Genomic DNA, 57671 nt, shown 5'->3' on the forward strand with positions numbered 1-57671 from the left:
TGGATCATAAGTCATGTACTATGATAATTTACTCTAAAAATTTGATATGTTCGAAATCCTAAATAGGACCCCTAAAGAAAATCTTTAGGGGTCCTATTTAGGATTTTTTAGATAGCAGCGACCATCTATTATAGTACCTTTTTTTATGATAATATTTAATTGATTCAATAATGTAAAAAAATATATTAAAGTAAATGGAGTATCATTCAAATGAAAAGAACCATCCCCTTAGCTAAAATAGCTAATCATGGTTTAATGCTTTCGGTTAGTACCATGGTAACACTTGGTGTAACTAATTTTGCCAATCATGATGAGACCACCCATAAAGCGACAGTTCAAGCTGCTACGGTGAATATGCATCAAACGTTACAAAATGCTATTAATACAGGTAAACAATATACACGCAAGTATTATACTGCAGCCTCATTTAATCGCCTACAAAATGCTTTGATGCAAGCACAGCAAATAAATAGTAATTCCAGGAGTACAACAACGCAATTAAATACAGCATTAGCTACTTTAAATGCAGCTATGAATCAAATTCAACGGCTACCAGTAGCACCAATTGCACCAGCAGTTAAAGCTAACTTACAAAATACTTTAGGTCGAGCACGAACGTATACAGCAAAATATTATACTGCAACCTCATATGCTCGTTTGCAAAAAGCAATCAATGATGCACAGGCAATTCTATATTTTTGGCCGGCGACTACAAGTCAATACCAAAAGACGATTGCTGATCTTAATAATGCGATGCAAGCAATTGTATGGCTACCAGCGAATAAAACAGATTTACAAGCAACTATTAATGCTGCAAAAGAATTCACTCTGGCATTTTATACTAGTGACTCAGTCGCCAAATTAGTGCCAGCCCTGAATGAAGCAATCCGTATTAATGCAGATAATGATGTACAAATGTGGCCAGTTATTCAAGCAACAAGAAATTTACAACAAGCCATTCAACAAATGACGCGGCAACCTCGAACACGAGCTGAACTAACAAGTTTATTACAACAAGCTGAGCAAGTTGTTAAATTTCCAGGAACTTGGAAAGCTAAAGCAAGTGATAAATTTGGAACGTGGTATACACAAGCAAGTGTTAATGCCCTTGCTAGTCAATTACCAATGGTAATACAAGCGTATACTAACCGCCAAGCACCTGTGGCTGATGTAACGAACGCTTATATTTGGTTAACTAAGACAATAAATAATTTAGTACCAAGTATGGGTCCGTATATGATACAACAACCAGCACCAGTAACAATGTCTGTCTTGACGTTTAAAAATAATCCTACTATATTTACATTACCAAACCTATATGGTCGCAATGGTCAAGTTCAAGTGGGAAATATAAATTGGCATATTAATGTAACGACTAAGATTAAAGGACAAGAATATAATTTAATTACGAATTTAACGAATGCGTTAAAGGTAATGACACCAGGTCAGTATACTTTGACGTATACTATTAATGGTGGTTCAGGAAACAATGCAATAACGACAACAATGACTCGTGTTATCAACTTAACTGCCGATGGCCAAAATAATTTTAATAATCCAATGTATCATTTTGGACTAATTCCAACAATAGCAATTAACCGCGATCCTCATATGTATTCGACGTTACCATATGCACAATTAGCTACTAATCCCGTGTTGTATGATAATAATAATGCAATTGTTGATCCACAAGCTTATCGAGTTAATTATCAAATTATGCTAGGCCAACAAGCATATGGGTTATTTGATAAAGCCGTAGATTATGCATTGCCTGGTTCTTATCGGGTTAAATTTGCAGCCACTGGAATGTATACTGGCCGAGCACTAACCACTTTTACACAAACAATGAAGTTGAATGCACCTGATAATCGGAATGTACTTAATCCACAAGGCAATTATCAATTTGTTGGTTTAACGCCAACTACAATTTCGGGTAGTGATTATCAAGCAATTTTGAAAAGTGGAGATAATGGTGATGCATCTTTTGATCCGTTTTATGGTGTTGGTTTAGTTGATAATCATCATCAAGCAATAACTGATTATGGGACGGTAAATGTTTATTCTGATTGGGCTAATATTGATTTTGGACAAGGAAATTATGCTGCACCAGGACAATACCAAGTTAAGTACTATGCAATTGCAGCAGATGGTCACATGGTTGCAACTGGAACTCGAAGTGTAACAATAATTAAATAGAAATAAAAGACACTTGGATAATGAATAAAATGACAAAAAAGCCTGAAGTTTTATAAATTCAGGCTTTTTTGTCATTTATAAAGTTATGTACCTTTTTGGTACTTGTGTTAGTGGAAATTTACAAAGCTTATTTATCAGTTACTTGCTTAAAAATTTTGGCCATTGGTGCTAATTGGCCAAATTTAGCCGCATCATCAGTTGGAGCAACAACCAAGTTGGCATTAGAATTGGCCAATTCTTGGAATGCTTGAATGGATTGGTTTTGGAAGAAATTAGCATCAACTTTTTCTAAAGCTGCTGCGACGGTGGCAATACGATTTGCTTCAGCTTGAGCTTTAATCCGAATTGATTCTGCTTCAGCCTTGGCCGTATTAACCATAGCTTCATTTTGAGCTTTCGTTGATAGTTCGATTGATTTAGCATTTCCTTGTGCTTGAGAAATTGTTGCTACTCGTTTACGATCAGCCTCAAGTTGGGTATCCATAGCAGCTTGGATTGATGGCGAAGGTTTTAGTTCGTCAATATTTAAGCGATCAACATTAATTCCGTAAATGCTGGTTAAATCACCAATTGCTTGACTTAATTCACGGTTAATTTGGGCAGTTGAACCTAATGCGTCATTTAAATCCATACGACCAATAATATCTCGCAAATGACCACGAACAAGTTGTGCCATTGATTCAACAGAATCAGTATTTTCATATTGGAATTTAACTGCATCCGTTACGTGATAATTAAGGGTTACACTAGCTGAAATTTCAGCATTATCTTTAGTAATTACAGAATAATCAGGTAATCGTACCGGGCGCATTGCTAAGCTAACTTGTCGAATTTTTTGAATGAAAGGAATATAAAAGTGTAATCCAGGGTTAACGCTAGTACGATATTTTCCTAATGTTTCGACTAGTCCTTGACTGTTTTGTGAAATAATCTTGATTCCAAAAGGCATAATACTTTCTCCTATTCTATAGTGCGTTACTAAGTGATAAATCAGTGAGAATTAAAACGTTGTCTTGAACATTACTAATCAGGTATTGATGATTTAAATCAGGAATAGAATTATTAATAATCACAAAGCGATAATAAATTCCTTTGACCTCAATTAGGTTATGTTCCGGTGTAATTTGACTACCATCAACAGTTAAACCGACAAAGCGTCGTTGTTCAAGTGAGCCTTCGCGTTCAATTGATTGCGAGAGTAAAGTAGTGATACTACTGTTGACACTTAAATGTTGTCGCTTAGCGTAGGCTTCAATTTGTGTATATAAATCGTAGTCAATACGCAAAAGAAATTGTTTTTTCGCCATGGCGTAGTCCTTTCGGTAACGTATGATATCAAAGTGATATCATATGTTTAAGATTATCTTAGTATTTCTTTAAAGTAAAGTAAAAAGTTGGTTTAATATAAAATCTAATGGTTGATTAATTTTTAAAAGGATATGTGGCAGGCTGCTCGTTTACTTTAACGCTATGAAAGTGTGTTTTTTAATTAATTATTAGCAAGATACGCTTTGAAATAAGTGGCTAATTGTTTAATGCCTGGCTCAATTTTTTCAAGGGGAACGTTTGAATAATTTAAGCGTGCACAATTACGAATATCTGAGCTAGCATATTGTGGTTGGCTAGGTACAAAAACAATGTGGGCTTTTGGTAGTAAGATATCATGCATAAATTTATTTAAATCAAGTTTTTTTGGACCAGTTAGCCAAAGAAAGAAGCCACCTTCAGGCTCGGTAAAGGTGATTTCAGCGGGCATATATTTACGTAGTGCATTGACCATAACATGACATTTTTCAGCATAAATCGGCTTCATTTTAGCAATATGCTGGTCAAGGTTATTGGTAGTTAAATATTCTGCTAAAGCTAACATTGTCATGTTTGGTGATTGGACGTCATTGGCTGATTTTAGGCCAGCTAGTTCAACTAACATATCATGCTCGGCAACTAAATACCCAACACGTAAACCTGGTGATAAAATTTTAGAAAAACTAGAAACATACAATACCCGATGATGATGATCGAAGCTTTGAATGGTTGGTAATTCGGTACCACGATACCTTAAATCACGGTAAGGTGAATCTTCTAAAATATAGAAATCATATTCGGCTGCTAAATGTGCTAGTCGTTGACGCTTGGCAGTACTTAAAGTAATTCCAGTTGGATTTTGAAAATCAGGAATTGTATAGAGGAGTTTAATTCGATTAGCTCCTCGGTGAGCTTTTAAATCGGCTTCTAATTGGTCAACATTAAGGCCATCAGCTTCCATAGGAATTTCATAATACGTTGGGGCATAACTTTCAAAAGCCGAAATAGCTCCCACATATGTCGGACCTTCAATGGCTAAACCATCGCCAGGATTGATGAATAGTCGTGTGATTAAGTCAATTGCCTGTTGGCCACCTTGAGTAATTAGTAAATCATCTGCAGTAACAGCGACACCAGTTCGTTGTAAATGACGTTGTGCTAAAATAGTTCGTAGGGCAACAGGCCCTTTGGCATCAGTATATTGGAAAATTCCGGGTGTATTAGTTGTAAGGGCCTGCTGAAAAGCTGTAGTAATCTCGGCACTGGGGAATAATTGTTGATCAGGATAACCACCAGCAAATGATGTGTTGATAGGATTTGAACTTTCAATAAATAATTCTGCCAAGACAGAACTGTCGTAGTTAATGACACGCTTAGCGAAATTTTGATTTTTCATAAAAGACCTCGTTAACATTGATATTTTAAAACTTAAATAACAAGTATAGTTTTTAAAATTAAAAAACGATTAGAAATATTATATTATAATTGTAGCTTATCATCTAAAAAAATTACAACTAATTTTTATTGAATCAACAATTTGGAGGGATTATGTTAAAAGAATTAAAGTTATTTTTACAATATTTAGCGATTGAACGCCAATTTTCACCAGAAACACTTAAAGCTTATCAACAAGATTTAAAATTATTTGCGCAATTTTGTCAAAGTGAGCTTGGCGATTTTAACTGGACTGATGTTGATGCAAATCTTATTCGAGCATGGCTTAGTCAGTTGTATGATCAAAAATTAGCTGCAACAACTATTAATCGTAAATTAAGTTCGCTACGTTCTTTTTACCAATTTCTAATCAATAATCACTTTGCAAATCAAAATCCATTTGCAGATGTTCAAGTTAAACAACATCCGCAGCATTTACCACATTATTTTCGAGAACCAGAATTAGCAACATTATTTGCAACTGTTAATGCGCAAAAAACACCCTTAAAAGAACGGAATGTGGCATTATTAGAATTATTGTATGGAACTGGTATGCGGGTATCTGAAGTGGCTAATTTAACATTAAACCAAATTGACTTTGATCGTGAGACAATTCATGTATTTGGTAAAGGAGGTAAAGAACGTTTCGTACCACTAGGGTCATATGCCAAAAAAGCCTTACTAAATTATATCAATGGTTTACGACAAAAATTAATACAGCAATATCATACCGACCATAATGTTGTATTTATTAACCGTTTAGGGGGCCCCATCTCAAGTGGAGGGATTGAATATATTCTTAAGCAAGTGATGAAAGCAACCGGATTGGGGAATGAAATGCATCCGCATATGTTTCGTCATACTTATGCGACAGATTTATTAAATAATGGTGCTGATTTGCGAAGTGTTCAAGAATTGTTAGGACACGCTAATTTAAGTACGACGCAAATCTATACGCATATTAGCCGAGAACAATTGCAAGCTGATTATCGTAAGTACTTTCCACGTGCAAGTCATGAATGAAAGCGCTAAATATTTCGAAATCAAACGGCTATTAATTTGAATTTGTGATAAACTAAATACTATTAATTAAACTAATGAGAGTAGGGATGAATGATGACAGTACGTATTGAAAATGACAATCTGATTGTTGAAATTCACGAACACGGTGCTGAATTGCAAAGTGTTCGCCGAAAGGATAGTGATTTAGAGTATATATGGCAAGCTGATCCAAAATATTGGAATCGGCATGCGCCAGTACTTTTCCCAATTGTTGGGCGGCTAAAAAATAATCAATATGAATTTGCTGGCAATACTTACTATTTGAGTCAACATGGATTTGCGCGTGATTTAAACTTTATTGTCATTGAACAAAGTACAACTCATGCAGTTTTTGAACTTCGCGATTCACCATTGACTAAAAATCTTTATCCGTTTAGTTTTCATTTTCAGATTAAGTATACTTTAACAACTAAAGATACTGTAAAAATTGAGTATTTTGTACATAATCCTGGTGAAACTCCAATTTACTTCCAAGTTGGTGGTCATCCTGCCTTTAATGTGCCAATGGAACAGGGCCATAAGTTCACCGATTATTATGTTAACGTTGATCCAGTTAAAGAGTACGATCGTATTAAATTAGTGGGACCATATTCGGATCCTGATCATATGGGGACCTTTAATCCACGTATTCCTTTACGTTTACGCTATGACGACTATAAAGAAGATGCGATTATCTTGTCATTAGAACAACAGCCAACGTCATTGATTCTTGCACGCTTAGATGCATCTCATGGGGTAACAATGCATTTAGCAGATGCCAAATATGTTGGTATTTGGTCACCTTATGGGAAGGATGCACCTTTTGTTTGTCTTGAACCATGGTGGGGCTTGGCAGATACTTTGGATGCAGATGGTGATATTAAGCATAAATTTGCAATTAACAAATTAGATGGCCAACAAGATTACTCAGCTAATTGGAGTTTGACATTCTTTTAAAAAATTTAAAAAATAACCACCTTAAAAGATGTTAATGTGCTATACTAATGCAGTTAATTTTTTGAAAGTTGGTATGTTACTTTGGAATTAGTAATTTTATGTATTATAAGTTACTTTATTGGCTCATTGCCATTTGGTTATTGGATTGGCAAAGTCTTTTATGGCCGTGATATTCGGACTGAAGGATCGGGGAATATTGGAACAACAAATACATTACGTGTACTTGGACCGGTTGCCGGAGTAGCCGTTTTATTACTTGATTTATTTAAAGGAACCTTGGCCGGTGCATTACCTACATTATTAGGCATGCATCATATAAATCCTTTTATCACAGGTTTTTTTGCGATTATTGGCCACACTTTTAGTATCTGGCTAAAATTTAAAGGTGGCAAGGCAGTTGCAACATCAGCTGGTGTCTTGATTGCTTATAACCCATTTTTCTTCGCCGTGGCAGTAATTACACTAGTTGTGATGTTATTTTTGTTTAGCATGATGAGTGTAGGCTCAATTATGGGCTTTATTATGGTAACGGCTACGGCAGCCATGTTTCATGATTGGGTTTTGACAATTATTGCCGGTGTCTTAACTATTTTTGTTACTTATCGTCATCGAGCGAATCTTAAGCGGGTTTTACAGGGTAATGAAAGCTTAATGCATTTTGGTTTATATTATTGGCTAACTAAACGTAAATAAGCTAGTTTACAATAGTAGTTGTAGCCTAATAAAAAATATCGCAAAAGTTCGATTCATTTAAAATATACACAAAAATCCCAGGAAAAGTTATTTTTCCTGGGATTTTTGCAACACTTCCATTTCAAGTGTTCGATAAATTTATCTGCTTTTTGAAGCTATTACGGCATAGCTTTATTTGATGTACTTAGTATCTGGGTTTTCACTCCAAGGACTAGTTGCATTAATGTGATCATAGTATAAAATACCATGTAAGTGATCAATTTCATGTTGGAATACGATTGCTGGATAATCTTTAAGTCGGATTTTAACGGTTTCACCATCAAGGTTTTGGTAACGAACAGTAATACGGTCATGACGAGGAACAAAACCAGGGACATCTTCATCAACTGAAAGACAACCTTCCCCCACATCAAGAGCGCCATCTTGGACGGAATGTGAGATAATAACCGGATTTGAAATAACACCCTTAAAGATAGGCTCATCATCTTCATATTCACCAGGAACTAAAATTGCAGCCATTCGCTTTGAAACGCCAACTTGTGGAGCAGCAAGACCAACACCAGGACGAAGCTTGTATTTTTCATTTTCTTTTTCATCTTGGCTGATAACCAAGTATTCCATCATATCAGCAGCAAGCTTTTGATCTTCAGCAGACAATGGAAATTCAACATCGGCAGCCTCTTGACGTAATACAGGATTACCATCGCGAGTGATATCATTCATTAAATACATATGAAGCCTCCAAAAAATTATAAATAATAATTAATTTTACCCTTAAAAATCAACTGATGCAAGGTGTGAAAAAGTTATACATAGATTACTATTACCACTTGCTTTTTGATGGACATTATTCTATTATGGTGGTGTAGATGAAACCGCTTACATTAATTTGGCATATTTACCAAAGTTATGTATTAGTTTTACAAAAGAAAGGACTTTTACTATGAGTGAAGTGAAGTTTGTGGATTTTGTTGCAAAAAAGAATGAATTACAAGAAAAAGTTGAGCCACTACAAGTTGTTAATGGCAAGGGGGAAATTGTTAATCAAGCAGTTTTTGATAAATACAGTGATGAAGACTTAGTGAAATTCATGAAATTAATGGTATGGGAACGGACACTACACCAACGTTCAAATGCTTTGACGCGTCAAGGACGCCTTGGATTTTATGCACCAACTGAAGGTCAAGAAGCTAGTGGGATGGGATCACAACTAGCCTTTAAATCAACTGATTTTATGTTACCTGCTTATCGTGATATTCCACAATTAATTCAACATGGATTACCAATTTGGAAGGCCTTTTTATGGTCACGTGGACACGTGTTGGGGAATGATTATACTGATGAAAATGTGCAAGCATTAGCACCACAAATCATTATTGGGGCTCAATACATTGAAACTGCGGGGGTTGCTTTAGGACTCAAGAAAAATAAAACTAAAGATACGGTAGCCTTTACGTATACAGGTGATGGTGGTACTTCACAGGGGGATTTTTATGAAGGTATTAACTTTGCAGGTGCCTTCCAAGTACCAGCAGTTTTCTTTATTCAAAACAATGGTTATGCTATCTCGGTACCACGTCACGTTCAAACAGCCGCTGTTACATTAGCACAAAAGGGTATGGCCGCGGGGATTCCGTATGTTCAAGTTGATGGGATGGATTTTCTAGCAGTATATGAAACTGCTAAAGCAGCCCGTGAATATGCAGCTGCTGGAAATGGCCCGGTATTGATTGAAACTTTAACATTCCGGTTTGGACCTCATACTAATGCTGGTGATGATCCTAAGCGTTATCGGTCACCAGAAGAAGAGCAACCATGGTTTGACAATGATCCATTGATTCGTTACCGAAAGATTTTAACTGATAAAGGACTTTGGTCTGAAGAAATTGAAGCATCGTATGTTGATGAAGTTAAAGATGAGATTAAAGCTGCAATTAAAAAAGCGGATGAAGCTCCTAAACAAAAGATTTCAGAATTTTTGGAAAATGTTTTTGAAGTACCAACACCAGAAGTTGCGGAACAAATCAAGGCGTTTAAGGCAAAGGAGGCTAAGTAATTATGGCTACAATGAGTTATATTCAAGCAATTACAGATGCATTACGTACTCAATTGAAAAGTGATGATAAAACATTGATTTTTGGTGAAGATGTAGGTAAAAATGGTGGGGTTTTCCGAGCTACTGATGGTTTACAAGCTGAATTTGGTGAAGATCGTGTTTTTGATACTCCGCTTGCCGAATCAGGCATTATTGGCTTATCAACAGGTTTAGCATTACAAGGATTTCGGCCAATTCCTGAAATTCAATTTTTCGGTTTCGTTTTTGAAGCGATGGACCAAATTGCCGGCCAATTGTCACGGACACGTTATCGTACTAATGGTACAGTAAATGTGCCGGTTACAATTCGTTCACCTTTTGGTGGGGGGACACATACACCGGAAATGCACGCTGATTCATTAGAAGCAATGGTAGCCTCGGTACCTGGTTTACGAGTGGTAACTCCATCAAATCCTTATGATGCAAAAGGACTTTTAATTTCATCAATTAAAAATAATGATCCGGTTATTTTCTTAGAGAATTTGAAATTGTATCGTTCAATGAAAGCTGACGTGCCAGAGGGAGAATATGAAGTACCTTTGGACAAAGCAAATGTGGTTCGGGAAGGCTCCGATTTAACAATCATTGCCTACTCCGCTGAAGTTAATGAAAGTTTGAAAGTAGCTGAAAAACTTGAAAAAGAAGGCAAATCAGTTGAAGTAGTTGATTTACGATCATTAGCGCCAATTGATTTTGAAACAATTGTGAAGTCAGCTGAAAAGACACACCGAGTACTTGTTGTTCAAGAAGCACAACGGCTTGCTGGGGTGGCTTCAAAAGTTGTATCTGAAATTTCAGAACGTGCTATTTTGGCTTTAGATGCACCAATTGGCCGAATTTCAGCCCCAGATACAATTTATCCATTTGGTTTAGCTGAAGATGATTGGCTACCAAATGCTGATGATATCGAAGCAAAAGCACGCGAAATTTTAGAATTTAATTAGGAGGCTATCGTAATGGCGTTTGAATTTAAATTGCCAGAACTTGGTGAAGGTTTACATGAAGGTGAAATCGCATCTTGGCTTGTGCAAGTTGGCGATCATATTGAAGAAGACGATGGTTTAGTTGAGATTCAAAATGATAAATCAGTCGAGGAGTTACCTTCACCAGTTAGTGGCACGATTAAAGAAATTAAGATCAAAGAAGGTGAAACTGCTACCGTGGGGGATGTTATTGTTGTAATTGACGATGGCTCAGCTACTGAGTCTACTCCTGTTACAACCCCAGTTTCAAATTCTAAAACAGTGACAGCAACACAATCTGTTCCAGATACACCTGCGGCTTCAACAAGCAATACGCGAGTTGCTAAGCCAGGTGAAATTATTTTGGCGATGCCTTCAGTACGCCAATTTGCACGCCAACAAGGCGTTGATATTTCATTAGTATCAGCAACTGGTAAACATGGTCAAATTTTAAAGAGTGATGTTGAGACCTTTGTACAAGGGGGAGCACAAGCTACGACCGTGACACAAACTACTCCTACTTCAATTGAACAAGCACCTAAAGCAGTCGCTAAGTCAACTACTGTAACTAGCGAAAGTGTTCTTGAAACACGCGAAAAAATGTCAATGACCCGTAAGGCAATTGCCAAGGCCATGGTTACTTCTAAACATACAGCACCACATGTAACCTTATTTGATGAAGTTGAAGTAAGTGCTTTAATGGCTAATCGTAAAAAGTATAAGGTGTTGGCCGCAGAAAAAGATATTAAGTTGACATTCTTGCCATATATTGTCAAGGCGTTAACGGCAGTATTAAAGGTATACCCAGTGTTTAATTCCTCAATTGATGATGCAACTGAAGAAATTGTTACAAAACACTACTATAATATAGGAATTGCTACTGATACTGATCACGGCTTATACGTCCCAAATATTAAAGATGCAGACCGAAAGAATCTCTTTGAAATTGCTAGTGAAATATCAGAAAATACCGTTAAAGCACAAACTGGTAAGTTAGGTGCAGCTGATATGCGTGATGGCTCAGTTACAATTAGTAATATTGGTTCGATTGGTGGGGGCTGGTTTACCCCAGTTATTAACTATCCTGAAGTTGCAATTATTGGGGTAGGTAAGATTGTTAAAGCACCTATTGTTGATGAAAATGGTGAACTTGCGGTTGGACAAATGTTAAAACTTTCAATTAGTTTTGATCATCGATTAATCGATGGTGGGACAGCACAACGGGCAATGAATTTATTTAAACGTTTATTGCATGATCCAGAATTGTTATTGATGGAGGGTTAGTAGGATGGTCGTAGGAGATTTTGCAGAAGAACGGCAAACGATTATTGTCGGTGCAGGCCCTGGAGGGTATGTTGCTGCGATTCGGGCCGCTGAACTTGGTCAAAAAGTTATGATTGTAGAACGTGAAAACATTGGGGGCGTTTGCTTGAATGTGGGATGCATTCCTTCAAAAGCCTTAATTAGTGCAGGTCATCGTTACCAGCTTGCGCAAAGTGAAATGTTTGGGGTGGCCTTGGGGGAGGCAACGTTAGATTTTGCTAAAACACAAGCTTGGAAACAAAATGAGGTTATTAATCGTTTAACTGGTGGCGTTGAAATGCTCTTAAAGAAACACAAGGTTGAAATCGTTCGTGGTGAGGTGTACCTACACGATGATCATACCCTTCGAGTCCTAAGTGAAACTAGTGAAACAGCTGCTCAAACCTATAAATTTGAGAATTTGATTTTAGCAACTGGATCACGGCCAATTGAAATTCCAAACTTTAAGTTTACCGGTCGTGTCCTTGATTCAACCGGAGCACTAGCTTTAACTGAAGTACCTAAGGAATTGGTTGTTATCGGGGGTGGCTATATTGGAGCTGAATTGGCCGGTGCTTATGCTAATCTCGGTGCGCATGTAACTATTCTAGAAGGATCACCGGCAATTTTGCCTAATTTTGAAAAAGATATGGTTGATGTTGTCAAGAAGGAATTAGTAGCTAAGGGAATTGATATTCATACTAAAGCCCTTGCTAAAAATGCCGTTCAAACTGATGATCATGTTGCTGTGACTTATGAAGTTGATGGGAAAGAAGTTACAATCAATGCTGATTATTGCTTAGTTACAGTTGGTCGACGGCCAAATACTGATGATATGGGCTTAGAATATACGGGCGTTAAAGTTGGTGATAAAGGCTTAATTGAAGTCGATAATCAAGGCCGGACAGCCGTTGCAAATATCTATGCAATTGGTGATATTGTTCCAGGACCTGCATTGGCTCACAAAGCATTCTTTGAAGCAAAGGTTGCAGCAGCAGCGATTAGTGGCGATACAGCGGCAGCCGTTGACTATCTTGGTATTCCAGCTGTATGTTTTACTGATCCAGAATTGGCCACAGTGGGTTTAACGGTCGCTGAGGCTAAGGTCAAAGGGTTAAAGGCTAAAGGTTATAAGTTCCCATTTGCTGGTAATGGTCGGGCAATGACTTTAGGGCAACCGGAAGGATTTGTACGCGTTGTAACTGATGATCAAGGGACTGTTCTAGGTGGCCAAATTGTTGGCCCAGGGGCATCGGATTTAATCGCTGAATTAACATTAGCTGTCAATAGTGCAATGAATATTGAAGATGTTGCTTTGACGATTCATGCTCATCCAACTTTAGCAGAAGTTATTGGTGAAGTTGCTGATACTGCAATTGGCTTCCCAACGCATATGTAATTATTAATAATAGTTAATAAAAAACTCGTAAAATTATTTTTTATGAGCTTTTTTATTTGTTTATCTATTAAAAAGCGAACTATTTTTTTAATTTGTTAATTAAAGTTCATATTAATTTAATTAACAGTTGACAATTCAAAATCAAGGTTCTAATATAATAAACATCTAGTTACTTATCGATGAAGAAAGAGCAATAATAATTAAGATTAATCACAGTGAGCTTACGATAGTGAAAAGTAAGTATTAATGGATTTTTATTGGGAGCTTTTGGAGAGAATGACTTAACACGTAATTAAGTTGCTCAGCATGCTGAGAATTAGGGTGGAACCGCGTTAATTTAACGTCCCTATGTCAAATTTAATTTGGCATGGGGACTTTTTTTGTCCTCATGCAAGTGAGGTATAATTATGCAACAAGAAAAAAATGAACTTGCACGTGCACTAACTCCTCGGCATATTCAAATGATTGCCATTGGGGGAGCGATTGGAACTGGACTTTTCCTAGGTTCCGGGACGGCTATTAAAGAAGCTGGCCCAGCAATTATTTTAGCGTATATTATTACAGGCTTTTTTTGCTACCTAATGATGCGAGCCATTGGAGAGTTACTTTTATCAAATGTTAAAATTCGCTCATTTATTGACTTTGTACGTATTTATTTAGGTCCACGATGGGAATTTGTAACTGGCTGGGCGTATTGGTTATGTTGGACTAGTCTGGCAATGGCTGATTTAACAGCTAGCGGTATCTATTTACGATATTGGTTTCCAAGTTTGCCACAATGGGTTACACCATTGATTGTTATTATTGCCTTATTAGCAATTAATTTAATGAATGTTGGTTGGTTTGGTGAGATAGAATCGGTATTTGCAGGGATTAAAGTGATTGCGATTTTAGCTTTAATAATTGTTGGGGCAATTATGATTTTTACAGGTTTTCAAGCAGGTGATAATGTTGCATCATTTGCTAATTTATATCAACACGGCGGTTTTTTTGCCACCGGTTTAAGTGGTTTTTTACTAGCTTTTCCACTAGTAATCTTTGCCTTTACCGGAATTGAAATGGTTGGTTTGACAGCAGGGGAGACCGAACATCCAGAAGTTGATTTACCAAAAGCAATTAATGCGGTGCCTGTCCGAATTGGTTTGTTTTACGTTGGGGCTGTGTTAGTTATTATGTCTATTTATCCTTGGAATTCATTAAGTGGGGCACAAAGCCCATTTGTAGAAGTCTTTGCTGGCATTGGGATTAAAGCAGCCGCGGGAATTGTGAACTTTGTAGTCTTAACATCAGCAATGTCAGCCGCTAATAGTGCTATCTTTAGTACTAGTCGGACAATTTATGTCATGGCCCAAAATGGACATGCTCCTAAATGGTTTGCTAAATTAAGTAAACGGCATGTTCCTGTTAATGCCCTAATTACATCTGCGTTGTTCTTATTAACAATTGTCTTGATGAATTACTTTGTACCAAGTCAGATTTTTGTGATTATTTCAGGAGTGGCGACAATCAGCTTTATTTTCGTTTGGTTGATTTTATTAGTAACACATTTAAAATATCGGCATGTTACTAAACAATTAGCAACATATCAGATGCCAGGATATCCAATATTAAATTATTTGACAATTATCTTTTTCATTAGTGTGTTAATAGTATTACTATTCCAACCTGATACACGAATTTCTGTTATTGGAACGGGAATTTTCGTTGTGTGCTTATTAATAATCTATGCATTGACTAATAAAGCACCTTTACAAAAAAGTAAACACAACTGACAAGCGAAATAAGTACTTAGTTGATTATTCTTGTAATTTAGCAAAATTGATGCTAATATAAAGGTTGTTCAAATATAACTCTTAATTGAGTGGGCAAATTAAATTTTGCCCGCTCATTTTTTTAAATAAATTTGATAGTAATCCAAAGCATTGAAGGAGGGATAGTTCGTGGCTAATGACGTTGTCGAAAAAATCACCGAATTGGTAACCCCAATTATTACTGCAAAGGGTTTTTCTTTGTGGGATGTTGAGTTTGTAAAGGAAGGCCGTGATATGTTTTTACGGATTTTCATTGACAAGCCTGGCGGAATTACGATGGATGACATTGTACTAGCAACTAATGAGATTAGCGAAATGTTGGATGTGGTTGATCCTGATCCAATTCCACAAGCATACATGCTTGAAATCTCATCACCCGGAGCTGAACGGCCATTAAAGACCCCTGAAGATCTCGAATGGGCCCAAGGTCAATATGTGCACGTTTCACTCTATCAAAAATTAGATGGCGTTAAAGATTATGAAGGTGATTTAGTATCGGTTACTGAAGAGACTTTAACTTTGAACTATCTTGATAAAACGCGTCAAAAGAGTGTCGAGATTCCACGTGACATGATTGCAAAAGCGCGTTTAGCAATTAAATTTTAATGTAGAAAAACGGAAGGTAAAAAATCATGAGTAAAGAATTACTTGCAGCTCTTGATGCCCTTGAAGAAGAAAAAGGCGTAAAAAAAGCAATCGTAATCGAATCATTGGAAGCAGCTCTTGAAGCAGCTTACAAGCGTAACTATGACCAAGCACAAAACGTTGAAGTGAGTTTCGACCAAAAGAAGGGTGATATTAGTGTTATTGCCGTTAAGGAAGTCGTTGAAGATGAAGAAATTTGGGATGAAAACACACAAGTTTCTTTAAAGGAAGCTTTGGAAATGAATCGTGCCTACGAAGTCGGGGATGAAATCCGCTTTAAGGTTACTCCAAAAGACTTTGGTCGTATTGCAGCTCAAACTGCTAAACAAGTAATTATCCAACGCGTTCGTGAAGCTGAACGGGCCATTGTATATGATAAATTTGCTCAATATGAAAATGAAATCATCAGTGGTGAAGTTGAACGACAAGATGCACGCTATTTATTTGTTACCCTTCCAGGAAATCAAGAAGCTGTAATGACTAAGCAAGACCAAATGCCAAATGAAAGTTACCAAATGCATGATCGTATTAAGGTCTTGGTTTCAAAAGTTGAAAATAATGCTAAGGGTCCACAAGTGTTTGTTTCACGGACTCATGCTGACTTAGTTAAGCGTTTATTTGAACAAGAAGTACCGGAAGTATATGATGGTACTGTTGAGATTAAGAGTATTGCGCGTGAAGCCGGTGACCGTAGTAAAATTGCGGTAAAATCTAACAATCCTGATTTGGATCCAGTTGGAACAATGGTTGGTCAACGTGGGGTTCGTGTGCAAGCCGTTGTTACTGAATTATCTGGTGAAAACATGGATATTGTTGAATGGTCTGAAGATTCAGCAACATTTATTATTAATGCTTTGAATCCAGCAGAAGTGCTAAACGTAATTGTTGATCCATTAAATGATCGTGCGGTAACAGTTATTGTTCCTGATAACCAATTATCATTAGCGATTGGTAAACGTGGTCAAAATGCTCGTTTAGCAGCTCGTTTAACTAACTTCAAAATCGATATTAAGCCTGAATCAGAAGCTGAAAACTTTTACGCTGAACATGAAGCAAAGGTAGCTCAGGCTGCAGCTGCACCGCAAGCACCTGTAGAAGAATCAGTTGAAGCTGAAAGTGTTGATGCTGATTTTGCAAGTGATTTATTTGATGCCGAATAAGCAATAAGCTAAAGTGAAAGAGGAGGAAAAGAACAGTGAAACCTCGGAAAATTCCCATGCGTAAAGATGTTGTTACCGGTGAAATGTTCCCTAAAAAGGACTTAGTACGGGTAGTTAAAGATAATGAAAATAATGTAAGTATTGATGCGACTGGCAAGGCTAATGGTCGTGGTGCTTACATTGGTTTAGACGTAACAATTGCACAACAAGCTTTCAAAAAGCGTATTCTTGATAAGACTCTTGGTATTAAAATTACTGATGAGTTTTATGAAGAACTAATTGCATATGTTGATCATCAACAAGCACGAAAGGAATTGTTTGGCGATGCCAAGTAATGCAATAAAGGTTCTACAACTATTAGGTCTTGCACGCCGCGCTGGTGCATTGATTACAGGTGAAGAAATGGTGTTAAAAGCTATTCGTAACCAAAAAGCTCGATTAGTATTAATTGCAAGCGATACTGGAAAGAGTACGTTTAAAAAAATTACTGATAAAGCAAGCTATTACAATGTTGCAGTCATTGCCGATTATGATCGTGCAACGTTAAGTGATGCAACTGGAATGGCACGATCAATCTATGCCATCGATAATGCAGGATTCGCAAAGAAGATAAAGGAAGTTAACAATACAGAAAAAGGAGAGTGAGCAATATATGGCAAAACGGATCTATGAATTAGCTAAGGAATTGAATGTCTCATCTAAAGACATGGTTAATGCTGCTGAAACTAAAGGTTTTAGCGTCAAAAACCATATGTCAACGATGGGAGCTAATGAAGAACGTTATTTACGCGAATATTTTGGTAACAAAGGTAATCAAGGAGGCGCCCCTAAAAAGGCGTCAACTAAGCCTGCTAAAGTAAGTGCCACAAATACGAAACCTTCAAAACCTATGCAAAAGTCAGCTGACCGGCCTGCAAAAGCCGCCTCAAAGCGTAATGTTAATGTGGATAATATGGACACAAAATCAACAAATGAAAACCGCCCAAGTCGCGGAAATAATAATAATAGCAACAACAATCGTAGCAATAACCGTGGTGGCCGCAACGATTGGAATAACAATGGTGGGAACAACCGTAACAACCGCCATGGTAAGAAGGGTAAACGTAGCTTCAATAATAACCATGGCCCAGCTAAGGTATTGCCACAACGTAAAGACCAACCACTTCCAGAAGTATTAGTTTACTCAATTGGAATGAATGTGCAAGATATTGCGAAGTTAATTCACCGTGATACTGCTGAAATCATTAAGAAGTTATTTATGCTTGGAGTAATGGTTAACCAAAACCAAAGCTTAGATGCAGAAACTATCGAAATTTTGGCTGCTGATTATGGTATTGCGGCTGAAGAAAAAATCGAAGTTGACGTGGCTGATACTGATAAATTCTTCAAGGAAGCCCAAAACAATACTGAAAACTCTACACCACGCCCACCAGTAGTTACCATCATGGGACACGTTGACCACGGTAAAACTACATTGCTTGACTACCTTCGTAACTCACACGTTACTGAAGGTGAAGCTGGTGGAATCACACAACACATTGGGGCCTACCAAGTTAAAGCTGATGATCGCATCATTACTTTCCTTGATACTCCTGGACACGCGGCCTTTACTGCTATGCGTGCTCGTGGAGCTGATGTGACTGATATTACCATCTTAGTTGTTGCAGCTGATGATGGTGTTATGCCACAAACAATTGAAGCTATTAATCACGCCAAGGCTGCTAAGACCCCAATTATTGTCGCAGTTAACAAGATTGATAAGCCTGGTGCCAACCCTGAAAACGTAATGAATCAATTAATGCAATATGAATTGATTCCAGAAGAATTCGGTGGTGACACAATCTTTGTTAAGATCTCAGCTAAATTTGGTCAAAACGTTGACGAATTACTTGAAATGATTTTACTTCAATCTGATGTGCTTGAACTTACAGCTAACCCTAAGCAAAATGGGGCTGGTTCAGTTATTGAAGCACGACTTGATAAGGGTCGTGGACCAATTGCTACATTGCTTGTTCAACAAGGTACATTGCGTGTTGGAGACCCTATTGTTGTGGGTAACACATACGGTCGTGTTCGGACAATGACTAATGATCGTGGTCGTCGGATTAAAGAAGCTGGTCCATCAACACCAGTTGAAATTACTGGTTTGAATGATGTACCTGATTCAGGTGATTTATTCATCGTCTTTGATGATGAAAAAACTGCCCGTGCCGCTGGTGAAGAACGTGCTAAACGTGCTTTATTAGCTAACCGTCACCGTAACAACGTGGTTTCAGTGTCAGACTTGTTTAGCAAGATGGCTGATAAAGAAATCAAGTCAGTACCAGTTATTATTAAGGCTGACGTGCAAGGTTCTGTTGAAGCCTTGGCTGGATCATTCCGTAAGATTGATGTTGATGGTGTTAAGGTAGATATCGTCCACACGGCGGTTGGTGCGATTAACGAGTCAGATATCACATTGGCTGAAGCATCAGGTGCGATTATTATTGGATTTAACGTTCGCCCAACACCACAGGCACGTCAACAAGCTGATAATGAAGAAGTTGATATTCGTCTTCACAATATTATCTATAACGCTATTGATGAAATTGAAGCAGCGATGAAGGGTCAACTTGAACCTGAATTTGAAGAAAAAATCATCGGTAACGTTGAAATTCGTGAATTGTTCAAGGTTTCTAAGGTTGGAACAATTGTCGGTGGTATGGTTATGAGTGGGGTTATTAAACGTGACTCAAGTATCCGCTTAATTCGTGACAGTGTCGTAATTTACGAAGGTACATTAGGATCATTGAAACGCTTTAAGGATGATGTTAAAGAAGTTAAGAAGGGTTACGACCTTGGATTAACAATTGAAAACTATAACGATGAAAAAGTCGGCGATATTATCGAAGTCTTTGAAATGGTTGAAGTACCACGCGATTAATTTTAAGCGTAATCACTTTGGATTATTAACAGTAAAGGAGATTGCATATGCCACAAGGACATTATCGAGTAGGACGTTTATCACAAGAAGTACAACGCGAAGTAAACGATATTCTTTTAAAGCGTGTCCGTGACCCACGTGTTCAAGACGTGACCGTCACGGGAGTTGAAGTTACTGGTGACTTGCAACAAGCGACAATTTACTACAGTATCTATTCAGATTTAGCGTCTGATGGGAAGAAAGCTCAGGCTGGGCTTGAAGCTTCAAGTGGGTTAATTCGTCGTGAATTAGGTGCTCGTTTGAGTACTTACAAAATTCCAGAATTATTCTTTGAACGCGATAAGTCAGTTCAATATGGTGATCATATTGAAGCATTATTGCGAGGCTTAAACAAAGATTAGTTAAACAGAATGCCATAAGAGGTATTTGGGTAACGAATAAAATAAAAAACGTGCATGAAATTAAACATTTCGTACACGTTTTTTTGTGTTTTATACGATTATCTATCTTTTCGAGCACGTTTTGTGGCAAAATACGCTATACTTAATAGCGAATGTTTTAAAAAGTGAGGATAAATTATGGATGGAATTATTCCAGTTTACAAAGAACGTGGGATGACGAGCCACGATGTAGTATTTAAATTACGTAAAATTTTACATACTAAGAAAATAGGTCATTCAGGAACTTTAGATCCAAATGTTGATGGGGTATTACCAGTCGCAGTTGGGCATGCTACCAAAGCGGTGGAGTATTTAGTTAATTCCGGTAAAATTTACCGCGGTGCTATTACGTTGGGATTTGCGACCACGACAGAAGATCTCGATGGTGAAGTGATTGCCAGTGCACCAGTAGTAACACCATTTGATGATGCCACAATTGATGCAACTTTAGCACAATTAACTGGGGAAATTACGCAAATTCCACCAATGTTTTCAGCTGTTAAAGTCAATGGCCGGAAATTATATGAATATGCGCGGGCTGGTGAAAGCGTTGAACGTCCAGAGCGGCATGTTACAATTGGCGCGTTTACCCAAATTAAAGCAAGTGAATACGATGCCCAAAAGCAACAACAAACTATTTATTTTGAAGTTCATGCATCTAAAGGGACATATGTCCGGACATTAGCGGTTGATTTTGGTAAATTACTTGATTTACCAGCGACAATGACGGACTTAACACGAATTAAATCTGGCGGATTTGATTTAACACAAGCAGTTAAGTTAAGTGAAATTGCTGAAAAAATGGAAGCAGGCACAGTTGAATCAATCATGTTCCCAATTGACCGTGCTTTAGGTGATATTCCAGCTGTTGATATGACTGATGCCCATTGGGCCAAAATGAAAAATGGCGCATGGTTTGGGCGCGGTGAGCTCGATGTACAAGTACCAGTTGTGCGGATGCGCTATCAAGATGATACCAAAGCACTTTATCATTGGGATGATGAGAAATATTTGTATCGCCCATTGAAAATTTTCAATAATCAAGATTAAGAAAGATAATTAGGTAACAGTATGGAAACTTTTGATTTAAGATATCCATTTACACGACCAGCTGCGGCCCCAAATTCCGTTGTCTTGGCGATGGGTTTTTTTGATGGTGTTCACTTAGGGCACCAAGCGGTTTTGGCTAAAGCACGTGAATTAGCAACGGCTAAGGGAGTCCCATTAGCGGTGATGACTTATGATCATCATCCTCACATTGTCTTTCAAAAATTGCCTAATCAATATCAATATTTAAGTCCTATTAAGCGCCAAAATGAGCTGTTTGCTGCCACAGGGGTTGATGTGGTCTATCGCGTTAGTTTTACTTCAAAACTCGCTAAATTGAGCCCACAAGCGTTTGTGGATGAAGTGCTAATGACACTCCATCCATTGGCAGTAGTGGCGGGTTTTGACCATACGTACGGTGGGGACGTCAAAGTTGCAAATATGGAACATTTACCCGAATTTGTTGCGGGCCGATTTGAAGTTGTTAGCGTGCCCAAAGCAGACTTTCATCACGAGAAAATCGGTTCAAGGACCATTCATGAAGTGTTGGAAGCAGGAAATGTTGATTTAGCAAATGAAATGCTAGGGTACACGTACCAAACAACTGGGGTGATTGTTCATGGGGAAGCCCTTGGCCGGACGCTTGGCTTCCCAACGGCAAACGTCTTAACCCCCGCTGATGAAAAAATTCCTGGCGTGGGGGTTTATGGTGTACGGATTAAAATCGCCGACAAGTGGTATGATGGTGACGCTTCAGTTGGTTATAACCAAACCATAGGTGAAGGACGACCTAAGACGCTTGAAATTTTTATTTTTGATTTTCATGAAGAAATTTATGGTGAAAATGTTGAAGTTCAATGGTGTCACTATGTTCGCGGGATGGAAAAGTTTAACGGACTAGAAGCATTAGTTGATCAATTACATCAAGATGAAGTTGATGTACGAGCGTTTTTTGCTAGTAAGTGAAAAAGTTAGCCAAAAACAAAAAAAGTTACAAAAAACAATTGACGAAAGATGTAATTCTTGATATTATATTATTTGTTGATTGCTTCGGGGGAGTAGCGAAGTGGCTAAACGCGGCGGACTGTAACTCCGCTCCTTCGGGTTCGGTGGTTCGAATCCACTCTCCCCCATCCGATAAAAAACCTGCAAATTTATTTGCAGGTTTTTTGTGCTTTAAAATAAAATTAACTGTGTTCTGAAAAATAATGATGATATTTTTTCATTGTTTTATAATCTTTTTGTAATAAAAAGTTGATGTGGAATGAGTAATGAGCGCTATGATGTTAATTGAATTTGAGAGAAGGAATTTTTAAGATGCAGTTATTGTTTATATTAATAAAGGTGCGCATGCCGCAATTTGGATTACAGTTATCTCAATCTTGAATTGGGTACCGATTATCTTAGGAGCGGTAACTGGCGATATGGCGGATCGTACAAGGCATAAGATCAAAACGTTTGCGATGATTCGTTGGGTGCAAACAATTATGTATGTGATTGTGGCTTTAATTATTCAACAACCAACGATGCTAGTTATTACGGTGATTCTATTTTTGAATGTTTTGTCAGATCTTTTGGGTGGAATTCGTTCAGGGATTTATAGCCATCTATTGAAGGTTAACTTGGCGAGTGATGAGTTCCAGGAAGCGTCCGAATTTTCTCAAAGTATGAACGTTTTAATTGACCTAATTGGTGGGGCGGTTGGCTTGGCATTACTAACGTTAGTGCATAATAATTTTTCCGTTTTTGCAATTTTAAATGCCGTCACGTTTGCTTTATCTGGTTTAGTTGTATTTTTGGCCCGCAAACATATTAAAGAACCTGCAGTAAATCAGGAGAAGAAGCAACAAAACCAAAAATCATCAAGTTTTATTCGACGTGTGCGCCTAGGTATCCAAGAATTACGCAAGTTACCTGGAATCAAATCGGTTTTAACTTATTTGATTGTAATCAATGGGTTAGCAGCGTCAACGAATGTATTATTTGTGTTATCGTTGCGGCATCATGTTACATTATGGAACCTTGGTTTTAGTCAAATGTTTTTCTTGGTTACATCAGCTTTCTCAATTGCGATGTTTGTGAGTTCATTATGGACAACGGATATCTTTAAACGCTTGAATTTAACACATTTATTATTGGTGCATTTGTTAGTTCAAGGGACGATGGCGGTCACGTTTTTAATTGGTAATGGCGTACTGATTTTAGTTGCCGTTGCGGCGTTAGGATACACATTAGCTAAAATAACACCAAGATTTTATGGTAATTTAATGCGCAATTTGGGAAATGCACAAATTGGCTTAGTATTAGGATTAATCAATTCGGTTTCATTAACATTACCGGTTGTGATGATTGCTTTTTTTGGCTTCGTTGCGGCAACTGTGGGTCTGCAAATTTCGTGGGGCATATATGCGGTATTGACAGTTATGCTATTCATACCGCTAGTTATTTTGCATAAAAATATTAACTCTTTTGAAGTATAAGTGATTGGATAGAGAGAATTGTCCTGATTTAATAATTATCCTTTTGAAACAAAGTCAAAAAGAATTTTAATTTTTTTTTGCAAAAAGTGTTGACGAAAGGAGGTGATGTTGGTAATATATTATTTATCGATTGATTGTTAAATCTTTCGGGGGAATAGCGAAGTGGCTAAACGCGCCGGTCTGTAAAACCGTTCCTTCGGGTTCGTAGGTTCGAATCCTACTTCCCCCATCGAATAAAAACCTGCAAATTTATTTGCAGGTTTTTTTTGTATTATCATTGCGAAAATGTTGACAAGTTTCGGTTGGCGTACGATAATTATTCAATGAACTTAATATTTTAATAACGATGAGAAAAGAGCGAGTTTTCTTTGATCAAGCCAGCGAATTTGGGATAGTGTGAGCCAGATGTTGATTAGTTAACTCGGGCACTTTTTTAGTTATTCACAAAAAGCTGTCTAGCATTGATTGATGTTAGGAAGTAGGGTGGAACCGCGTTAATTCAACGTCCCTATGTCAATTCTGTTGGCGTAGGGATTTTTTTATTGTCAAAAACTTAGGAGGAAAGACTGATGGAACATAAATTGTCAATGCAACAAATTATTTTGAAGTTGCAACAATACTGGGCTGAACAAGGTGCAATGTTGATGCAAGCCTACGATACTGAGAAAGGGGCGGGAACAATGAGTCCTTACACTTTCTTGCGCGCCATCGGTCCTGAACCATGGAACGCCGCTTACGTGGAACCTTCACGGCGGCCAGCGGATGGTCGATACGGTGATAACCCTAATCGGTTATACCAACACCACCAATTCCAAGTGGTTATGAAGCCATCACCTGATAACATTCAAGAATTATACTTGGGTTCATTACGTGAACTTGGTATTGAACCATTAGAACACGATATTCGGTTCGTTGAAGATAACTGGGAAAACCCTTCAATGGGTGCGGCCGGTGTTGGTTGGGAAGTTTGGTTAGACGGAATGGAAGTTACCCAATTTACGTACTTCCAACAAGTGGGGGGGCTTCAAGTTGATTCGGTGACTTCAGAAGTTACTTATGGTCTTGAACGGCTTGCATCATACATTCAAGATGTACCAACTGTTTACGATCTTGAATGGGCTGATGGGGTTCTTTATGGTGACATCTTCAAAGAACCTGAATTTGAACACTCAAAATACTCATTTGAAGAATCAAACCAAGAAATGCTTTTGAGCATGTTTGATAATTTTGAAGCCGAAGCTAAGCGCTTGCTTGATTTAGGGCTTGTGCACCCAGCTTACGACTACATTTTAAAATCATCACATACTTTTAACTTATTGGATGCCCGTGGTAGTGTCTCAGTTACGGAACGCGCTGGTTACTTAAGTCGGATTCGGAACATGGCCCGCGCCGTGGCGAAGGCCTTTGTTGCTGAACGTAAAAAGCTTGGTTTCCCATTGTTAAAAGATGAAGAATTACGTGCCAAATACTTGGCCGACGATGAAGAAACAAACAAGGAGGCTAAGTAATTATGGCAAACTTTTTATTAGAAATTGGCTTAGAAGAAATTCCGGCCCACGTGGTAACACCAAGTATTGAACAATTGGTTAAGCGGGTGGGTAAATTTCTTGATGATAATCGGATTACTTATGGTGAAATTAAACCATTCTCAACTCCTCGTCGGTTAGCTGTGCAAGTGTTAGACATTGCAGCTAATCAACCAGATATTGATGAAGAAGCTAAAGGTCCCGCCAAAAAGATTGCATTGGATGCTGAAGGTAACTGGTCAAAAGCCGCTCAAGGCTTTGTTCGTGGCCAAGGGTTGACAACTGATGACATCACTTTTAAGGAATTAAAAGGGGTTGAATACGTCTATGTTACGAAGCATATTGCGGGTAAGCCGGTTGAAGAAGTTCTTCCTGGTTTAAAAGATGTGATTATGGCCATGACGTTCCCAACAACGATGAAGTGGGCCAACAACTCATTTGAATACGTCCGTCCAATCAAGTGGTTAGTAGCGTTGTTAGATAACGAATTAATTCCGTTCTCAATTCTTGAAACAAGCGTTGGCCGGACTTCACGTGGTCATCGTTTCTTAGGTCAAGAAGTTGAATTTACAGATGCATTAAGTTATGAAAAAGCATTAAAAGATCAATTTGTAATTGCTGATGCCAGTGTACGTAAAGCGCTTATTAAAGGCCAAATTGAAGCGATTGCTACTCGCAAAGCTTGGACCATTGATATCGATGCCGACTTACTTGAAGAAGTAAATAACTTGGTTGAATGGCCAACCGCGTTTGCCGGCTCATTCAAAGAAGAATACTTAGCGGTCCCAGATGAAGTTTTAATCACTTCAATGAAAGAACACCAACGGTTCTTCTACGTAACTGATGCGGCTGGTAAGTTATTGCCATTCTTTATCGGGGTGCGTAATGGTAACAGCGAACACATCGATAACGTGATTGCTGGTAACGAAAAAGTATTGACTGCCCGGCTTGAAGATGCCAAATTCTTCTACAACGAAGACCAAAAGCAAACCATTGCTGATTACATGGGTCGCGTTGAAAAACTTTCATTCCACGATAAAATTGGTTCGGTTGCCCAACACATGCAACGCGTTAAGTTAATTACGCAAATCATTGGTAAGCAATTACAAATGTCAGCGACTGAGTTGACACAATTAGCCCGCGCCAGTGAAATTTACAAGTTTGACTTAGTAACCGGCATGGTTGGTGAATTCTCAGAACTTCAAGGGGTTATGGGTGAAAAATACGCCACAATCTTTGGTGAGGATGCCGCAGTAGCCACAGCCATTCGCGAACACTACATGCCAATTTCCGCTGAAGGTGATTTACCAGTCTCAACCGTTGGGGCCGTCCTTGCCTTAGCTGATAAATACGATGCGATTCTTTCATTCTTCGCCGCCGGTATGATTCCTTCTGGAGCCAATGACCCATATGCGCTTCGTCGTCAAGCCCTTGGATTTGTGCGGATTTTACGTGATAAGCAATGGAAGCTTGATTTAGCAGCGATTAACGCCGGTTTGATTGCAAGCCTTGCTAGTGATAACACCGGCTTACCAGCTGCTGTTCAAACGGCTTTAAGCGATGTTAATACTGATGTTGCTTCATTTATGGTTGACCGGGTAAAACAATTACTTAACGGTCAAAATACGCGTCACGATATCATTGAAGCGGTGATTAACGGTGACAGCAACGATATCTTAACGATGTTTGCGCAAGCCCATGTCTTAGAAGCACATAAAGATGATGCTAACTTCCGTGACTTTGTCGAAGCCTTCACGCGGGCCGTTCGCTTGAACAAGCAAAACCCGATTGAAGCACCATACACAGTTGATGCAAGCTTGTTTGATAATGATTCAGAAGGTGTCTTGCACAATGCTGTGGCTGCCCTTGAACCAATTTTGGCAACCAGTTCATTAGCTGACAGCTTTGTTGAAGCCCAAAGTCTTGTACCAACCATTGCAACGTACTTTGAAGCAACGATGATTATGAGTGAAGATGCCGCTGTGCGTCAAAATCGCTTGAATCAAGTTGCTCAAATCGCAGCAATTGCCAACAAGTTTGGTAACTTGACTGATTTGATTGTTAAATAAAACTAAAAAGCACACGTGACAGAAGTCGGGCGATGCTAATAAATACGACAGCAGCCTCTCTGAAGAATTCTTCAGAGAGGCTGCTGTCGTATTTTGAATATATCGAGCTTTTGGAACATATTTTAGTTGCAAATTATTACTAAAAATAGTTATATCGTAGCACCTTTTATATAAATTCTATTGCATTTAATCGGCTTAACGTTGCATATTAACTTGTATTTGAACAAGCAAGCTACTTAATAATGTACATGACTCTAAGAAATTAGTGATGACAATTGGTTTAAGCGATGCCGATGTTTGTTGTGATTGAGCAATCGCCATTGCAATACTAGCATCATTGCCCATGATTTTAACAGCTGTAACGGCTAATGCATCTGGTGTTGAGCCATAGCCTGCTGCGGTAATTTCGTTAATAATCGTTCGTAAATCAGTTACCATGATATGAATAGTATTATGAACATCAGCAATGCCAAGGTGAGCGGGTTTAGTGAAAAATTTATTACCAGCATTAAAGGTGATGTTATAGGCCAAGCTAATATTTTTAGCTAAATTATCTTCGAAATTAACAGGTATATCACGTTGGATAGGAAGTGGTGCATGATTGATTGGTAATTCAAGTAATTGCGGATAAGCGGTACTAATACTTTGTAAGTCATTTTCGATTGTTTTAAGCCAAGTTGCTAACTTAAGAGCCCGATGTTTGGGCGCAATATGTTGCAATAATGGAGCTGTCATGCCGGAACTTTCAAGCTGATGAAGATCTGTTACTAATTGACGAATCTGATAGATTAAATGATTAACTGCAGCTGCTGCTACCACATTAGTAATGGTTGGGAAAGTGGCTGCTATAACTTGTGAACATTCAATATCAGTTGCTTTAACGGCAACAAATGGATTGATTTGAGTACAAGTAGCTACAATTAACTGATCAACACGCGTGTTGATTTGTGAATCGGCATCATCATGATAGATGTGTACGGGGAATAATTTGGCGATAGTAATATTATTTTGTGATAATAGCTGTTCACATGCTTGAATAATTAGTGCACCGACATTAGCATCAAGGGCACGGGCATCAATATTGCAACGTGCAGCTGCCCGTTTAGTATGGAGTAAAGCACGCACAACTTGAATGGGCATGGTTGGTCCAGTCATTGCTAATGGATTTAGCAATTGTGGTGCTTCGATAATCGGGGAGACAGGTTCTTCAGCGGTATTAGTTAATAACATTAATTGTCCTTCTTTCAAAAATACATTAGTTTTTACTTAATAATAGAACTTATTTTAGTATATGTAAAGTGATGTGCATTTGTAGTGGCGTTAAGTGCCAGTTTGAGAAGGGATAAAAGATTATTGTAAAAAATATGAAAACGCTTTCTTTTGTTAGGAAGATAAATTATAATTAAATTGTTCTTAGTAAAACTAATGTAATCTGAGGAGGCTTATTATAATGCAAAATGATTCAGGATATAAATTACCAGATGATTTCCTTTGGGGGTCAGCTGTAGCTGCTCATCAACTTGAGGGTGCTTGGAATGTTGATGGTAAAGGTGTGTCAATTGCGGATGTTATGTTAGCCGGTGAAAATCACGTTGCCCGTCAAGTAACAGACACAGTGTTGCCAGATGGTAATTATCCAAATCACCGCGGCATTGATTTTTATCATACTTATACACAAGACTTTGATTTATTCAAAGAACTTGGGATGAATGCATTTCGGACATCAATTGCTTGGACGCGAATTTTCCCAAATGGGGATGAAGATGAGCCCAATGAAGCTGGGTTGGTGTTTTACGATCAGATGATTGATTCAATGATTGAACATGGCTTAGAACCAGTGATTACATTAAGTCATTTTGAAATGCCATTGCACCTTGTTAAAGAATATGGTGGTTGGCGTAATCGCAAGGTGATTGATTTCTTCGTTAAATATGCCAAAACCGTGATGACTCGATATGGCGACCGGGTTAAGTACTGGTTGACGTTTAATGAAATTAATAACCAAACTTCTTGGATGAATCCTCATCATTTACTACAAGACTCAGGTTTGAAGGACTGTCCAGAAGAGCAAGCCCAAGAATTAATGTACTTGGCTTCCCACCACGAATTGGTGGCTTCAGCCTTAGTTACTAAAGCTGCGCATGAGATTAATTCAGCCTTAGAAGTAGGTTGCATGATTGCCATGAATCCAGTTTATCCAGCCACATCAAATCCTAAAGACATTATGATGTCACAACGAGCAATGCAAACGCGTTACTACTGGGGTGATGTCCATGCACTTGGTGAATATCCAACATGGTTATTGAAATACTTTGAACAAAAAAATATCAATATTGATATTACTGAAGCAGATAAAAAGATTCTTAAAGAAAACACCGTTGATTTTGTTTCATTCTCATACTACATGTCATGGACGGTTTCAGATCCTGAAAATCCATTATATGAATATGATGAGGAAAAGAATCACGGTGATAATCCATTCCTTGCTCAATCAGATTGGGGTTGGCAAATTGACCCTGTTGGGATTCGGTATGCGATTAACTGGATGTGGGATCGTTGGCACAAAAAAATGATTGTCGTTGAAAATGGTTTTGGGGCTTTTGATAAGCTCGAAGATGGTATGATCCATGATCCATATCGAATTGACTACTTCAAAAACCATATTAAATCCGTCGAAGAAGCAATTGTACTTGATGGGCTACCAGTCTTTGGTTACATGCCATGGTCTGGAATTGACATTATCTCTGCGTCAACAGGTGAAATGAAGAAACGCTACGGCTTTGTATATGTTGATTTAGATGATTTTGGTAAAGGTTCTGGTAAACGCTATAAGAAAGATAGCTTTGCTTGGTATCAAAATGTAATCAAAACTAACGGTACCGAATTGTAAAAATATATTAAAAAGTCCCTTGAAGAAAAATCTTCAGGGGCTTTTTTAATGTGTCCAATTTTTTAAACGAACATTGTTAATGGGTTTTAAAATATTGCTCTAAACCTAATAGGACATCATCAGCAATTGCTTGACGATAACTAGCTTGTTGAATGTATTTGAAATCATGATCACTATTAATGTAACCATTTTCAAGTAAAATTGCTGGTAAGGTATTTTGTCGAATTACTAAAAAGTTACCAAATTCAACGCCACGACTTACAACCGGCAAATTATGCATTTGGCCATTAATTGCTGATGCTAGATTGAATGACCCGTTATTGTGATGATAGTAATAAGCCGTTAGGCCATTAGCAGTATTGGCAGCTGGGGATGAATCAAAATGAAATGAGATTGAGGCATCAGCATGGTGAGCTTCAGCAATTTTGGGAATTTTATCAAGATAAACAATATGATCGCTTGTCCGTGTCATTATAACATTAACACCGTAAGGTTCGAGTGCATCACGGACTAATTTAGCTGTTTTTAGAGTGTAAGTTTTTTCAAATTGACCTGTATTAGAAAGAGCTCCAGTGTCATTGCCACCATGACCAGCATCAAGCATGATAGTTGTCTCGGCTAATGGCGTGAGAGCTTTTAATGGGGTTTTTCGATGCAATAACCAGACTGGTAACCAGGCAATTTTTTCGTTTGGTTGCCGAACAAGCGCCCAATTGTTCGTTTGCTTAACAACTTTTAATTTAGTTCCTTTAGTAACAAAGCCAATTGTTTTAGAAGTTCGTGAAGGGCCCGCATGGATGGGGATTTTATTGAGGGCAACAGTTTCTTGATTCTTATTTAATAAAATAAAAGCAATTACAAAGGTGAAAATGCTAAATACCGCCACAATCGTGAGAGGGATAAAGTTTTTTTTGATATATGTCTGCATCCGAGATTCTCCAATTATTTAACATACTTTAAAAAACAAGATTACCACAAAATAATTGTTGGTGCGATAAATAAGCTGAAATATCAAGATTTATTAATTAATTTTGAATGTAACGTTTCAGGGAGTAGCGGGATATTGTATAATTAACGAATTGATACTACTATAAATTGTTAAAAGGATTGCAGTATGCGCGATATACAGAATTATTTTGATAGACACTTATATATTGGCCGAATTGGAACGGCATTTATTTATGCCGTGATGGTTTCCGTAGCTTTAAATTATTTTTGGACGCCTGGTCATATTTATTCATCTGGGATTACTGGATTAGCACAACTATTTGATTCTTTATCACAAGGCCTATTTGGCTTTAATATTCCAGTATATATTTTCTTATTTGTCTTCAACGTTCCTTTGATTGTTGCAGCATGGCGTTCTATTGGTCGACGCTTTGCTATTTTTACCACTATCGCTGTCGTACTTGCATCGATTATGATTCGGGTAATTGATAAACCAGTAACACTTACACACGATCCGTTAATAGATGCTATATTTGGTGGCTTAGTAAATGGATTTGCTACCGGTTTAGCATTACGTAATGGTATTTCAACTGGTGGCTTGGATATTATAGGTATTTTAATTCGTAAACGGACCGGGATGCGCATGGGACTTGTGAATATGACTTTTAACGCCTTCATTATGGTGGCTGCAGGTGTCGTTTTTGGTTGGCAATTTGCTTTTTATTCAGCTATCGGAGTTTTTGTTAATGCTAGGGTAATAGATACGGTTTATACGCGTCAGCAAAAGATGCAAATTATGATTATTACTGATCGTCCTAAAACTGTAGTTGATTCAATTCAAAATCATTTGCGTCGTGGAATTACGATTATCCATGGTGCAGAGGGTGCTTATAAGCATGATAATAAAGATGTCTTGTTTACGGTTATTTCGCAATATGAGCAGTATGAAGTTACCGAAGCTTTGGCAGAATCTGATGCCCACGCCTTTATGTCAATGTGGCGGGTTGATAAGATTCAAGGAAACTTCTACGAACCAAAATTATAATAAAACGATTGTCAAGCTAGGTCGCTAAAAAGGGACCTAGCTTTTATTATTCAAACGATTTTTGGTATAATACACCGTAGACATTGTAGAAAGTATAGGTGAAAAATATGGTTGTTCGTTTAGGTTCACATGTAGGGATGAGTGGTAAAGAAATGCTACTCGGATCAGCTAAAGAGGCCGCAAGTTACGGTGCCAACACATTTATGATTTACACAGGAGCACCACAAAATACCCGTCGCAAGGATATTAGTGAGATGAATATCCCGGCTGGTCAAGCTTATATGGCGGAACATGATTTAGCAGAAATAGTTGTGCATGCACCATATATTATTAATTTGGGAAATACGATTGCACCTGAAAAATTTACTTTTGGGGTTGATTTTCTTAAAGCTGAAGTCCAACGTGCTGAAGCATTAGGTGCATTACAAATGACACTTCATCCAGGTGCCCATGTTGGAGCTGGGGCTGATGCCGCTATAGCTTCAATTGCTAAAGGCTTAAATGAGGTTATTACTTCTGAGCAAAAGATTAGTATTGCCATTGAAACTATGGCTGGTAAAGGGACTGAGGTTGGACGAACATTTGAAGAAATTGCAGCTATCTTAGATAAAGTAGCCTACAACGATAAGGTAAGTGTCACAATGGACACCTGTCATATTCATGATGCTGGATACAATGTTCGTGAAGATTTTGATGGAGTTTTGAATCAGTTTGATAAAATTGTCGGGCTTGATAAATTAGGTGTAATTCACGTTAATGACTCTAAAAATCCACAAGGGGCCCATAAAGATCGCCATGAAAATATTGGCTTTGGGTACATTGGTTATCAAGCCTTGCATGATGTTGTTTTTCATCCGCAATTGGAGAATTTAACTAAAATTATGGAAACTCCGTATGTTGGGGAGGACAAAAAAACTGCAGTAGCACCATATGGTGCTGAAATTGCTATGCTTAAATCCGGAGAATTTGACCGTCAATTCCGGGAAAAGTTAGTTCCAGGTTGGCAAGAAGGTCCGCTTGTGACAGAACTTTAAAATAATTATTTTTTGAATTGACTTGAACTTTAATATTTGCGATAATAATAATCGAGCATTTGGAACTTAGGTTATGGATGTTACATATAACTGAGAGGGGGTGTATTTCATGGCAAAGACAGTCGTTCGTAAAAACGAATCTCTTGATGATGCACTTCGTCGTTTCAAGCGTGGCGTTTCTAAGGATGGTACTTTACAAGAATACCGTAAGCGTGAATTCTACGAAAAGCCATCTGTTAAGAAGAAGCTTAAGTCTGAAGCAGCTCGTAAGCGTAAAAACAAGAAGAGCCGTTTCTAATAGAGCTATCTATTAATAGAAAGTGTACGCTGCGTCGAAAGACAAAGAACACTAATACGAAAAAGGAAGAGTCTAATTTATTAGGATCTTCCTTTTTTGTCATTGTAAAGATTCAATTGCTTGTAATATGGACATAAATAGGCTATCATGTAATGATAGATTTTTTATGAAAGTGAGTTAATAGCATGTTAAAACAAACAAAAAACTGGTTGCGGCAACATGATTTCGAATATCATCAAGACTTCATTCGTCCCTTGCTAGGCACTGAGCGGACATATGTTTTGAAGTTTGGCCGAGATAGTAAGAAAAACTCGCGGGTAATTGTAAAATACCGATACACTTTTTTTGGTAAGCTAAAAATTACTGAATTAGATTTGCACATTCACGGTCAACATAACCCGCGCGTCTTTGCTAGCGAAGCGGATTTTATCGAATATCTTGAGCAACATTTAGACAAAATTAAATTAGATGCTTACAAGCATCCCGAACGCTTGGAAGTAACTGAATAGGATGATAATTAATCATGAGTAAAAAAGATACTAGCAAAAATTGCTAGTATCTTTTTTAACAAATAGTAATTTTTTTGCTTTTTTTCTCAAAAAGATTATAGTTGAGATAGCAAAAAATTATCTTATGAAAGTAGGCTCATGTAATGATTTTGTTGTTTATGGTATTTGGGATATTAGCAGGGGTTGTATTGGCTAATCAAAATCCCGTTAACGCATATTTACGAGTTTTTGTTATTTCACCATATGTTGCATCTTTAATTTCTTTTTCAATTGGAACGTTTTATATTGGAATTGTAACTTTACTAGCTGGGCATCAACTTTTACCAACGGGAACGCAGATTGCTAGTAATCCGTGGTGGCTTTGGCTTGGTGGAGTAATTGCAGCAATTTATTTAACGTCAAATATTCTATTATTTCCCAAACTTGGAGCTGTTCAAACAGTTATTTTACCAATTTTGGGTCAGGTATTAATGGGGACAGTGATTGATTCATTTGGCTTATTTGGTGCTAAACATATTCCAATTACAGGCACCCGATTATTAGGTGTAGGAATTCTTTTAATTGGGATGTTTGTAGCAGTTGTTTTGGCTAATAAAACTAAAGCAGAGCAAATTTATAAAAATGAATTAAAAAAGCAAGATACACCAGCTAATCTAGCCTTGTGGCGTCTTTGGGGAGTTGTTGCGGGCATGCTTTCTGCTATCCAACAAGCAATTAACGGTCGATTAGGTCAGGTTGTTGACAGTCCCGTCCAAGCGACATTTATTTCTTTTTTAATATCGTGGTTAGTAATTCTAGTAGTTACACTAGTTATTGATCATAAGATACATATTCCCTTAACTGCCTTTAAGAAAATGCCAAAGTGGGGCTGGATTGGTGGTATTTTAGGAGCGACATTTGTATTAATGACAGTTATTTTAGTACCAATTATCGGGGCTGGCTTAACAGTAACAACCTCATTAATTGGGCAAATATTTGGTTCAGTATTAGTAACACAATTAGGACTATGGCGATCAATTAAGAGCCCAGTAAAACGATTACAAGTATTTGGTATTATAATTATGTTAGTTGGTGTCTTAATTATTAAGGGAATCATCTAAAAAATGTACCAGAAGCTAGTCTATAGCGACAACTATTAAAATACCCCTCTTGAAGAAAGATTCTTTAAGAGGGGTATTTTTTAATGTATCAGACTTTTGGAGTACGCTTTGACAATAAATTATTACTAAAAACTAGTTATATCACAAGCTTTTTTTAATGAAAGGTGCTAGATTAGCCAATAATTGACGTTCAGTGATGGTTGCAAAAGGTGCTGCGGGATGACTTTTTTTAAAGATTTTTACAAATGGTTTTTCAAATGCAACCCAATCATAATTAGGTAAGGTTGACTGTGAATATAGTTCATCAATTGATAAACCATGATGTAAGAGAATTAAAGCCATACGCGTCTCTAAAGTTAGGTGGCTATCTTGTACTAAATGTGATAGATCCGCTAAATCAAAATTTAACATATAACTCCTTAGCGCTTTGAATTAGGCTTAACTTTTGGTAATAGTGGTTTACGTGGTCGATTATAAGTGAACCCTTCACCTAGCGTTTCTTGAACATTAAGGATGGTTGTAAAGGCCCGTTGGTCGATGCGAGCGATTAGTTGACGTAATTGATGTAATTCACTTGGGGAAACGACGACATAAACAGTTAACCGAGGCTCGCGAGTATATGATCCTTCAGTATTAAAATAACTAGCTCCGCGATTCATCTCACTATAAACGGCACTCACAATTTCTTCGGGCTTATCAGTCATAATTAATACCCCTCGTGCAGTATAGGCACCTTCTTGGGTAATCGCTACAATACGTGAGTAAACGTAAGATGCCAGAATGGTATACATCATGTGTAGAATATCGATGTAGACCAATGATAAAATCATGACGGTGATATCAAGCAATAGCAAACTTTTTCCCATAGGAATGCCATATTTTTTTTCTAAAATTCGCGCAATAACATCAGTTCCACCAGTTGTACCACCGAATTTATATACTATTCCTAGCCCAGCTCCGGCAATTAACCCCGCGATAATTCCGGAAATGAACATATCGTGATGTAAATTCAACTGGAATGGGAAAGTTTGCCAGACGTAAATCCAAAATGATAATGCAAAAATACCATATAAAGTATAAACTAATGATTTACGCCCTAAAATCCGCCACCCAATTAAAACTAGTGGAATATTTAAGACTAACGTGGCAATCGCTGGATCAAAACCAGTCAATGCTCGTAAGATTAAAGTAATCCCAGTAACACCACCTTCAGCAAGGCGGTTAGGAATGTTAATATTAACCAATCCCCAAGCATAGATTGCCGTTCCGATGGTGAACATTAGTAAGTCGACAAGGCGAATTTTTTCGTTTTCTTGGACCATTGAACGCCTCCTAAAAAATTTATTATGTATAATTCTAATTCTAGCATTTTTAATAATTAAAGTCGTTAAATACATAAACAATATTTTACTATTATAATCAATAAATAAATCAGCACGCTTCTGCATTTATTTTTAGTGTTAGAATTGGTATGATATTAAGTAATAAATTGTACACAAAGAATGGAGAATGCAGTGAAAATTGCGAATTTACCACAAGAATTTATGGCAGCGTTACCGATTTTAGAAACGATAACTAACGCTGGCTTTGAGGCTTATTTTGTTGGTGGCAGCGTCCGCGATATGTTATTGGGCAAAGCCATTCATGATGTTGATATTGCCACAAGTGCTTATCCATCAGAAATAAAAGCTTTATTTGAAAAAACTGTTGATACGGGTATTGAACACGGAACAGTTATGATTTTAGATCACGGCAATGGCTACGAAACAACAACTTTTCGAACTGAAACCGGATATACAGATTTTCGACGGCCGGATTCTGTCAACTTTGTCCGTGATTTAGCTGAAGATTTAAAACGACGAGATTTCACAATCAATGCATTAGCGATGCGCGCAAATGGTGAAATTGTGGATTTATTTAATGGTTTAGTAGATCTTGATAACCATATTATTCGTGCGGTTGGGAATCCAATTGAACGATTCCATGAAGATGCTTTACGGATGATGCGGGCATTACGTTTTAGCGCACAATTGGGCTTTGTAATAGAAAAGACAACTAATGAGGCGATTAAAGCTGAAGCGCATTTGCTTACTAATATCGCTGTAGAACGAATTAATGTCGAGTTAAGTAAATTAATGCTTGGGAAAGCCGCGGCGGAGGGTTTAATGAATTTTGCCCAAAGTGGTTTATTTAATTACGTTCCCAATATAGATATGGGACGTGAATTAGATATCGTTGCAGCTGGACTAAAGTTACAAGGAAAAACCTTACCAGATGAAGCAACCGCTTGGACGTATTTGATTGATCAATTAGGTTTAAATGAAGCTGATGCGGGTCGCTTTTTGAAAGCTTGGAAGCATAGTAATGACTTTATTAAGCAAGTAAAAACAGCATACCATTTCATTCAATTGTATCGTCAACAAGTTGAGATAACTAATTGGGAATTATATCAAGTTGGAAGTGTATTACCAATTGCATTAGCTGTATTGAAACTCAATTTCAGTTCATTTGAAGGTGAAGAATACATGGCAGCATTGCATAACTTAGCAATTACTAATAAACGCCAATTAGCAATTGATGGACAACAATTGATTGCTACAGGGATTGTCAAGCCAGGCCCTAAAATGGGGGAAATTTTAGGCAAAATTGAACATGCGGTTGTCATTGGTCAGTTAAAAAATCATTTATCAGATTTACTCGCATACGCTGAAATGCTGCAAAGTAAGGGAGAATAACATGCAACAATTACGGGTTGAAGGCCTTACCAGTGTGTATGGTGAAAAGACTTTATTTAAAGATATCTCGTTTTTAATTAACGAAAATGATCGAATTGGGTTAATTGGAGTCAATGGATCAGGTAAAACATCATTATTGAATGTGATTGCTGATTTAAATTCAGCTGATCAAGGTCAAATTATTAAGCCTAATGATTATCGAGTTAGCTATTTAAAACAACAACCTGAGCTAGATGAAAGCTTGACAGTTATGGAAGCTGCTTTTGCTGGTAGTCAACCAGTTTTTCAAACAATTCGTAATTATGAGGCTGCCTTAAGTGCTTATAGCGCTAATCCCGATGATACGAAATTATTGGCACGCTATACTAAGGCTGAGGATGCTATGAATCAAGAAGATGCATGGTTAGCAGAAGCTGAAGTTAAAACTATCTTGACGCAACTACATGTACCAGACTTGAATCAAGTTGTTGGCAAATTATCTGGTGGTCAAAAGAAGCGGGTTGGGTTAGCACAAGTTTTAATTCAAAAACCTGATTTATTAATCCTTGATGAACCAACTAACCATTTGGATTTTGATTCAATTGCCTGGTTAGAAAAGTACTTAGCTAACTACAAGGGGGCAGTTTTAACAGTAACCCATGATCGTTATTTCCTTGACCAAGTAGCAACACGCATTTTTGAATTGTCATTTGGTGAAATTTATGAATACCAAGGAAACTATGCTGACTTTGTGGCACAAAAAGCAGAACGTGTAGCAGCGGCAGTAGTTGCTGATCACAAGCAAGAACAGCTTTATAAAAAAGAATTGGCTTGGATGAAGACCTCTGCACGGGCACGTTCAACTAAGCAAACAGCTCGCCAAAATGCTTTTGCTGAGATTGAAGCTAATCGTAATACATTACAAATTGATCAAGATGTTGAAGTTAACTTAGGACAACAACGATTGGGTAAAAAGGTTATTACGGTTGAAAATGCTAATTTAGCTTTTGGCGATAAAGTTATTTTACATGACTTTAATTACCTAATTCAGGCGCAACAAAGAATTGGAATTACAGGTGCTAATGGAGCTGGTAAATCAACTTTTTTGAATGCCTTAGCACAACGGGTACCATTAGATAGTGGAGTCATTGAGATTGGTGAAACGGTTAAATTAGCCTTTTACACGCAACAAATGGAGCCTATTCCAGATGACAAACGTATGATTGCGTATTTGAGTGAGGTTGCTGAGACAATCAAAGATAACAACGGCAATGATGTTAGTGTGACTGAGTTGTTAGAACAGTTTTTATTTCCGCGCTTTATGCATGGAACATTAATTCGTAAGTTATCAGGTGGTGAGAAGCGTCGGCTATACTTGTTGAAACTATTAATGTCGCGGCCTAATGTTTTATTCTTAGATGAACCAACTAATGATTTAGATATTGGTACTTTAACAGTGCTAGAGGACTATTTGGCTAGTTTCCAAGGGACAGTTATCACGGTTTCTCATGATCGCTATTTCTTAGATAAGGTAGCCGATAAGTTACTTATTTTTGATGGTAATGGTGAAATTGAACAATATACTGGGTTATTTAGTAGTTATTTAGAAACGCAATTAGCACAAGCTCATCCTGTTACAAAACATGTTACAAAAGCAGAAAAACACATGGCTAAAGTAGATGCAGCAGTACCAGCCAAGAAAAAAATGACCTATAAAGAAAAACAAGAATGGGCAACGATTGAAAACGATATTGAAAAATTAGAAAATCAACAAGCTGAGATTGAAACACAAATGGAAGCAAATGGTGCTGATTTTACTAAATTATCAGAACTTCAACGCCAACTTGAAACAGTTAGCACCCAACTTGAAACGATGATGGATCGTTGGGAATATTTATCAGAATTAGCAAATTAAACAAAAAACCTTAGGAGAATGGGCAATGACTAAAGCCGATGAGATTTTTAAGCAAAATATTAAAAATATTTTAGATAATGGGGTAATGTCAGAACAAGCCCGACCACATTATAAAGATGGTAAAACGGCGAACAGTAAATATATTACTGGGTCATTTGCCGAATATGATATTAGTAAAGGTGAATTTCCGATTACAACATTACGCCCAATTCCAATTAAGGCCGCGATTAAAGAAATTTTTTGGATTTATCAAGATCAAACTAATCGCATTGATGTTTTAGAAGAAAAATACGGTGTTAAATACTGGCGTGATTGGGTGATTGATGATGGGCAGACCATTGGGCAACGCTACGGAGCGACTGTCCGCAAACACGATATTATCAGTAATTTATTGACAGCATTGGCGGATAATCCATGGAATCGCCGTAATATTATTGACTTGTGGCAATATGAAGATTTGGCTGCAACGGATGGGTTAAAGCCGTGTGCTTTCCAAAGTATGTATGATGTCCGTCGTGTTGGCGATGATATTTACCTTGATGCTACTTTGATTCAACGTTCAAATGATATGCTAGTGGCCCACCACATTAACGCAATGCAATACGTGGCGTTACAAATGATGATTGCCAAGCACTTTGGCTGGAAAGTTGGTAAGTTTTTCTACTTTATCAACAATCTGCACATTTATGATAATCAATTCGCACAAGCCAATGAGCTTTTAAACCGAACACCAAGTGAGGTGGCCCCTAAATTGGTATTAAACGTCCCAGATGGTACTAATTTCTTTGATATTAAGCCAGAAGATTTTGTACTAGAGGATTATCAACCAGTTAAACCTCAATTGAAATTTGAATTAGCGATTTAATAAAAGGAGACTTCCGATGATTAATATGGTATGGGCGGAAGCTCATGATCACGTAATTGCTAAGGATGGGAATATTCCTTGGCGGTTACCGGCTGATTTAGCTTTTTTTAAGCAAGAAACGATTGGCCATCCAATTGTAATGGGTCGTAATACTTTTAAAACGTTTAATAACCGCCCGTTACCGCAACGGACAAATATTGTATTAACCCATGATGAAACGTTTGTCGCTCCAGCTGGATTTGAAGTTATGCATTCGGTTGCTGAGGTTTTAGCTGCAACTGTTGAAAAAGGCTTGGATTTATCCGTAATCGGTGGAGTGGCAATTTATGCTTCATTTATGCCTCATGCTGATGAATTAGCAGTGACAGAAGTTGATTTGGATGTTCCTGGTGGGGATGCACACGTGCCACCAGTTGACTTAACAATGTGGCAATTAGTTGAACAACGAATCGGTGTGTTGGATGAACGCAATACGATTCCGCATACGTTTAAAATTTATCGACGTTCAAAATAAAGCAAGTGTTCTCAAAGGCACTTAGATACAGAATACGACACTAAAACAGGCTGAAGATTTTTTCTTCAGCCTGTTTGTCGTTGTATGCTAGTATCTGCTTTTAGAACACGTTTGGCAGTAAATTATCACTGACAAAAATGTGCGCCTATCTAGATGTAATAAGTATTGTTAGTCAATGTAACGTAATTCTTTTGGTGAGTGAGTGAAAGCGTCAGCGCCAGTTTCAGTAACCACGACACAATCTTCAATTCGAACGCCAACTTCACCTGGAATGTAAATTCCTGGTTCAATTGAGAAAGTCATTCCCGGCTGTAATTCAAGGTTGTTACCTTCCATGATTGATGGGTATTCATGTTCACTTGTCCCCATACCATGGCCAAGACGATGGATAAAGTATTCACCGTATCCAGCTTTTGTAATGACATCACGTGCTATTTTATCAAGCTGTGCAGCTGTTATACCGGGTTTAACAGCTGCTTGCGCGGTTAATTGAGCTTCTAATACTACTTTGTGTACTTCAAGTGCCTTTTGATTTGGTTTCCCAAAGGCAAAAGTTCTTGAAGTATCTGAGATATAACCTTTATATAAAGTACCAAGGTCAAAAAGGATTAACTCATTGCGGTGCATTTGAATTTCAGAAGTAGCACCATGTGGATCAGCTGCATGTGCTCCTGCTTGAACCAACGTATCAAAACTCATACCTGTAACACCACGAAGTTTTGATTGGTATTCTAATTCTGCAGTAACTTGTAGTTCTGTCTTACCTTCTGCAATTGCCTTAAATCCAACTTCCATTGCAAAGTCAGCATCACGACCAGCTTGTTGTAATAGGGCAATCTCAGCTGGTGTTTTAATCAAACGCATTGTTTGCATATAAGGTGTCATATCCAAGTTAAATTGGGCATTTGGGAAAAATGCATGGATAGCTTCAAAGCGTTCAACTGTTAAAGTTTGCTTTTCAATTGCCCAATTAATAGGATTAGCAACACGTTCTTTAATATGTTGTGCAATCATGGCAAATGGTTGTTCATGGTCTTGATAACCATACACACCATATGGCCAGCCAGTTGCTTTAACTACTTCGACTTCAAGTGCTGGACAAAAGATAAAAGGTTCTGCTTCGGGGAATACGAAGAGGGCTAAAACCCGTTCAATAGGATCAGAACCAAAACCAGTTAAGTATTGGACTGATTCGAAGTTAGAAAAGTAAGCGACTTCTGCCTTATTTTGGCCAAGCCAATCACGAATTTGATTTAATTGCGTATATTCCATATGAGTCCTCGATTCTAAAGGTAATATTTGTTTACAATGATAACACTTATAATTAAAGATATTAACAAAAATAAAAATGTAAACGCTTGCATATTAGATTATTTGTTTGTTAAACTATATTTAACAATGAAAATGAAATGAAAACTTGCTATAATAGGCTTTTGGAATAAAAGTGATGTGAGGTTTGGTGCACGAGTATGGAAAAAGAAAATGTTACAATTTATGATGTTGCTCGCGAAGCGGGGGTTTCAATGGCGACAGTTTCACGAGTTGTTAATGGCAACAGTAATGTGAAACAAGCGACAAAAGACAAGGTTTTGGCAGTAATTGATCGGCTTGATTACCGTCCCAATGCAGTTGCTCGCGGTCTGGCATCAAAGAAAACTACAACCGTTGGCGTCATCATTCCAGATGTAACCGATATGTTTTTTTCTGAACTAGCCCGTGGAGTAGATGATGTAGCGTCAATGTATCATTACAATATCATTTTGGCCAATTCTGATGATTCAGGTACAAAAGAATTACAGGTTTTAGAAAATTTACTAGCAAAACAAGTTGATGGGATTATTTATATGGGGAATGGTTTACGGGATAAATTACGTGAACAATTTAGTCATACAAATGTACCAATTGTCTTAGCAGGTGGTGTTGATGAAAAAAATCAAACTCCGACGGTTAATATTGATTATACTGCGGCAACTAAAGATGCTGTAGCAAAGCTAATCAGTAACGGCCATAAAAAGATTGCATTTATTTCTGGTAGCTTGGAACAAGCAATTAATAAAGAATACCGATTAAAAGGTTATAAAGAAGCACTTGCAGAAGCAGATATTGCCTTTGATGAAACCTTAATTTTTGCAACTAATTATACGTATAATGCTGGTTTTGAATTAGCAAATGAACTATATGGTACTAGTGCTACTGCAGCTTTTGTTGGTGCTGATGAATTGGCAGCTGGGGTCCTTAATGGTCTAACTGATCGAGGAGTTAGTGTGCCAAATGATTTTGAAATCATTACGGCAATCAATACAAAATTGACACAGATTACTCGGCCACAGTTAACAACAATTAGTATTCCAATGTATGATATGGGAGCAGTTGCAATGCGGATGCTAACTAAATTAATGGGCAAAGAAAATATTGAAAACGGTCGGTTATCACTACCATATGGGATTATTAGCCGACAAACAACGCGATAAATATTAAAAAAATACCGCAGATATATTGATATCACTACATCAGACGAGTATACTATCTCTGTTAAGGAAGTTGATTTCTAATAAACAAATAAAAATTAAAAAGGAGTACTGAAGATGTCAGGACACTCAAAATGGCACAACATTCAAGGCCGTAAAAACGCCCAAGATGCAAAACGTGGTAAGGTCTTCCAAAAGATCTCACGTGACCTTTATACCGCAGCAAAAATCGGTGGTGCCGATCCAGATGGTAACCCAGCTCTTCGTTTAGTAATGGAAAAAGCCAAAGCAGCTAACATGCCTAAAGACAATGTGCAACGTGCATTGGATAAAGCAACTGGTGCTGGTGGTGCTAACTATGAAGAAATTACGTATGAAGGATATGGTCCTGCCGGAACTGCGGTTTTAGTACAAGCTTTGACTGATAACCGTAACCGTACCGCAGCTTCAGTTCGTTCAGCATTTACACACCATGGTGGTTCACTTGGAACTACCGGTTCAGTGGCCTTTATGTTTGACCGTAAGGGTTATATCTTTATTGCCAACGATGAAGACTTAAACTTGGATGAAGATACTGTCTTTGAAGCAGCTATTGAAGCTGGTGCTGAAGATATGAAAGCAACTGAAGATGGGTTTGAAGTAATTACAGAACCTGCAGACTTTGAAACAGTTCGTGACGCCCTTGTTGAACAAGGTTATGAAGTTTCTCAAGATGAAGTTACAATGCTTCCACAAAATACAGTTGAAGTTCCAGAAGATAAAGCAGCTACTTTTGCAGCTATGATCGAAGAACTTGAAGATAACGATGATGTTTCAGCTGTATACCACTCAGCAGAATAATAAAAAAAGACGAACTTTGGTTCGTCTTTTTTTATTTTATTTTGTGTAATTGGTATGTAGATAAAGTATACTTAAAGTTATTAGAAGTAAGGGAGTGAACGTTTGTGAGTAATGAAAATTTTAGTTTGCCATTAGATGCAGCATGGAGTACTAGTGATATTATTAAAGTGACCAAATTTTATGCATTAGTGGCAGATGCTTATGAAACTGGTGTTAACCGAGAAAGCCTATTAATGGCCTACCGTGATTTTAAAGAAGTTGTACCAATGAAATTTGAAGAAAAACAACTCGATCGTGAATTTACGGCAGCATCAGGCTATAGTATTTATCAAACGATGAAAGCAGCACGTGAAGCAACGCAAGCTAAATTAAAATTAAGTTTGTAATAGTAATCGAGGGAAAATAATGGATACGGCAACGTTAAAAAATATTGATAAAACGGTTAATCAGTGGCTTAAAGAAGCACACACATTAGTTTATCAATGCTTGCAAACTGATTTGACCGTTGAACAAAAAACTAGTCGTCTTGATCTAGTAACTAATGTCGATAAACAAGTAGAACAACTACTACGCAAAAAAATTAGTTCGCTAATGCCAGCTGCTAAAATAATTGGTGAGGAAAACGATCATGGTCAAGTAAAATCGATGGCCGGAGCGGTTTGGTTTATTGATCCAATTGATGGAACGATGAATTTTATTAAGCAACATGATGATTTTGCAATCATGTTAGCATTATATATTGATAATCAACCAATTTTAGGCTGGATTATGGATGTTGCTAAAAATAAAATTTATCATGGTGGTCCCCAGCTAGGGGTCTGGTGTGATACGAAAAAAATCCCAGTGCCAGCTGATATTACGTTAAATGAGGGCCTTATTGAGCTCAGTGCTAGCCGTTTACTAACTAATGAGATGCATTTTATGGAAATTGCTAAAATGTCCTCAGGCGTGCGTATAAACGGTTCTGCAGGGATTTCATTTATTAAAGTTTTAGAAGGAAAAATGGTTGGTTATGCCTCTAAAATGAAGCCGTGGGACTTTGCAGCAGCAAAAGTTTTATTAGAAACTAATAAAATACTGGTTACAACAATTGACGGCAAGGAAATTGATATGTTATTATCAAGTACAGTTTTATCGGCGACTGCGAGTGCGCACAAACAAATTGTGCAGCTGCAACAGCCGTAGTTGACGATCGGGCTAATAACCCGATTTTTTAATGGTTTGAATCATTGATTAAACACGTCAACAAATTAAAAGGAACATTTATCTTAAGGAGAACAGAATTTTGGCAAAACGTGAAGACATTCGTAACATTGCTATTATTGCCCACGTTGACCATGGTAAAACAACTTTGGTTAACGAATTATTGAAGCAATCAGATACACTTGATGGTCGGACTGAAATCTCAGACCGTGCCATGGATACAAACGACATTGAAAAGGAACGTGGTATCACTATCCTTTCAAAGAACACAGCCGTTAAGGTTGGGGACCGTCAAATTAACATCTTAGATACACCTGGACACGCGGACTTCGGTGGTGAAGTTGAACGTATCATGTCAATGGTTGACGGTGTGCTTTTGGTTGTTGATGCCTTTGAAGGTACAATGCCACAAACTCGTTTTGTTTTGAAGAAAGCCTTTGAACAAAACTTGACACCTATCGTGGTTGTTAACAAAATTGACCGTCCTGGTTCACGTCCTGAAGAAGTAGTTGACGAAGTGCTTGACTTGTTCATCGAATTGGGTGCCGAAGAAGATCAACTTGACTTCCCAGTTATCTTTGCTTCAGCAATGAACGGAACTTCATCATTGGATCCTGAGTTAGATACTCAAGAACACACTATGAAGCCAATCTTCGACAAAGTTTTTGAAACAATTCCAGCTCCTGAAGACAATGCTTCAGAACCTTTACAATTCCAAGTTTCAATGCTTGATTACAACGATTTCGTTGGTCGTATCGGTATCGGTCGTGTTGTTCGTGGTTCTATTAACATCGGGGACAACGTTTCTGTTATGAAACTTGATGGTTCAACACCAACTTTCCGTGTTACTAAGTTGTTTGGTTTCATTGGTTTAGACCGTGTTGAAATTGAATCAGCTAAAGCCGGTGACTTGATTGCCGTTGCTGGTATGGATGAAATCAATGTTGGTGAAACAGTTGTTGCACCTTCAAACCTTGAAGCATTACCAATCTTGCGGATTGACGAACCAACTCTTCAAATGACTTTCCGTACTAACAACTCACCATTTGCTGGTCGTGAAGGTAAGTTTGTTACTGCGCGTCAATTAGAAGATCGTTTGCGTCGCGAATTGCACACTGACGTTTCATTACGTGTTGAAGACACTAACGAAGCTGGTACATGGCTTGTTTCTGGTCGTGGTGAATTGCACTTGTCAATCTTGATTGAAACTCTTCGTCGTGAAGGTTTCGAATTACAAGCATCACGTCCACAAGTTATCTTCCGTGAAGTTGACGGTGTAATGTCAGAACCATTTGAAGCAGTTCAAATTGATACTCCTGATGAATACACTGGATCAGTTATTGATTCACTTTCACAACGTAAGGGTGAAATGCAAAACATGGAATCTGTAGGAAACGGTCAAACTCGTTTGACTTTCCTTGCACCTTCACGTGGTTTGATTGGTTACTCAACTGAATTCCTTTCATTGACTCGTGGTTACGGTATCTTTAACCACACTTACGATTCATATGGTCCAGTTATCAAGAACTGGGCACCTGGTCGTCACAACGGTGCTTTGGTTTCAATTAACCAAGGTTCAACTACTAACTATGCTATCATGGGTGTTGAAGACCGTGGTATCATGTTTACTGGTGCCGGTGTTGAAGTATATGAAGGTATGATCGTTGGTATGAACTCTCGTGATAATGACATTTCTGTTAACGTTACTAAAGCTAAGCCACAATCAAACGTTCGTTCATCAAACAAGGACCAAACTGCATCAATTAAGACTCCTCGTGTGATGACTCTTGAAGATTCACTTGAATTCTTGAATGATGATGAATATGTAGAAGTAACACCAGAAAATGTTCGTTTGCGTAAGCAAATCTTGAACACTGGTGAACGTGAAAAGGCCGCTAAGCGTAAGAAAACTCAAGGTTAATTTTAACTTTAGTTAGTTTAGCTTAAATTTTACAATTAAAAAGCCTGTCAAAAATGAAATTCATTTTTGACAGGCTTTTTTTGCAAATTTAAATACTAAAATAGTTTATAATGAAGCTGATTTTGATTGGAATGATTAACAATTTATTATAAAAAAGGAGGCTTTTTATGCAAACAACAAGTAACCATGGTTGGTGGTATAACCAATTGTTTACGAACTGGAAAAAATTTGAAGTGCTTTACATCAGTGCGCTAATTTTGCTACAAATTATTGCTTATGTAATTGTGCCAGATTCTTTAATTGGAATGATTTCAGGTGTTGCGGGGGTTATTTGTCTAGTTTATGGAATGAAGGGGCGAAAAATATCATTTATTTTTGGTTTTATCCAATGTGTTGCAATGACTTATGTGGCCTGGATTTCACATGCTTATGGTTCGTTTGCCATTGATATTTTCTACATAATTTCACAACCGATTGGTTGGTATTTATGGGGAAACGACGCAGCAACCCATTCATTTAACAAAGCAAAGCGACAATTAATTTTTGGTGGAGCCTTTGTTGCATGGGGGATTGGCTGGTTTATTTTAGCAATGCTACATGGACAATTACCATATTTGGATTCAATCAATTTTGTTGTGAGTTTCATCGCCCAAATTCTCTATATTTTAAAATTTCAAGAAAATTGGTCATTGTGGATTGTTGTTAATATTGCTAATTTTATTTACTGGCTGATTTTAACAATTCAAACGATTGTGGGGCACAATGATGTTGGATCATTAGGGGCCAATATTTCACAAGTAACGTTGCAGTTAGCCTTATTGTTTAATGCTGTCTATGCAAGCCGGGTTTGGGCAACAGGGGCGGCAGATAACGAAGGAGGTGCAGGAGAATAAAAAAGAATACCAGAACTATTTCACGGTAGTAATTTGCTATTAATGCACATTGGCACATTGCAAAAATTTAATATATTCAAATATATACAAAAAAAGCCAAGAAAAATTAATTTCCTGGCTTTTATTCTTGGTGGAGACTAACTGTTTGTTACAGTACTTTATTTTGAGAAAAACTTGAAGAAACCGTTGCGAGGAGCTGGTTTAACGACTGAATTGTGGTAAAGGAAGTTCTTTTCGGCACTAACGCGAGCAAATTGTGATGGATCGACGATTGAACCAACTGACATTTTTGGACCGTTTACTTGTAATTTGTTGTTGAACATGATTATTTTTATTCCTTTCTTAAGACCGATATCTGAATTTATTAACTATAATAAGTATACCGAGAATCGCAATGGTTTGCCTGTGAATTGGATAGGAATATAATTAGAATTACGTAAGTTTTTAGTTTGCAATTGATGTTAAAGTCAAAAAATAAATTTAAAAATTTTGCACAAAAGTCTTTACTTACTTTTTGATAGCGTGTATACTTACTTTTTGTTAAGAGATTTAAATTAAAAATTATTGGAGAAATTAAATTATGACAGAATCATTCTTAAAATTAGCAGCACAACGTCGTACTATTTACGCACTTGGAAAGAACGTTAACCTTTCAAATGATCAATTAGAAGCACTTATTAAGGAAGCTGTTAAGCAAGCGCCAACTGCATTTAACAACCAAACTCCACGTGCCGTTATTTTATTTAACGACAAGCATGATGCTTTCTGGGACATCGTATTTAACAAGTTAAGCACAATTGTTGAAGGTGAAGAAGCGCTTGCCGCTACTAAGGCTAAGATTGATAGTTTTAAAGCTGGTTATGCAACTGTCTTGTTCTTTACTGAAACTGCCGTTGTTAAGCAATTTGAAGAAATGGCACCACTTTATGCTGATAACTTCTATGACTGGTCAGAACAAGGTATGGGTATTGCCAACTACGCTACTTGGTTAGCATTGACTGAAGCTGGCCTTGGTGCTTCATTACAACACTACAACCCAATCGTTGATGCTGAAGTTGCTGCTGAATTTGACATTCCGGCTGAATGGCGTTTACGCTCACAATTGGTTCTTGGATCAATTGAAGCACCAGCTGGTGAAAAAGAATTCGTTGCTGAAGACGAACGTTTCCGTGTTCTTGGTAAGTAATTAATACATTAGTAAAAAAAGGATTTTGTTATAAATATTTTTTAGCGCTAATTTAGCGTTAAAATGTGTTTCAAAAGCCTAATATATTTGAAATACGACAGATGCCTTCTTGAAGAAAAATTTTCTTTAGGAAGGCATCTGTCGTATTTATTAATATCGTTTGAATTTTATCATACTCTCTTTTTTATTACATAAAAGCATCTTATATTTTGGTATAATTAAAGGTAATGGTTAAAAACGTTTGAAAGGGAGTAATTGGATGACAAGAGATACACGAATCGCTATCATTGGCGGTGGAATTGTTGGTCTAACAACTGCGTATTATCTCAAACAAGCTGGCTTTGAAAATATCACAATCTTTGATGAAGGTACAGGTCAAGCAACTAAAGCCGCCGCAGGTATTATTTCACCATGGCTATCAAAACGTCGTAATAAACGTTGGTATGAACTGGCTAAACTCGGTGCCAAATTGTATCCAGAAATTGTCGCCACTGCACAATTAACATCTGCAGCTTATCGCCAAAATGGTACGATTGTGACACGTCGAGAGGCTAACAAGTTAACTGAATTATATGAATTGGCAATGGAGCGTTTAAAAACAACACCGGCAATGCAACAAATTGAATTGCTAAGTGCTTCAGAGATTAATAAACGTCTACCGGGGGTAAGGATAACTGATGATGGTATCTTTGTAGCTGGTGGTGCACAAATTGATGGGACAGCTTTTTTATATGAATTAACAGCTTTCTTAGATGTTAATATCGTGCATCAACAAGTCAAGTTGACTCCAGATGGTCAAATTATTGGTGAAGCTAACTTTGATCGGTTGATTTTAGCAACTGGGGCATGGTTAGCACAGACTATTACGCCATTAGGACTTACGGCGACGGTACGCCCACAAAAGGGGCAATTAATAAATTATCAGACAAGCCCTTTGCCACATGATACACCTGTTTTAATGCCTGAAGGTGAATATGATTATCTCCCGTCTAATCAAGGTGTTATCGTTGGTGCAAGTCATGAAGATGCACAAGGATTTGATTTAACAATTGATCAGACTATAGTTAATGATTTAATGGTAAGTGCACATAAGATTAATCCTGCTTTGGGTAATGAACAACTGGCAAACGTTCGGGTTGGCACGCGTGCATATACACCTGATTTTGCACCATTTTTTGGCCAGCTACCAGGATATGCGCATATTTATGTTGCTAGCGGTTTAGGTTCATCTGGTTTAACGACAGGGCCAGCAATTGCTAAATTATTAGCTGAATTATTTATTAATCCTAATTTAAATATCAGTGAGTATACTAAGCCAGTAACTGATTATATTCATTGATTATCAGCATGCAAAGCTTGTAAGGCTAAGTTATGTGCGCCATGATTCATACGTTCTGGTAGCCATTGGCTCACCACAAGTGGAAATTGATCTTGAATTGCATTAATTTGATCAACATATGCTTGGAAATGTTTGGCATAATTTGTTGCTAAACTTTGATCGACAATTTTACTATCAGTAAAGAAAAAAATTGTTTCATTAGAGCGTGCATATTTTGGTATTTGCTGGAAAGCAAATAGTGTTGCTGCAAACTCAGCTTCATGGTTTGAAAGCGTACCTAAGAAATGTTTTAATTGGATTTGCTGGCCATCAATAACAAGCAAAACTCCGGCGGCACTTGGACCGGGGTTGCCTTTAGTAGCTGCATCAGTATATAACTTAATCATAAAAATTTTAACCTCGAGGTGATTTATTTGAAACCTGTAAAATCATTTTACCAACCTAGTGGCTTAATGTGGATAATTTCTTGGAGTTGGGTCGCAGCAATCGGCTTACTATCATTAATTATTCAACTTGAAATTACCCACTTTAATTTCTGGACTGGAGTAACATTAATTATCTTTATTGTTGCTTTAGTTCTAAGTATTCTTCGTCGTCGTGTTTACCTGATTGATGAACGCATGTATATAGGTCGAATTTTCTATCACTATGATAGCATTGATTTACGTAACCTAGAAGCGTATTCATTTGGTAAGCAACACCGCTTTACTTTTACCAAAAATGGCCACGAACATAGTTATTTGCTCCAAAATAAATTTTTAGAACAAGTCAAAACCACTATTGATGGGTTTGACCTTGAAAGGAATTAAACTACGTATGAAAAAACAATTACCGCTCGACGCAGGGATGGTTTTAAGTGTCCTTGTTGCCGATCAAGTAGTAAAAGCACTTATTCAAGGCACAAATTTAGGTATTCATGGCAATAATTTGATTGAACACACACTGATTCCAGGCATATTAAGTATTACTAAGTTATATAATGATGGTGCGGCTTGGAGCTTTTTAAAAGGTCAGCAATGGTTCTTTTGGATTGTAACAATTATCGCAGTGATAGCTATTATATATGCGTATATAAAATTTAACGGTCATAAATTATTGCAATCTTCATTGGCATTGATTTTTGCCGGAGCATTAGGGAATTTTTTTGATCGAGCTCGTCAAGGATACGTTGTCGATATGTTTGATTTAAAATTTATTAATTTCCCAATTTTTAACATTGCCGATATGGCGCTTACGTTTGGGGTAATTTTCCTCTTTGTAGCAATTTTAAGAGATAAGGATTTAAATTAATGACAGAAACATTTACAGTTACAGAAGAAACTGGCCGTTTGGATAAAGTCTTAGGTGATCATTTTAGTGAATATACACGGTCACAATTAAATGATTGGATCAAAAAGGATTTGGTTACCGTTAATGGTAAAACCGTTAAGGCTAAGTACAGTGTTAAAACAGGTGATGAAGTGGAGATTAATCCACCAGCACCAGTTGAATTGGATTTAATTCCAGAAGATATTCCATTGGATATCGTATATGAAGATGATGATGTAATTATAGTTAATAAACCGCAAGGCATGGTCGTACATCCTGCGGCTGGCCACAGTAATGGGACGTTGGTGAACGCCTTATTACATCACTCACCACTTTCAACAATCAATGGGACATTTCGTCCTGGAATTGTTCACCGTATTGATAAAGATACGTCTGGATTGTTGATGGTTGCCAAAAATGATCATGCTCATCAAGCATTACAAGCACAATTAAAAGCTAAGAAAAACTTACGTGAATATTATGCTTTAGTACATGGCACAATTAATGAGCAAAAAGGGACAATTAACGTACCTTTAGGCCGTTCAATGAGTGATCGTAAAAAGCAAGCAGCGGTTAAAGACGGTCGTGATGCGGTAACTCATTTTACGGTGCTTAAACATTTTGATGGTTTTACATTAGTAAAAGCTGTCTTAGAAACTGGGCGGACACACCAAATTCGGGTTCATATGGCTTATATTGGTCATCCAGTTGCAGGAGATCCGTTATATGGGCCTCGCAAGACACTAGCGGGCAACGGACAGTATCTACATGCTAAGACATTAGGCCTTACACAACCATCAACCGGCCAAGAATTAGTTTTTGATACCCAACTACCAGGCTATTTTAAAGATATGCTCAATAAATTAACACCACTTGAAGATGGTTTAGAATTTGACGTTAATAATTGCTAAACACTTAATTAATAAGTGTTTAAGACTAGATGATGAGGAAATTAAAATGACAAAAGAAATTATTGATGCAATGGCAATGCAACGCGCATTGACTCGGATCACATATGAAATTATTGAACGTAATCGGGGTATAAATGAATTAGTATTGGTCGGAATTAAAACGCGGGGAGTATACTTAGCCCGTCGGATTGCAGATCGTTTACAACAACTTGAAAATACCACGATTCCAGTTGGAGAATTAGATATTTCATGGTATCGCGATGATGCAGATATCAAAGACCGTGAAAAAATCAATATCGGTATTGACGTTACTAACAAGCGTGTTGTTTTAGTGGATGACGTGCTTTACACTGGCCGGACTATTCGGGCAGCGATGGATGCGATTATGGATAATGGGCGGCCTGCAAGTATCAATTTAGCTGTTTTAGTTGATCGTGGTCATCGTGAATTACCAATTCGGGCGGATTTTGTTGGTAAAAATATTCCAACGGCCCAAAATGAACGTATTCGCGTTAATGTTGAAGAAGTTGATGGAATTGATGAAGTAAGTATTGGGTAAAGAGCGTAATCGATTCTTGAAAGGAGTGTTACAAGATGAGTAAGCGCTATTTAATTTTAGCTGATGGCAGTATTTTTGAAGGTGAGGGTTTTGGCTCCAGAGCAACTACATTTGGCCATATTGTCTTTAATACGGCTATGACTGGCTACCAAGAAATTATCACGAATCAAATCTATCATAATCAAATTATCGTTTTTGGGGCACCAACGATTGGGGCTGGTGGGATTAATCACGATGCTTACGAATCAATTATGCCAACGGCTAAAGGGGTCATTGTCCGCGATGTGGCGGAAGTCTCAACAAATCGGCAAAAGCGGATGAATCTGAATGAATATTTGGACTATCATAATATTCCAGGGATTGCTGGCTTAGACACACGGGCGTTAATTCGGCATTTACGTAAGACAGGGCCACAAAAAGCTAGCATTGTTGATTTTCCAGATGAACACGCTTTTGACCAACTTAACGCGACCGTGTTAACTAATCAACAAGTAGCAGCAGTTGCGACACCCCGAGCTTATCCTAATCCGGGAACTGGAAGTACCGTCGTGGTGATTGATTTTGGCTTAAAGCACGGAATTTTACGCCAATTAAGTCAACGTGATGCTGATGTAACGGTATTGCCGTATAAAACAGATGCTGAAGCAGTACTAAGTCTGGATCCGGATGGCGTGATTTTTTCAACTGGTCCAGGGGATCCACGCGACCTACCAGCCTCGGTTTTTGAGTTAATGCGTACTTTACAAACTCGGGTGCCCTTACTTGGGATTGGATTAGGGCATGAAATTTTTGCCTTAGCAAATAATGCACAATTAATTCAATTACCATTTGAACACCACGGGACTAATCATCCAGTTAAAGAAGTAATAACCAATGCAGTTTTATATGTGCCACAAGGAGCAGGATATGCCGTTGATCCAGCAACAATTAATCATGATCAATTGATTGTTACTCATTTAGATTTAATCGATGATTCAGTACAAGGCTTACGTCATCGCGATTATCCGGCCTTTTCAGTTGCATTTTTCCCCGATTCAGCGCCTGGACCATTAGAAGGGACAACTGTGATTGACGAATTTTTTGATATGATGGAGACAAAGGATAGGTTTTAATTATGACGAAAACAGAGCTTAAAAAGGTTCTCTTAATTGGTGGTGGTGCTAATGATTTTGGTCGTGAGTCAGAACTTGATGTTGCAACACACCAAGTTATTGAAACCCTTGCTGGATTAGGGATTGTCACGATTTTAATTGATGATAATCCATACTCACTGAGTTTAGAACATCCTAAAGTCAAAGCATATCCGCAAGCAATTACGGTTGAAAATGTCCGCAATATTATTGAAGTTGAACAACCTGATGCGGTTTATCCCGCAGTGGGTGGAACGACAGCTTTTCAAGTGTTGGGGGATTTATTTGCCCAATATGATTTTCCAAACTTACAAATTTTGGGGATGAGCCTAGATACAGTTAACATGGTTAATAATCCGGCATTATTGGCTAAACGCTTACGTCAAATTGGCGAACCAGTCATTTCATCACAAGTTGTTAATAGTGTTGAAGCGGCTTTTGATATTGCTCGCGAAATTGGTTTTCCGGTTAACATCAAACCGATGGCCCCAAAATTTGAAGCTAGCCGGCATACGGCCAATGATTCTGAGACCCTTGATTTAGTCTTAAAAATTGCTTTGAAGCAAAGTCGGATTAAACAAGTGGTGATTTCACAAGGCATTAACGGCTTACGTGAAGTAGGTGTCCAAGTTATGCGGGACCACCATGATGTTAATATGCTCATCGGAGCCGTTGAAGATATTGATCCAGTCGGGATTCATGCGGCCGATTCAATTTTAGTCACACCAGTACAAACGTTAACTGACCGTGAATTTCAACGATTACGGATGGCAGCCTTTCGGATTATGCGGGGCCTTGATATTATCGGGACGGCTCATATTCAATTTGCCTTAGATCCACGCACTGATGAATACTATGTTATTAAAGTTAGTCCGTATTTTGATTCAACGAGTACGTTGGTATCTCGCTCAACTGGTTATCCACTAGCCATTGTTGCCGCGCATGTCTGTGCTAATGTTAACTTAACGCGGATTGTGTTACCAAGTAATTTTGCCAAGAAAATGGCGATGATTGAACCAGTGATGGATCGTATTGTTGTTAAGTTTCCGGTGTTTGCGTTTGGTGAAATTGAAACGGCTGGGATTAAAGTCAATCGGCGTTTGAATACCATGCAAAAATCAGTTGGCTCAACAATTGGGATTGGTCGTTCAATTGAAGAAGCCCTAGAAAAAGCCATTCGGGCGGCGCACTTTAGTAATCGGGTTTTCTCGCCAGATTTAATGAGTGCTTTACCAGAAAATGATTTAATTCAGCAACTGATTCATCCCCGTGATAATCGGATTTTATTGTTAATTGAAGCCCTCCGTCGCGGGTATACAATTGATGAATTAGCTGAATTAACCAAGATTGATGAATACTACTTCTACAAATTCCAACATATTATGCAATTAGAGCAAGCCGTTAAGCGTAATCCGGGGGATCTAGCATTACTCCAACAAGCCAAGTATTATGGCCTCTCAGATGGCTTAATTGCCAAATTATGGCATCAAGACTTTGATGATGTCCGCCAACTGGCTAAAAATAATGACTTACAACCAACGTTTAAAGCCATTGAACCATCGGCGGGGGAATTTCCTGAAGATGTAACAGTGTATTACAGTACCTTTGAACAAGAAAATGAATCGGAACGTCTGGGCGATAAATCGGTCTTAGTTGTTGGAACGGGGGCATTTCGTTTGGGGGATGGTGCTAGTGGGGCGTATGTGACGGCAACTATTTTGGCTGAAATCCGCGCTAATGGCTTTCAATCAATTATCATCAACAATAATCCCAATGATTTATCGTTGATGATTCAATTTGCCGATAAACAGTACATTGAACCATTGGAAATCTCTGATATTATGAACGTTGTTGAATTAGAACAACCGGCCTTTGTGCTCGTGCCAGGTAATCGGATTAAATTAATTGCCGCCTTACGTGAACGCAATGTTAATGTGTGTGTAATTCCCAAAGATAAGTACATGGCACATGGTCCCGCCACGGAAGAACATGAATTTGCGATCAATTATTATTTTGATGGTACGGATGTGCATCCAATAACCATCACAGAGCATGTAATTGGTAAGTTGATGCTTGATAAAAATGTCTACACGCAAATTTATCAACAAAAAATTCCTAAGTTACAATTACGGGATACTTCACCAGGCTTGTACCAGTTAATTACAAAGCAATTACCATTGAGTACTGATTTAGGGGACTATATTTTACGCCCCGTGCCATTTGGTCAAATCGCTTTTTTAAATAAAGTGACCGGTATTAATTGGGTGCGCTTAATGGTGCGTAGTATTTTAGGCTGTTCAACCGATGCTGACAAGGTTTTGTTAGCCCGATTACCGGATGTTAATTTCAAGTATCAAGTTGCGGAAATGGTCGGTAATGATACTGACTTCTTCCAACATCTCCAACCAGCCGGCGAATTAGATTCAACCCAATTTGAAATGGGTGTAGCGATGCACCTGATTAAATAAACTAATTAAAACATTACTTTTAATGTGTCTAAATTTTTGGTACAATATTCTTTATTGATGGAGATATGGCAGAGTGGTAATGCAGCGGACTCGAAATCCGCCGAACCCGTGTTGAACGGGTGCGCAGG

At 37.8% G+C, this 57671-nt stretch carries 55 protein-coding genes and 3 tRNA genes (1 of these 58 running past the window's edge); 47 read left to right on the forward strand and 11 right to left on the reverse strand.

Going from position 1 to position 57671, the window contains the following annotated elements:
• The first annotated feature begins 210 nt into the window (after positions 1-210).
• On the forward strand, positions 211-2196 hold the full coding sequence (locus tag HF964_RS00005; protein WP_168721005.1) for a hypothetical protein: 1986 nt from the start codon (positions 211-213) through the stop codon (positions 2194-2196).
• Positions 2197-2323: 127 nt separating this feature from the next.
• On the opposite strand, the gene HF964_RS00010 is transcribed toward HF964_RS00005, so the two are convergent.
• From HF964_RS00010 to HF964_RS00020, 3 genes are all read right to left on the reverse strand, one after another.
• Positions 2324-3145, reverse strand: coding sequence for an SPFH domain-containing protein (locus HF964_RS00010; protein ID WP_168721006.1), 822 nt, complete (start codon positions 3143-3145; stop codon positions 2324-2326).
• 16 nt (positions 3146-3161) lie between these two features.
• A complete protein-coding gene (locus tag HF964_RS00015) occupies positions 3162-3503 on the reverse strand; it encodes a type II toxin-antitoxin system antitoxin (protein WP_168721007.1) in 342 nt (113 codons plus the stop codon).
• A gap of 182 nt (positions 3504-3685) precedes the next feature.
• A complete protein-coding gene (locus HF964_RS00020) occupies positions 3686-4897 on the reverse strand; it encodes an aminotransferase-like domain-containing protein (protein ID WP_168721008.1) in 1212 nt (403 codons plus the stop codon).
• Positions 4898-5049: 152 nt separating this feature from the next.
• Here HF964_RS00020 and xerC point away from each other — a divergent pair, with 152 nt between their 5' ends.
• From xerC to plsY, 3 genes are all read left to right on the forward strand, one after another.
• Positions 5050-5958, forward strand: coding sequence for a tyrosine recombinase XerC (gene xerC, locus HF964_RS00025; RefSeq protein WP_168721009.1), 909 nt, complete (start codon positions 5050-5052; stop codon positions 5956-5958).
• Positions 5959-6051: 93 nt separating this feature from the next.
• A complete protein-coding gene (locus HF964_RS00030; protein ID WP_168721559.1) occupies positions 6052-6933 on the forward strand; it encodes an aldose 1-epimerase family protein in 882 nt (293 codons plus the stop codon).
• An 81-nt stretch (positions 6934-7014) separates the two neighbouring features.
• On the forward strand, positions 7015-7626 hold the full coding sequence (gene plsY, locus HF964_RS00035) for a glycerol-3-phosphate 1-O-acyltransferase PlsY (RefSeq protein WP_168721010.1): 612 nt from the start codon (positions 7015-7017) through the stop codon (positions 7624-7626).
• Between the two features lie 171 nt (positions 7627-7797).
• Here plsY and def read toward each other — a convergent pair whose 3' ends face one another.
• Positions 7798-8358 carry a peptide deformylase gene (gene def / locus HF964_RS00040; RefSeq protein WP_168721011.1) on the reverse strand — a complete coding sequence of 187 codons (561 nt, stop codon included), beginning with the start codon at positions 8356-8358 and terminating at the stop codon, positions 7798-7800.
• Positions 8359-8569: 211 nt separating this feature from the next.
• Here def and pdhA point away from each other — a divergent pair, with 211 nt between their 5' ends.
• From pdhA to glyS, 18 genes are all read left to right on the forward strand, one after another.
• Positions 8570-9682: a pyruvate dehydrogenase (acetyl-transferring) E1 component subunit alpha gene (gene pdhA, locus HF964_RS00045; RefSeq protein WP_168721012.1), complete on the forward strand. Its 1113-nt coding sequence runs from the start codon at positions 8570-8572 to the stop codon at positions 9680-9682.
• Positions 9683-9684: 2 nt separating this feature from the next.
• Positions 9685-10665, forward strand: a complete 981-nt coding sequence (locus tag HF964_RS00050) for an alpha-ketoacid dehydrogenase subunit beta (RefSeq protein WP_168721013.1) — start codon at positions 9685-9687, stop codon at positions 10663-10665.
• Between the two features lie 12 nt (positions 10666-10677).
• Positions 10678-11967: a 2-oxo acid dehydrogenase subunit E2 gene (locus HF964_RS00055; protein WP_168721014.1), complete on the forward strand. Its 1290-nt coding sequence runs from the start codon at positions 10678-10680 to the stop codon at positions 11965-11967.
• Positions 11968-11971: 4 nt separating this feature from the next.
• Positions 11972-13384 carry a dihydrolipoyl dehydrogenase gene (gene lpdA, locus HF964_RS00060; protein WP_168721015.1) on the forward strand — a complete coding sequence of 471 codons (1413 nt, stop codon included), beginning with the start codon at positions 11972-11974 and terminating at the stop codon, positions 13382-13384.
• A gap of 407 nt (positions 13385-13791) precedes the next feature.
• Positions 13792-15156 carry an amino acid permease gene (locus tag HF964_RS00065; protein WP_168721016.1) on the forward strand — a complete coding sequence of 455 codons (1365 nt, stop codon included), beginning with the start codon at positions 13792-13794 and terminating at the stop codon, positions 15154-15156.
• A gap of 168 nt (positions 15157-15324) precedes the next feature.
• Positions 15325-15801 carry a ribosome maturation factor RimP gene (gene rimP / locus HF964_RS00070; RefSeq protein WP_168721017.1) on the forward strand — a complete coding sequence of 159 codons (477 nt, stop codon included), beginning with the start codon at positions 15325-15327 and terminating at the stop codon, positions 15799-15801.
• A gap of 26 nt (positions 15802-15827) precedes the next feature.
• On the forward strand, positions 15828-17000 hold the full coding sequence (nusA, locus tag HF964_RS00075; protein ID WP_168721018.1) for a transcription termination factor NusA: 1173 nt from the start codon (positions 15828-15830) through the stop codon (positions 16998-17000).
• Positions 17001-17035: 35 nt separating this feature from the next.
• A complete protein-coding gene (rnpM, locus tag HF964_RS00080; RefSeq protein ID WP_168721019.1) occupies positions 17036-17335 on the forward strand; it encodes an RNase P modulator RnpM in 300 nt (99 codons plus the stop codon).
• Positions 17325-17645, forward strand: a complete 321-nt coding sequence (locus HF964_RS00085) for a L7Ae/L30e/S12e/Gadd45 family ribosomal protein (protein WP_246220214.1) — start codon at positions 17325-17327, stop codon at positions 17643-17645. The genes rnpM and HF964_RS00085 overlap by 11 nt, the downstream gene beginning before the upstream one ends.
• A gap of 7 nt (positions 17646-17652) precedes the next feature.
• Positions 17653-19923 carry a translation initiation factor IF-2 gene (infB, locus tag HF964_RS00090; protein WP_168721021.1) on the forward strand — a complete coding sequence of 757 codons (2271 nt, stop codon included), beginning with the start codon at positions 17653-17655 and terminating at the stop codon, positions 19921-19923.
• A 47-nt stretch (positions 19924-19970) separates the two neighbouring features.
• Complete coding sequence (gene rbfA / locus HF964_RS00095; protein ID WP_168721022.1) at positions 19971-20324, forward strand: 30S ribosome-binding factor RbfA; 354 nt, start codon at positions 19971-19973, stop codon at positions 20322-20324.
• A gap of 174 nt (positions 20325-20498) precedes the next feature.
• The gene (truB, locus tag HF964_RS00100; protein WP_250786658.1) at positions 20499-21413 is read left to right on the forward strand and encodes a tRNA pseudouridine(55) synthase TruB; all 915 of its coding nucleotides are present in this window, start codon (positions 20499-20501) and stop codon (positions 21411-21413) included.
• Positions 21414-21434: 21 nt separating this feature from the next.
• Complete coding sequence (gene ribF / locus HF964_RS00105; protein ID WP_168721024.1) at positions 21435-22376, forward strand: riboflavin biosynthesis protein RibF; 942 nt, start codon at positions 21435-21437, stop codon at positions 22374-22376.
• 86 nt (positions 22377-22462) lie between these two features.
• Positions 22463-22543, forward strand: a tRNA-Tyr gene (locus tag HF964_RS00110).
• Between the two features lie 231 nt (positions 22544-22774).
• Positions 22775-23890 (forward strand): MFS transporter, encoded by a 1116-nt coding sequence (locus HF964_RS00115; RefSeq protein ID WP_338091070.1) that lies wholly within the window; start codon positions 22775-22777, stop codon positions 23888-23890.
• A 148-nt stretch (positions 23891-24038) separates the two neighbouring features.
• Positions 24039-24119, forward strand: a tRNA-Tyr gene (locus tag HF964_RS00120).
• Positions 24120-24459: 340 nt separating this feature from the next.
• Entirely contained in the window at positions 24460-25398 is a 939-nt protein-coding gene (gene glyQ, locus HF964_RS00125; protein WP_168721026.1) for a glycine--tRNA ligase subunit alpha, read from the forward strand.
• A complete protein-coding gene (gene glyS / locus HF964_RS00130; RefSeq protein WP_250786659.1) occupies positions 25398-27485 on the forward strand; it encodes a glycine--tRNA ligase subunit beta in 2088 nt (695 codons plus the stop codon). The genes glyQ and glyS overlap by 1 nt, the downstream gene beginning before the upstream one ends.
• Positions 27486-27680: 195 nt before the next feature.
• On the opposite strand, the gene HF964_RS00135 is transcribed toward glyS, so the two are convergent.
• Positions 27681-28715 (reverse strand): lyase family protein, encoded by a 1035-nt coding sequence (locus HF964_RS00135; RefSeq protein WP_168721028.1) that lies wholly within the window; start codon positions 28713-28715, stop codon positions 27681-27683.
• 220 nt (positions 28716-28935) lie between these two features.
• Between HF964_RS00135 and HF964_RS00140 the strand changes: the two genes are divergently transcribed.
• Positions 28936-30375: a 6-phospho-beta-glucosidase gene (locus HF964_RS00140; protein ID WP_168721029.1), complete on the forward strand. Its 1440-nt coding sequence runs from the start codon at positions 28936-28938 to the stop codon at positions 30373-30375.
• A gap of 76 nt (positions 30376-30451) precedes the next feature.
• Here HF964_RS00140 and HF964_RS00145 read toward each other — a convergent pair whose 3' ends face one another.
• The gene (locus HF964_RS00145) at positions 30452-31303 is read right to left on the reverse strand and encodes an N-acetylmuramoyl-L-alanine amidase family protein (RefSeq protein WP_168721030.1); all 852 of its coding nucleotides are present in this window, start codon (positions 31301-31303) and stop codon (positions 30452-30454) included.
• 186 nt (positions 31304-31489) lie between these two features.
• Here HF964_RS00145 and HF964_RS00150 point away from each other — a divergent pair, with 186 nt between their 5' ends.
• The 5 genes from HF964_RS00150 (at position 31490) to HF964_RS00170 (ending at position 35309) form a co-directional block, all read left to right on the forward strand.
• On the forward strand, positions 31490-32368 hold the full coding sequence (locus HF964_RS00150; protein WP_168721031.1) for a YitT family protein: 879 nt from the start codon (positions 31490-31492) through the stop codon (positions 32366-32368).
• Positions 32369-32475: 107 nt separating this feature from the next.
• The gene (locus HF964_RS00155; RefSeq protein WP_168721032.1) at positions 32476-33402 is read left to right on the forward strand and encodes a deoxyribonuclease IV; all 927 of its coding nucleotides are present in this window, start codon (positions 32476-32478) and stop codon (positions 33400-33402) included.
• Between the two features lie 109 nt (positions 33403-33511).
• Positions 33512-33700, forward strand: a complete 189-nt coding sequence (gene rpsU / locus HF964_RS00160) for a 30S ribosomal protein S21 (protein ID WP_168721033.1) — start codon at positions 33512-33514, stop codon at positions 33698-33700.
• Positions 33701-33885: 185 nt separating this feature from the next.
• Entirely contained in the window at positions 33886-34209 is a 324-nt protein-coding gene (locus tag HF964_RS00165; protein ID WP_168721034.1) for a hypothetical protein, read from the forward strand.
• Between the two features lie 143 nt (positions 34210-34352).
• A complete protein-coding gene (locus HF964_RS00170) occupies positions 34353-35309 on the forward strand; it encodes a DMT family transporter (RefSeq protein ID WP_168721035.1) in 957 nt (318 codons plus the stop codon).
• A gap of 141 nt (positions 35310-35450) precedes the next feature.
• On the opposite strand, the gene HF964_RS00175 is transcribed toward HF964_RS00170, so the two are convergent.
• Both HF964_RS00175 and HF964_RS00180 read right to left on the reverse strand, forming a co-directional pair.
• Positions 35451-35720, reverse strand: coding sequence for a hypothetical protein (locus tag HF964_RS00175; protein ID WP_168721036.1), 270 nt, complete (start codon positions 35718-35720; stop codon positions 35451-35453).
• An 8-nt stretch (positions 35721-35728) separates the two neighbouring features.
• Positions 35729-36631, reverse strand: a complete 903-nt coding sequence (locus HF964_RS00180) for a YitT family protein (RefSeq protein ID WP_168721037.1) — start codon at positions 36629-36631, stop codon at positions 35729-35731.
• Positions 36632-36823: 192 nt separating this feature from the next.
• Here HF964_RS00180 and HF964_RS00185 point away from each other — a divergent pair, with 192 nt between their 5' ends.
• The 4 genes from HF964_RS00185 to HF964_RS00200 are packed head-to-tail and all read left to right on the forward strand — an operon-like array spanning position 36824 to position 41317.
• Positions 36824-38044, forward strand: coding sequence for a CCA tRNA nucleotidyltransferase (locus tag HF964_RS00185; RefSeq protein ID WP_168721038.1), 1221 nt, complete (start codon positions 36824-36826; stop codon positions 38042-38044).
• A gap of 1 nt (position 38045) precedes the next feature.
• Positions 38046-39938 (forward strand): ABC-F family ATP-binding cassette domain-containing protein, encoded by a 1893-nt coding sequence (locus HF964_RS00190; RefSeq protein WP_168721039.1) that lies wholly within the window; start codon positions 38046-38048, stop codon positions 39936-39938.
• 25 nt (positions 39939-39963) lie between these two features.
• Positions 39964-40803: a thymidylate synthase gene (locus HF964_RS00195; RefSeq protein WP_168721040.1), complete on the forward strand. Its 840-nt coding sequence runs from the start codon at positions 39964-39966 to the stop codon at positions 40801-40803.
• A 16-nt stretch (positions 40804-40819) separates the two neighbouring features.
• Positions 40820-41317 carry a dihydrofolate reductase gene (locus HF964_RS00200; protein WP_168721041.1) on the forward strand — a complete coding sequence of 166 codons (498 nt, stop codon included), beginning with the start codon at positions 40820-40822 and terminating at the stop codon, positions 41315-41317.
• A gap of 168 nt (positions 41318-41485) precedes the next feature.
• On the opposite strand, the gene HF964_RS00205 is transcribed toward HF964_RS00200, so the two are convergent.
• A complete protein-coding gene (locus HF964_RS00205; protein WP_168721042.1) occupies positions 41486-42589 on the reverse strand; it encodes a M24 family metallopeptidase in 1104 nt (367 codons plus the stop codon).
• 197 nt (positions 42590-42786) lie between these two features.
• Between HF964_RS00205 and ccpA the strand changes: the two genes are divergently transcribed.
• The 6 genes from ccpA to pnuC all read left to right on the forward strand — a co-directional run bounded on the left by ccpA (position 42787) and on the right by pnuC (position 48642).
• Positions 42787-43788 carry a catabolite control protein A gene (gene ccpA / locus HF964_RS00210; protein WP_168721043.1) on the forward strand — a complete coding sequence of 334 codons (1002 nt, stop codon included), beginning with the start codon at positions 42787-42789 and terminating at the stop codon, positions 43786-43788.
• A 114-nt stretch (positions 43789-43902) separates the two neighbouring features.
• Positions 43903-44625, forward strand: a complete 723-nt coding sequence (locus tag HF964_RS00215) for a YebC/PmpR family DNA-binding transcriptional regulator (RefSeq protein ID WP_168721044.1) — start codon at positions 43903-43905, stop codon at positions 44623-44625.
• 104 nt (positions 44626-44729) lie between these two features.
• The gene (locus HF964_RS00220; protein WP_168721045.1) at positions 44730-45011 is read left to right on the forward strand and encodes a UPF0223 family protein; all 282 of its coding nucleotides are present in this window, start codon (positions 44730-44732) and stop codon (positions 45009-45011) included.
• A gap of 19 nt (positions 45012-45030) precedes the next feature.
• A complete protein-coding gene (locus tag HF964_RS00225) occupies positions 45031-45810 on the forward strand; it encodes an inositol monophosphatase family protein (protein WP_168721046.1) in 780 nt (259 codons plus the stop codon).
• 100 nt (positions 45811-45910) lie between these two features.
• Positions 45911-47749: a translational GTPase TypA gene (gene typA, locus HF964_RS00230; RefSeq protein WP_168721047.1), complete on the forward strand. Its 1839-nt coding sequence runs from the start codon at positions 45911-45913 to the stop codon at positions 47747-47749.
• A 167-nt stretch (positions 47750-47916) separates the two neighbouring features.
• Positions 47917-48642, forward strand: coding sequence for a nicotinamide riboside transporter PnuC (gene pnuC, locus HF964_RS00235; protein WP_168721048.1), 726 nt, complete (start codon positions 47917-47919; stop codon positions 48640-48642).
• Between the two features lie 158 nt (positions 48643-48800).
• Here pnuC and HF964_RS00240 read toward each other — a convergent pair whose 3' ends face one another.
• A complete protein-coding gene (locus tag HF964_RS00240) occupies positions 48801-48965 on the reverse strand; it encodes a hypothetical protein (RefSeq protein ID WP_168721049.1) in 165 nt (54 codons plus the stop codon).
• 257 nt (positions 48966-49222) lie between these two features.
• Here HF964_RS00240 and HF964_RS00245 point away from each other — a divergent pair, with 257 nt between their 5' ends.
• On the forward strand, positions 49223-49828 hold the full coding sequence (locus tag HF964_RS00245; RefSeq protein WP_168721050.1) for a nitroreductase family protein: 606 nt from the start codon (positions 49223-49225) through the stop codon (positions 49826-49828).
• A gap of 259 nt (positions 49829-50087) precedes the next feature.
• Positions 50088-51167, forward strand: a complete 1080-nt coding sequence (locus HF964_RS00250; protein ID WP_168721051.1) for an NAD(P)/FAD-dependent oxidoreductase — start codon at positions 50088-50090, stop codon at positions 51165-51167.
• Here the strand turns inward: HF964_RS00250 and HF964_RS00255 are convergent.
• Positions 51161-51553: a ribonuclease HI family protein gene (locus HF964_RS00255; protein WP_168721052.1), complete on the reverse strand. Its 393-nt coding sequence runs from the start codon at positions 51551-51553 to the stop codon at positions 51161-51163. The genes HF964_RS00250 and HF964_RS00255 overlap by 7 nt on opposite strands.
• 27 nt (positions 51554-51580) lie before the next feature.
• On the opposite strand from HF964_RS00255, the gene HF964_RS00260 reads away from it, so the two are divergent.
• The 7 genes from HF964_RS00260 to HF964_RS00290 all read left to right on the forward strand — a co-directional run.
• Complete coding sequence (locus HF964_RS00260) at positions 51581-51976, forward strand: EbsA family protein (RefSeq protein ID WP_168721053.1); 396 nt, start codon at positions 51581-51583, stop codon at positions 51974-51976.
• A gap of 7 nt (positions 51977-51983) precedes the next feature.
• Positions 51984-52457 (forward strand): signal peptidase II, encoded by a 474-nt coding sequence (gene lspA / locus HF964_RS00265; RefSeq protein WP_168721054.1) that lies wholly within the window; start codon positions 51984-51986, stop codon positions 52455-52457.
• Positions 52457-53386, forward strand: a complete 930-nt coding sequence (locus HF964_RS00270; RefSeq protein WP_168721055.1) for an RluA family pseudouridine synthase — start codon at positions 52457-52459, stop codon at positions 53384-53386. Before lspA ends, HF964_RS00270 begins: the two co-directional genes overlap by 1 nt.
• Positions 53387-53432: 46 nt before the next feature.
• Entirely contained in the window at positions 53433-53945 is a 513-nt protein-coding gene (gene pyrR, locus HF964_RS00275; RefSeq protein ID WP_168721056.1) for a bifunctional pyr operon transcriptional regulator/uracil phosphoribosyltransferase PyrR, read from the forward strand.
• A gap of 35 nt (positions 53946-53980) precedes the next feature.
• On the forward strand, positions 53981-55057 hold the full coding sequence (locus HF964_RS00280; protein WP_168721057.1) for a carbamoyl phosphate synthase small subunit: 1077 nt from the start codon (positions 53981-53983) through the stop codon (positions 55055-55057).
• A 2-nt stretch (positions 55058-55059) separates the two neighbouring features.
• Positions 55060-57543 carry a carbamoyl phosphate synthase preATP-grasp domain-containing protein gene (locus HF964_RS00285; protein WP_168721058.1) on the forward strand — a complete coding sequence of 828 codons (2484 nt, stop codon included), beginning with the start codon at positions 55060-55062 and terminating at the stop codon, positions 57541-57543.
• Between the two features lie 59 nt (positions 57544-57602).
• A tRNA-Ser gene (locus HF964_RS00290) sits at positions 57603-57671 on the forward strand; it runs 20 nt beyond the window's last position.

The sequence above is a fragment of the Periweissella fabalis genome, assembly GCF_012396505.1.
In the GTDB taxonomy this organism is placed as follows: domain Bacteria; phylum Bacillota; class Bacilli; order Lactobacillales; family Lactobacillaceae; genus Periweissella; species Periweissella fabalis.

Coding starts and splice junctions, on each gene's coding strand:
- HF964_RS00190 (WP_168721039.1), top strand. CDS start 38,046: ATGCAACAATTACGGGTTGAAGGCCTTACCAGTGTGTATGGTGAAAAG.
- HF964_RS00215 (WP_168721044.1), top strand. CDS start 43,903: ATGTCAGGACACTCAAAATGGCACAACATTCAAGGCCGTAAAAACGCC.
- HF964_RS00200 (WP_168721041.1), top strand. CDS start 40,820: ATGATTAATATGGTATGGGCGGAAGCTCATGATCACGTAATTGCTAAG.
- HF964_RS00065 (WP_168721016.1), top strand. CDS start 13,792: ATGCAACAAGAAAAAAATGAACTTGCACGTGCACTAACTCCTCGGCAT.
- HF964_RS00055 (WP_168721014.1), top strand. CDS start 10,678: ATGGCGTTTGAATTTAAATTGCCAGAACTTGGTGAAGGTTTACATGAA.
- HF964_RS00155 (WP_168721032.1), top strand. CDS start 32,476: ATGGTTGTTCGTTTAGGTTCACATGTAGGGATGAGTGGTAAAGAAATG.
- HF964_RS00140 (WP_168721029.1), top strand. CDS start 28,936: ATGCAAAATGATTCAGGATATAAATTACCAGATGATTTCCTTTGGGGG.
- HF964_RS00270 (WP_168721055.1), top strand. CDS start 52,457: ATGACAGAAACATTTACAGTTACAGAAGAAACTGGCCGTTTGGATAAA.
- HF964_RS00280 (WP_168721057.1), top strand. CDS start 53,981: ATGAGTAAGCGCTATTTAATTTTAGCTGATGGCAGTATTTTTGAAGGT.
- rpsU (WP_168721033.1), top strand. CDS start 33,512: ATGGCAAAGACAGTCGTTCGTAAAAACGAATCTCTTGATGATGCACTT.
- HF964_RS00015 (WP_168721007.1), bottom strand. CDS start 3,503: ATGGCGAAAAAACAATTTCTTTTGCGTATTGACTACGATTTATATACA.
- HF964_RS00030 (WP_168721559.1), top strand. CDS start 6,052: ATGACAGTACGTATTGAAAATGACAATCTGATTGTTGAAATTCACGAA.
- HF964_RS00250 (WP_168721051.1), top strand. CDS start 50,088: ATGACAAGAGATACACGAATCGCTATCATTGGCGGTGGAATTGTTGGT.
- HF964_RS00205 (WP_168721042.1), bottom strand. CDS start 42,589: ATGGAATATACGCAATTAAATCAAATTCGTGATTGGCTTGGCCAAAAT.
- HF964_RS00175 (WP_168721036.1), bottom strand. CDS start 35,720: ATGTTAAATTTTGATTTAGCGGATCTATCACATTTAGTACAAGATAGC.
- pdhA (WP_168721012.1), top strand. CDS start 8,570: ATGAGTGAAGTGAAGTTTGTGGATTTTGTTGCAAAAAAGAATGAATTA.
- HF964_RS00170 (WP_168721035.1), top strand. CDS start 34,353: ATGATTTTGTTGTTTATGGTATTTGGGATATTAGCAGGGGTTGTATTG.
- HF964_RS00150 (WP_168721031.1), top strand. CDS start 31,490: ATGCGCGATATACAGAATTATTTTGATAGACACTTATATATTGGCCGA.
- HF964_RS00145 (WP_168721030.1), bottom strand. CDS start 31,303: ATGCAGACATATATCAAAAAAAACTTTATCCCTCTCACGATTGTGGCG.
- HF964_RS00285 (WP_168721058.1), top strand. CDS start 55,060: ATGACGAAAACAGAGCTTAAAAAGGTTCTCTTAATTGGTGGTGGTGCT.
- def (WP_168721011.1), bottom strand. CDS start 8,358: ATGTATTTAATGAATGATATCACTCGCGATGGTAATCCTGTATTACGT.
- glyQ (WP_168721026.1), top strand. CDS start 24,460: ATGGAACATAAATTGTCAATGCAACAAATTATTTTGAAGTTGCAACAA.
- lspA (WP_168721054.1), top strand. CDS start 51,984: ATGAAAAAACAATTACCGCTCGACGCAGGGATGGTTTTAAGTGTCCTT.
- HF964_RS00240 (WP_168721049.1), bottom strand. CDS start 48,965: ATGTTCAACAACAAATTACAAGTAAACGGTCCAAAAATGTCAGTTGGT.
- infB (WP_168721021.1), top strand. CDS start 17,653: ATGGCAAAACGGATCTATGAATTAGCTAAGGAATTGAATGTCTCATCT.
- xerC (WP_168721009.1), top strand. CDS start 5,050: ATGTTAAAAGAATTAAAGTTATTTTTACAATATTTAGCGATTGAACGC.
- HF964_RS00020 (WP_168721008.1), bottom strand. CDS start 4,897: ATGAAAAATCAAAATTTCGCTAAGCGTGTCATTAACTACGACAGTTCT.
- ccpA (WP_168721043.1), top strand. CDS start 42,787: ATGGAAAAAGAAAATGTTACAATTTATGATGTTGCTCGCGAAGCGGGG.
- pnuC (WP_168721048.1), top strand. CDS start 47,917: ATGCAAACAACAAGTAACCATGGTTGGTGGTATAACCAATTGTTTACG.
- HF964_RS00255 (WP_168721052.1), bottom strand. CDS start 51,553: ATGATTAAGTTATATACTGATGCAGCTACTAAAGGCAACCCCGGTCCA.
- HF964_RS00225 (WP_168721046.1), top strand. CDS start 45,031: ATGGATACGGCAACGTTAAAAAATATTGATAAAACGGTTAATCAGTGG.
- HF964_RS00050 (WP_168721013.1), top strand. CDS start 9,685: ATGGCTACAATGAGTTATATTCAAGCAATTACAGATGCATTACGTACT.
- HF964_RS00005 (WP_168721005.1), top strand. CDS start 211: ATGAAAAGAACCATCCCCTTAGCTAAAATAGCTAATCATGGTTTAATG.
- HF964_RS00085 (WP_246220214.1), top strand. CDS start 17,325: ATGCCAAGTAATGCAATAAAGGTTCTACAACTATTAGGTCTTGCACGC.
- HF964_RS00135 (WP_168721028.1), bottom strand. CDS start 28,715: ATGTTATTAACTAATACCGCTGAAGAACCTGTCTCCCCGATTATCGAA.
- nusA (WP_168721018.1), top strand. CDS start 15,828: ATGAGTAAAGAATTACTTGCAGCTCTTGATGCCCTTGAAGAAGAAAAA.
- rbfA (WP_168721022.1), top strand. CDS start 19,971: ATGCCACAAGGACATTATCGAGTAGGACGTTTATCACAAGAAGTACAA.
- HF964_RS00010 (WP_168721006.1), bottom strand. CDS start 3,145: ATGCCTTTTGGAATCAAGATTATTTCACAAAACAGTCAAGGACTAGTC.
- ribF (WP_168721024.1), top strand. CDS start 21,435: ATGGAAACTTTTGATTTAAGATATCCATTTACACGACCAGCTGCGGCC.
- lpdA (WP_168721015.1), top strand. CDS start 11,972: ATGGTCGTAGGAGATTTTGCAGAAGAACGGCAAACGATTATTGTCGGT.
- pyrR (WP_168721056.1), top strand. CDS start 53,433: ATGACAAAAGAAATTATTGATGCAATGGCAATGCAACGCGCATTGACT.
- HF964_RS00180 (WP_168721037.1), bottom strand. CDS start 36,631: ATGGTCCAAGAAAACGAAAAAATTCGCCTTGTCGACTTACTAATGTTC.
- HF964_RS00165 (WP_168721034.1), top strand. CDS start 33,886: ATGTTAAAACAAACAAAAAACTGGTTGCGGCAACATGATTTCGAATAT.
- HF964_RS00195 (WP_168721040.1), top strand. CDS start 39,964: ATGACTAAAGCCGATGAGATTTTTAAGCAAAATATTAAAAATATTTTA.
- HF964_RS00245 (WP_168721050.1), top strand. CDS start 49,223: ATGACAGAATCATTCTTAAAATTAGCAGCACAACGTCGTACTATTTAC.